General features: G+C 63.6%; 46 protein-coding genes (1 of these 46 cut by a window edge). 22 read left to right on the top strand and 24 right to left on the bottom strand.

Going from position 1 to position 43,193, the window contains the following annotated elements; all coding sequences use genetic code 11:
• Nucleotides 1-69: 69 nt before the first annotated feature.
• From H1S03_RS13530 to nadA, 5 genes are all read right to left on the bottom strand, one after another.
• Complete coding sequence (locus H1S03_RS13530; RefSeq protein ID WP_185804932.1) at nucleotides 70-2,190, bottom strand: TRAP transporter permease; 2,121 nt, start codon at nucleotides 2,188-2,190, stop codon at nucleotides 70-72.
• Nucleotides 2,191-2,276: 86 nt separating this feature from the next.
• A complete protein-coding gene (locus tag H1S03_RS13525) occupies nucleotides 2,277-3,293 on the bottom strand; it encodes a TAXI family TRAP transporter solute-binding subunit (RefSeq protein ID WP_185804931.1) in 1,017 nt (338 codons plus the stop codon).
• Nucleotides 3,294-3,416: 123 nt separating this feature from the next.
• The gene (locus H1S03_RS13520) at nucleotides 3,417-4,994 is read right to left on the bottom strand and encodes an L-aspartate oxidase (RefSeq protein WP_185804930.1); all 1,578 of its coding nucleotides are present in this window, start codon (nucleotides 4,992-4,994) and stop codon (nucleotides 3,417-3,419) included.
• Nucleotides 4,995-5,016: 22 nt separating this feature from the next.
• Nucleotides 5,017-5,685 carry a CAP domain-containing protein gene (locus H1S03_RS13515; protein ID WP_185804929.1) on the bottom strand — a complete coding sequence of 223 codons (669 nt, stop codon included), beginning with the start codon at nucleotides 5,683-5,685 and terminating at the stop codon, nucleotides 5,017-5,019.
• An 8-nt stretch (nucleotides 5,686-5,693) separates the two neighbouring features.
• Complete coding sequence (gene nadA / locus H1S03_RS13510) at nucleotides 5,694-6,770, bottom strand: quinolinate synthase NadA (RefSeq protein ID WP_249777926.1); 1,077 nt, start codon at nucleotides 6,768-6,770, stop codon at nucleotides 5,694-5,696.
• Nucleotides 6,771-7,007: 237 nt separating this feature from the next.
• Between nadA and H1S03_RS13505 the strand changes: the two genes are divergently transcribed.
• Nucleotides 7,008-7,820, top strand: a complete 813-nt coding sequence (locus tag H1S03_RS13505; protein WP_185804927.1) for a dihydroneopterin aldolase — start codon at nucleotides 7,008-7,010, stop codon at nucleotides 7,818-7,820.
• A gap of 24 nt (nucleotides 7,821-7,844) precedes the next feature.
• On the opposite strand, the gene H1S03_RS13500 is transcribed toward H1S03_RS13505, so the two are convergent.
• The 6 genes from H1S03_RS13500 to H1S03_RS13475 form a co-directional block, all read right to left on the bottom strand.
• Nucleotides 7,845-8,939 carry an ABC transporter ATP-binding protein gene (locus tag H1S03_RS13500; RefSeq protein ID WP_185804937.1) on the bottom strand — a complete coding sequence of 365 codons (1,095 nt, stop codon included), beginning with the start codon at nucleotides 8,937-8,939 and terminating at the stop codon, nucleotides 7,845-7,847.
• A gap of 181 nt (nucleotides 8,940-9,120) precedes the next feature.
• A complete protein-coding gene (locus H1S03_RS13495) occupies nucleotides 9,121-9,900 on the bottom strand; it encodes an SDR family oxidoreductase (RefSeq protein WP_185804926.1) in 780 nt (259 codons plus the stop codon).
• Nucleotides 9,901-9,921: 21 nt separating this feature from the next.
• On the bottom strand, nucleotides 9,922-11,250 hold the full coding sequence (glmM, locus tag H1S03_RS13490) for a phosphoglucosamine mutase (RefSeq protein ID WP_185804925.1): 1,329 nt from the start codon (nucleotides 11,248-11,250) through the stop codon (nucleotides 9,922-9,924).
• Nucleotides 11,247-12,302, bottom strand: a complete 1,056-nt coding sequence (folP, locus tag H1S03_RS13485; protein ID WP_185804924.1) for a dihydropteroate synthase — start codon at nucleotides 12,300-12,302, stop codon at nucleotides 11,247-11,249. The genes glmM and folP overlap by 4 nt, the downstream gene beginning before the upstream one ends.
• Nucleotides 12,299-12,997 carry an HAD-IA family hydrolase gene (locus H1S03_RS13480; protein ID WP_221892701.1) on the bottom strand — a complete coding sequence of 233 codons (699 nt, stop codon included), beginning with the start codon at nucleotides 12,995-12,997 and terminating at the stop codon, nucleotides 12,299-12,301. Before H1S03_RS13480 ends, folP begins: the two co-directional genes overlap by 4 nt.
• Complete coding sequence (locus tag H1S03_RS13475; RefSeq protein WP_185804922.1) at nucleotides 12,970-13,527, bottom strand: thioredoxin family protein; 558 nt, start codon at nucleotides 13,525-13,527, stop codon at nucleotides 12,970-12,972. Before H1S03_RS13475 ends, H1S03_RS13480 begins: the two co-directional genes overlap by 28 nt.
• Nucleotides 13,528-13,741: 214 nt before the next feature.
• Between H1S03_RS13475 and tatA the strand changes: the two genes are divergently transcribed.
• Genes tatA through H1S03_RS13455 form a run of 4 tightly spaced genes read left to right on the top strand, consistent with a single transcriptional unit; the run spans nucleotide 13,742 to nucleotide 16,238 of the window.
• Nucleotides 13,742-13,999: a twin-arginine translocase TatA/TatE family subunit gene (tatA, locus tag H1S03_RS13470; RefSeq protein WP_166191027.1), complete on the top strand. Its 258-nt coding sequence runs from the start codon at nucleotides 13,742-13,744 to the stop codon at nucleotides 13,997-13,999.
• A 26-nt stretch (nucleotides 14,000-14,025) separates the two neighbouring features.
• Nucleotides 14,026-14,565 (top strand): Sec-independent protein translocase protein TatB, encoded by a 540-nt coding sequence (gene tatB, locus H1S03_RS13465; RefSeq protein ID WP_185804921.1) that lies wholly within the window; start codon nucleotides 14,026-14,028, stop codon nucleotides 14,563-14,565.
• A gap of 3 nt (nucleotides 14,566-14,568) precedes the next feature.
• Nucleotides 14,569-15,411, top strand: coding sequence for a twin-arginine translocase subunit TatC (tatC, locus tag H1S03_RS13460; RefSeq protein WP_185804920.1), 843 nt, complete (start codon nucleotides 14,569-14,571; stop codon nucleotides 15,409-15,411).
• Nucleotides 15,408-16,238 (top strand): ATP-binding protein, encoded by an 831-nt coding sequence (locus H1S03_RS13455; protein WP_185804919.1) that lies wholly within the window; start codon nucleotides 15,408-15,410, stop codon nucleotides 16,236-16,238. Before tatC ends, H1S03_RS13455 begins: the two co-directional genes overlap by 4 nt.
• A gap of 80 nt (nucleotides 16,239-16,318) precedes the next feature.
• Here the strand turns inward: H1S03_RS13455 and H1S03_RS13450 are convergent, their stop codons facing one another.
• From H1S03_RS13450 to H1S03_RS13420, 7 genes are all read right to left on the bottom strand, one after another.
• Nucleotides 16,319-17,512 carry a M23 family metallopeptidase gene (locus H1S03_RS13450; RefSeq protein WP_185804918.1) on the bottom strand — a complete coding sequence of 398 codons (1,194 nt, stop codon included), beginning with the start codon at nucleotides 17,510-17,512 and terminating at the stop codon, nucleotides 16,319-16,321.
• 72 nt (nucleotides 17,513-17,584) lie between these two features.
• Nucleotides 17,585-18,256 (bottom strand): protein-L-isoaspartate(D-aspartate) O-methyltransferase, encoded by a 672-nt coding sequence (locus H1S03_RS13445; protein WP_185804917.1) that lies wholly within the window; start codon nucleotides 18,254-18,256, stop codon nucleotides 17,585-17,587.
• Nucleotides 18,253-19,041: a 5'/3'-nucleotidase SurE gene (surE, locus tag H1S03_RS13440; protein ID WP_185804916.1), complete on the bottom strand. Its 789-nt coding sequence runs from the start codon at nucleotides 19,039-19,041 to the stop codon at nucleotides 18,253-18,255. Before surE ends, H1S03_RS13445 begins: the two co-directional genes overlap by 4 nt.
• A gap of 57 nt (nucleotides 19,042-19,098) precedes the next feature.
• Nucleotides 19,099-19,797, bottom strand: coding sequence for a tryptophan-rich sensory protein (locus tag H1S03_RS13435; RefSeq protein ID WP_185804915.1), 699 nt, complete (start codon nucleotides 19,795-19,797; stop codon nucleotides 19,099-19,101).
• Between the two features lie 57 nt (nucleotides 19,798-19,854).
• The gene (locus H1S03_RS13430; RefSeq protein WP_185804914.1) at nucleotides 19,855-20,325 is read right to left on the bottom strand and encodes a DUF1203 domain-containing protein; all 471 of its coding nucleotides are present in this window, start codon (nucleotides 20,323-20,325) and stop codon (nucleotides 19,855-19,857) included.
• Nucleotides 20,326-20,389: 64 nt separating this feature from the next.
• Entirely contained in the window at nucleotides 20,390-21,679 is a 1,290-nt protein-coding gene (gene serS, locus H1S03_RS13425) for a serine--tRNA ligase (protein ID WP_185804913.1), read from the bottom strand.
• Nucleotides 21,680-21,728: 49 nt separating this feature from the next.
• Nucleotides 21,729-22,868 (bottom strand): pentapeptide repeat-containing protein, encoded by a 1,140-nt coding sequence (locus H1S03_RS13420; protein WP_185804912.1) that lies wholly within the window; start codon nucleotides 22,866-22,868, stop codon nucleotides 21,729-21,731.
• Between the two features lie 81 nt (nucleotides 22,869-22,949).
• Between H1S03_RS13420 and yajC the strand changes: the two genes are divergently transcribed.
• The 8 genes from yajC to rarD all read left to right on the top strand — a co-directional run bounded on the left by yajC (nucleotide 22,950) and on the right by rarD (nucleotide 28,684).
• Nucleotides 22,950-23,273: a preprotein translocase subunit YajC gene (yajC, locus tag H1S03_RS13415; RefSeq protein WP_166191047.1), complete on the top strand. Its 324-nt coding sequence runs from the start codon at nucleotides 22,950-22,952 to the stop codon at nucleotides 23,271-23,273.
• Between the two features lie 5 nt (nucleotides 23,274-23,278).
• Nucleotides 23,279-24,910 carry a protein translocase subunit SecD gene (secD, locus tag H1S03_RS13410; protein WP_185804911.1) on the top strand — a complete coding sequence of 544 codons (1,632 nt, stop codon included), beginning with the start codon at nucleotides 23,279-23,281 and terminating at the stop codon, nucleotides 24,908-24,910.
• An 8-nt stretch (nucleotides 24,911-24,918) separates the two neighbouring features.
• Nucleotides 24,919-25,917, top strand: coding sequence for a protein translocase subunit SecF (gene secF, locus H1S03_RS13405; RefSeq protein ID WP_185804910.1), 999 nt, complete (start codon nucleotides 24,919-24,921; stop codon nucleotides 25,915-25,917).
• A complete protein-coding gene (locus H1S03_RS17660) occupies nucleotides 25,910-26,044 on the top strand; it encodes a hypothetical protein (RefSeq protein ID WP_283810367.1) in 135 nt (44 codons plus the stop codon). Before secF ends, H1S03_RS17660 begins: the two co-directional genes overlap by 8 nt.
• Before the next feature lie 20 nt (nucleotides 26,045-26,064).
• On the top strand, nucleotides 26,065-26,421 hold the full coding sequence (locus H1S03_RS13400) for an Mth938-like domain-containing protein (RefSeq protein ID WP_166191053.1): 357 nt from the start codon (nucleotides 26,065-26,067) through the stop codon (nucleotides 26,419-26,421).
• A 185-nt stretch (nucleotides 26,422-26,606) separates the two neighbouring features.
• The gene (locus tag H1S03_RS13395; RefSeq protein WP_185804909.1) at nucleotides 26,607-27,206 is read left to right on the top strand and encodes a superoxide dismutase; all 600 of its coding nucleotides are present in this window, start codon (nucleotides 26,607-26,609) and stop codon (nucleotides 27,204-27,206) included.
• 360 nt (nucleotides 27,207-27,566) lie between these two features.
• A complete protein-coding gene (locus H1S03_RS13390; protein WP_185804908.1) occupies nucleotides 27,567-27,713 on the top strand; it encodes a hypothetical protein in 147 nt (48 codons plus the stop codon).
• Nucleotides 27,714-27,802: 89 nt separating this feature from the next.
• Nucleotides 27,803-28,684: an EamA family transporter RarD gene (rarD, locus tag H1S03_RS13385; RefSeq protein WP_185804907.1), complete on the top strand. Its 882-nt coding sequence runs from the start codon at nucleotides 27,803-27,805 to the stop codon at nucleotides 28,682-28,684.
• On the opposite strand, the gene H1S03_RS13380 is transcribed toward rarD, so the two are convergent.
• A complete protein-coding gene (locus H1S03_RS13380) occupies nucleotides 28,648-29,208 on the bottom strand; it encodes an LOG family protein (RefSeq protein ID WP_185804906.1) in 561 nt (186 codons plus the stop codon). The two genes, rarD and H1S03_RS13380, sit on opposite strands and share 37 nt — an antisense overlap.
• Before the next feature lie 137 nt (nucleotides 29,209-29,345).
• Between H1S03_RS13380 and H1S03_RS13375 the strand changes: the two genes are divergently transcribed.
• The 4 genes from H1S03_RS13375 (at nucleotide 29,346) to H1S03_RS13360 (ending at nucleotide 34,456) form a co-directional block, all read left to right on the top strand.
• Nucleotides 29,346-30,869, top strand: coding sequence for a LysM peptidoglycan-binding domain-containing protein (locus H1S03_RS13375; RefSeq protein WP_185804905.1), 1,524 nt, complete (start codon nucleotides 29,346-29,348; stop codon nucleotides 30,867-30,869).
• A gap of 54 nt (nucleotides 30,870-30,923) precedes the next feature.
• A complete protein-coding gene (locus H1S03_RS13370) occupies nucleotides 30,924-31,481 on the top strand; it encodes a sigma-70 family RNA polymerase sigma factor (RefSeq protein WP_185804904.1) in 558 nt (185 codons plus the stop codon).
• Nucleotides 31,478-32,188 carry an anti-sigma factor gene (locus H1S03_RS13365; protein WP_185804903.1) on the top strand — a complete coding sequence of 237 codons (711 nt, stop codon included), beginning with the start codon at nucleotides 31,478-31,480 and terminating at the stop codon, nucleotides 32,186-32,188. Before H1S03_RS13370 ends, H1S03_RS13365 begins: the two co-directional genes overlap by 4 nt.
• 423 nt (nucleotides 32,189-32,611) lie before the next feature.
• The gene (locus tag H1S03_RS13360; RefSeq protein WP_185804902.1) at nucleotides 32,612-34,456 is read left to right on the top strand and encodes an ABCB family ABC transporter ATP-binding protein/permease; all 1,845 of its coding nucleotides are present in this window, start codon (nucleotides 32,612-32,614) and stop codon (nucleotides 34,454-34,456) included.
• A gap of 60 nt (nucleotides 34,457-34,516) precedes the next feature.
• Here the strand turns inward: H1S03_RS13360 and tyrS are convergent, their stop codons facing one another.
• Entirely contained in the window at nucleotides 34,517-35,746 is a 1,230-nt protein-coding gene (gene tyrS / locus H1S03_RS13355; protein ID WP_185804901.1) for a tyrosine--tRNA ligase, read from the bottom strand.
• A gap of 74 nt (nucleotides 35,747-35,820) precedes the next feature.
• Between tyrS and H1S03_RS13350 the strand changes: the two genes are divergently transcribed.
• Nucleotides 35,821-36,906 carry an anhydro-N-acetylmuramic acid kinase gene (locus H1S03_RS13350; RefSeq protein ID WP_185804900.1) on the top strand — a complete coding sequence of 362 codons (1,086 nt, stop codon included), beginning with the start codon at nucleotides 35,821-35,823 and terminating at the stop codon, nucleotides 36,904-36,906.
• Here H1S03_RS13350 and H1S03_RS13345 read toward each other — a convergent pair.
• Both H1S03_RS13345 and H1S03_RS13340 read right to left on the bottom strand, forming a co-directional pair.
• The gene (locus H1S03_RS13345) at nucleotides 36,898-38,088 is read right to left on the bottom strand and encodes an FAD-dependent monooxygenase (RefSeq protein WP_185804899.1); all 1,191 of its coding nucleotides are present in this window, start codon (nucleotides 38,086-38,088) and stop codon (nucleotides 36,898-36,900) included. The two genes, H1S03_RS13350 and H1S03_RS13345, sit on opposite strands and share 9 nt — an antisense overlap.
• 7 nt (nucleotides 38,089-38,095) lie before the next feature.
• Nucleotides 38,096-38,743: a pyrimidine 5'-nucleotidase gene (locus H1S03_RS13340; protein ID WP_185804898.1), complete on the bottom strand. Its 648-nt coding sequence runs from the start codon at nucleotides 38,741-38,743 to the stop codon at nucleotides 38,096-38,098.
• 52 nt (nucleotides 38,744-38,795) lie between these two features.
• Between H1S03_RS13340 and H1S03_RS13335 the strand changes: the two genes are divergently transcribed.
• From H1S03_RS13335 to lipA, 4 genes are all read left to right on the top strand, one after another.
• On the top strand, nucleotides 38,796-39,623 hold the full coding sequence (locus H1S03_RS13335; RefSeq protein ID WP_185804897.1) for a class I SAM-dependent methyltransferase: 828 nt from the start codon (nucleotides 38,796-38,798) through the stop codon (nucleotides 39,621-39,623).
• 78 nt (nucleotides 39,624-39,701) lie between these two features.
• Nucleotides 39,702-40,340 (top strand): GntR family transcriptional regulator, encoded by a 639-nt coding sequence (locus H1S03_RS13330; protein WP_185804896.1) that lies wholly within the window; start codon nucleotides 39,702-39,704, stop codon nucleotides 40,338-40,340.
• Nucleotides 40,337-41,062 (top strand): 2-keto-4-pentenoate hydratase, encoded by a 726-nt coding sequence (locus H1S03_RS13325; protein WP_185804895.1) that lies wholly within the window; start codon nucleotides 40,337-40,339, stop codon nucleotides 41,060-41,062. The genes H1S03_RS13330 and H1S03_RS13325 overlap by 4 nt, the downstream gene beginning before the upstream one ends.
• A gap of 95 nt (nucleotides 41,063-41,157) precedes the next feature.
• The gene (gene lipA / locus H1S03_RS13320; protein WP_166191083.1) at nucleotides 41,158-42,114 is read left to right on the top strand and encodes a lipoyl synthase; all 957 of its coding nucleotides are present in this window, start codon (nucleotides 41,158-41,160) and stop codon (nucleotides 42,112-42,114) included.
• Here lipA and H1S03_RS13315 read toward each other — a convergent pair.
• Together H1S03_RS13315 and hpt are read right to left on the bottom strand one after the other, a co-directional pair.
• Nucleotides 42,111-42,638, bottom strand: a complete 528-nt coding sequence (locus tag H1S03_RS13315; RefSeq protein ID WP_185804894.1) for a CBS domain-containing protein — start codon at nucleotides 42,636-42,638, stop codon at nucleotides 42,111-42,113. The genes lipA and H1S03_RS13315 overlap by 4 nt on opposite strands.
• A gap of 58 nt (nucleotides 42,639-42,696) precedes the next feature.
• A protein-coding gene (hpt, locus tag H1S03_RS13310) for a hypoxanthine phosphoribosyltransferase (RefSeq protein ID WP_185804893.1) crosses the window boundary here: on the bottom strand, nucleotides 42,697-43,193 show its 3' portion. The gene runs 40 nt beyond the window's last position; 497 of the gene's 537 nt are visible here — the last part of the coding sequence; the start codon falls outside the window, past its right edge; the stop codon is at nucleotides 42,697-42,699.

Genomic DNA, 43,193 nt, shown 5'->3' with positions numbered 1-43,193 from the left:
AACCTCCTCTGTCGGAGATACTGAATCACGCGACGAACGAATGGGGAAGCCTGATTATGGGGACAGACCCTAGGCCACCTTCGCCTTGGCGAAGAAGGGCAGGCCCCGCGCGTTCAACACGATCAACGCGATAACGGCGGCGGCGCCTGCGACGTTCAGGACCACGCCGGTGGGCCACAGGCAGACCAGCCCGGCCATGCCCGCCAGCACCCGCATTCCCAACCCCATGCGCCGTTCCATACAGCCCTGAAGCGCACCGGCCAGCGCGTAGGTGCCTGCCACGCCGAAGCAGAATACGTAGATAGCATCCACCCAGTTGCCCGAAAGGAACGGCGTATAGGCGAACAGAACCGGCACGATGTAGAGGCCCTTGGCCAGCTTCCAACTCGCCACGCCGGTCGCCATCGGCGGCGATTTGGCGATTGTCGCGGCGGTGAACGCTGCGAGGGCCACCGGCGGCGTGACATTGCTGTCCTGGCTGAGCCAGAAGATAATCATGTGGGCCGACAGCAGGGCTGCCAATGCGGCCTCGGCCGGGACGACCAGATCGCGCAGGGGGGCGGCAACCTCCAATGGCAGGGCGCCGACAATCTCACGCGCTTCGGCCACGGGCATCGGGGCGCCGAGCAGGGGCATGATTTCGGGAGCGGAGAGCATGAACAATGCCTGCGCGCCCATCGGCAACTCGCCGTTTGCGATCAGATCGACCACCACCCGGTCCGAGATCATGCCCGCCAGCGCCGGGGCGGACAGGGTCGCCAGCACGATATAGGCCGCCGTCACCGGCAATCCCATGCCCAGCACCAGACTGGCCAGCGCGACCAGCACGATGGCCAGCAACAGGTTGCCCTGCGACCAGTCCGCGATCATCAGGCTGAACGTATTGCCCACGCCCGCCGTGGTGATGACGTTGACCACCAGGCCCACAGCGCACAGCAGAACGGCCGTCATGACCATGGAGCGTGCGCCCATGACCAGTGCCTCGAACACCGCCCTTGGTCCCATCGGATTCCGGGTCAGCCAGCTGGACGCGATCACAGCGCCGATGCCGATCACGGCGGCGTAAGTGGGGGTGAAGCCGGAGACAAGCAGGAAGATCAGCACGCCGATGGGGATAATGAACGAGGCACCGCCGCTTTTCACCGCGCTCCACAATGTCGTGCCCTCGGAGGGCATGGGGGCCAGATCGTGGCGCTTCGCCTCGATCCGTACGAAGAACGCCACGGTCAGGAAATACAACAGCGCGGGCAGGGCCGCGACGGCGACGATCGTCTCGTACGGAATCTGGGTGAAGCTGGCCATCACGAAGGCCCCCGCGCCCATGATCGGCGGCATCAACTGGCCTCCGGTCGAGGAAGCGGCCTCCACCCCGCCGGCGAATTTGGCTGGAAAGCCTGCACGCTTCATCAGCGGAATGGTGATAACGCCGGTGGAGGCGGTGTTGGCAATGGCGGAGCCTGAGATGGTGCCGGTCAGGCCCGACGCGATGACGGCGACGAGGCCCGGCCCGCCGACCAGCTTGCCCGCGATGGCGCGGGCCAGGTCGATGACGAACTCGCCCGCGCCCGAGCGGATCAGGAAGCTGCCGAAAATGATGAACAGGAACACATAGGTCGAGGAAATCCGCGCGATGGTCCCGAAGATCGCATCATCCCCATATATCGAGCGGAACAGCACCGTTTCCCAGCTGAGTCCGCGAAAAGAGAAGACGCCGCCCACGATGCTGCCCCACCAGCCGACATAGGTCAGGCTGAGCACGATCAGGATCGGAATGACCAGACCTGAGACGCGGCGCGTCAGTTCCGTGGCGGCGACGATGGTTGCAATAGCCGCGATCCAGTCCATCGGCGCGAAATTGACGCCACGGGCATAGATCGCATCCTCGGCCAGTGCCATCCACGTGGCCCCGGCAACGGCGATCAGTCCCAGCGCGATGTCACTGGCGATGGCCGCGCGGCTTTTCTTGAGGCTGTCGCGGGGGATCACAGGATAGAGCAGTGCCGCCAAAAACGCGAAACCCGCGAAGTGGAAGACGTTGCGCTCGAACTCCGAGATCACTGGGAACAGCGCCAGATAAAGGTGCCCCACGGACAGGATCAGGCAAACGGCAACGGCGAGCATGTTGAGCGGTCCGGTCAGTTCCCGTGTCGGGCTGACGGTCACGACTTCGCCGGGGATGCTGTCTGTCATGGATGGGTCCTGTCTGAGGAGGTCTGTGATGGCAGCCACCCCGAATGGTTCCGGGGTGGCCAGCCGTTCAGGTCATGTGCGCGGCATCAGCCCTGCGGACGCAGGCGGTCGGGAATGGTGACGCCGACCTCCTCGTAATACCGGATTGCACCGGGGTGCAGCGGCAGGGGCAGTCCCGCAATGGCCTTCTCGATGGACATCACCGAGGTTGCGGGATGGATCGCCTGCAGGAAGGCGAGGTTCTCGTAGATCGTCTTGGTAATCAGGTAGACGTTCTCCTCAGGCAAGGAGGCCTGCGTGGCGAGGAAGTTCGGCTGCGCGATGGTGGTGACAGTCTCCGCCTGACCGGGATATGTGCCGGCCTCGATTACATATTCGGTCCACAACTCACGCTCATCGTCGGCTTGGGCCAACTGCTCGGGCGTGAAGTTCAGCAAGGTCACGCCATCACCGGCGGAGGCGAAGAGCTGGCTGATCGCGCCAACCGGCACGCCCGCGGGGGTGGAGATGCCCACGACCTGACCGTTCTGCAATGCCTCGGCCGAGGGGCCGTAGCCACCCTCGACCAGATCGTAATCCTCATAGATATCGACGCCCAGACCGCCCAGGATAGCGGCGTTCGAGCCGATGGTGCCGGAGTTGCGCGCGCCGAGTGCGACGGCCGAGCCGGTCGCATTTACGAAATCGGCAATCGTTCCCGTCTCCGCAATATCGCTGTCCACGACGAAATGTTCGACGTTCTGCCACAGCATGGACACGGCGCGCATGTTCGATTGCGGGCCGACTTCCTCCAGCGGGCCGGTGCCGGTCGCCGCGTAGTAGCCGTAGAGGCCCTGCATGATCGCGAACTGCGCCTCGTCCTCGCGCAGCAGGCGGACGTTCTCACCCGACCCGGCGGAGGAAATGGCCGACATGCCGATGCCCTGACCCGGCTGAAGCTTGACCTTGACCAGCGTCGAAAGGGCCACACCGACCGGATAATAGGTGCCGCCGGTGGAGGCGGTGGCAAGGATATAGTCCGCTTCCTCCGCCTGAGCGGTGCCGAAGGCGAAGGTTGCAGCGGTCGTCGCCGCGAGGAACAGTTTCATGCTGTGACGCATCATGTGTCGTCTCCCTGAGATTTGCTTGGAGCCTTTTGCGGGCCCGTACACCTACACTGCAAGGAACTGGCGTCATTGCAAGGTAGAGTTCGCCCCCACGCGCCGAACAGGCAGGGTAAAACAACCTCAGGCGGTGGCGCGGATCGCCAAGGCCTGCGCGAGAGTAATCAAGGTTCGGTGCGCCTGTGCCGGGTCGGTTTCGGGGAAATCGTCGCGGAAATGACCGCCCCGGCTTTCGGTGCGGCGCAGGGCGGCGGCGGCAATCAGGGTGGCGGCGGTGGTCATGTTCAGAAACGCGCGGGAGCCGGGGGCATGCGTTTCCTCCAACTCGGCAATGGTCCGCAGGGCGGTGCGCATCCCCTCGGCCGTGCGCACGACGCCCAGATGGCGATCCATGACCTTGCGCAGGGTGGCCACGGCCTCATGCGGGTCCTGACGCGGGCCGGGGCCGTGCAGCGGAGGCTCCAGCGGTATGGCCTGCGTCGCCTCATGATCGGCGGTCAGGGGCAGAGCGGCGATATCCTCCGCGATGCGGGCGGCGAAGACGACGGCCTCCAGCAGGGAATTCGAGGCAAGACGGTTCGCGCCGTGCAGCCCGGTCGCCGTAACCTCGCCACAGGCCCACAGGCCGGGCAGGGAGGATCGCCCGCGTGCATCGGTCAGGATGCCGCCCATGTGATAGTGCTGCGCGGGCCGCACCGGGATCGGTTGCGTGGCCGGGTCGATGCCCGCTTCAACGCAATACTGCGCGACGGTTGGAAACTCCTCGTAGATCGCCGCGCCCACGGCCTGACGCGTATCGAGGAACACAGGCCGGTCGGTGCTGGTGCGGGCATGAATGGCACGGGCGACGATGTCACGCGGCGCAAGCTCCCCCGCCGGGTCTATGTCGAACATGAAACGGTGGCCATTCTCGTCGATCAGGGTTGCGCCGTGGCCGCGCAAAGCCTCCGTCGCGAGGGGGCAGGGATCACGGTCCACGGCGATGCCGGTGGGGTGGAACTGCACGAACTCGGTGTCGGCGATGGTCGCCCCGGCCCGCGCCGCCATGCCCAGCCCCTGACCGCGCACCCGGCCGGGATTGGTCGATACGGCGTAGAGCCCGCCGATACCGCCCGTGGCCAGCACGACCTCCTGCGCGGAGATGTAGATCGGTGCGGCCATCGGATCTGCGATCTGACGAGCGAATGCGCCAACTACCTGACCGTCGCGTGTGGCGAGGTCATCGACCACCACCCCCTCCAGCAACGTGATGGACGGCGTATCGCGCGCGGTGCGGATCAGCGCGTCCATGATCGCACGACCCGCCTGATCGCCCGAGACGCGCACCACGCGGTTGGTGGAATGTGCCGCCTCCTTGGATTGCAGCAGACGCCCCTCGCTGTCACGGTCGAAGGGCGCGCCGTAGTCGAGAAGGTCGAAAATGCGCGCCGCCCCTTCGGAGGTGACGCCGAGGGCGATATCCTCATCCACCAGACCGGCACCCGCCAGTACGGTGTCACGGGCATGTGCCTCCGCCGTATCGCCCAAGCCGACCGCCGCCGCGATGCCGCCCTGCGCCCAGGCGGAGGACGCGCCGACACCGACGGGTTCGGGCGACAGCACCGTGCAAGGACGCGGACTGAGCTTGAGCGCGGTGAACAGCCCCGCAAGGCCCGCGCCGATGATCAGCGTTCCCGCCGCTTCGAGGACGTTCTGGGTCATGGGCGAGGCTCCACCGTCGGGGCTATTTGATCAGGACCTGCGTGGCGAGGATGCGCCCGCAAAGTGTGTCCGCATCGGTTATCGCGAACCCGGCGCCGTGCCGGGTAAAGGCCGGGTCGAGCATGTTGCGCCGGTGCGGCGGGCTGGCCATCCATCCCGCGACGATTGCCTGCGCCGCACTGTCATAGGTGCGATAGTCCAGAAGTTCCGCACGCCGCCCCACGACGGAGCCAAGCTTGTCCGTGACGCCCGAGCCGAAATTATAGGTAAACTCACAGTTTTCAGCGTCCACAACGCGGTATTCACGCCCAGGCTCGTAATCCACCACGAAGGTCTGGCCGAGATTCTCCGCGATCCGGCTGAGCGATACGCCGGTGACCGCCAAGCGATCCGTCAGCGTTTCCCGCCCCTCAACGGGTGAGACATGATCGAAGAAGTCGTATTGCGCCATGTCCCGCGAATGCGCCGCTGCCGCCGCGTTCAGCCCCGGAATCGGCGCGATGGGCGACAGGCCCTCGGCGCAGCGTTCCACATTGACGTGATGCGCCAGCGCCAGACTGAAAAGCGCGGTATCGTGGTTGCCATCGCGCGGCAGATCGGCCTGCGCCCAATCTGGCAAGGGTTGCGCAGGACAGGCCAGCACCGCGCCGGGCAGGGCCAGAGCGGCCAGAAGGGTCAGTGTTTTCAACATCGCGCGGCTCAGGAATTCGTGACTTCGATCATGCGCTCGACCGCGCGGCGGGCGGGTTCCAGCAGGGCCTCGTCCACGGTGACTTCCTCTGTGCCTGAATGCAGTGACCAAAGGATGTTCTCAAGGCTGATCCGCTTCATGTGCGGGCAGATGTTGCAGGGACGTACGAAATCGACCTCGGGCGTTTCGGCGGCCACGTTGTCGGACATGGAGCATTCGGTGACCATCACCACCTTGGGCGGCTTGTTGGTCTTGACCCACTGGATCATGCCGGCGGTGGAGCCTGTGAAGTCCGCCTCCGCCACCACGTCGGGGGGGCATTCGGGGTGCGCGATGATCGCCACGCCGGGATAGGAGTCGCGGTAGGCGCGCAGTTCCTCCGCCGTGAATTGTTCGTGGACGATGCACGCGCCCTCCCAATACACCACACGTTTGGTGGAAAGGGCTGCGATATTCTGCGCCAGATAGCCATCGGGGGTCATGATGACGGTATCGCCGGGCTGCGCCTCGACAATGGCCAGCGCGTTGGACGAGGTGCAGCAGATGTCGGACGCGGCCTTCACGGCGGCGGTGGTGTTGACGTAGCTGACGACTTGCGCTCCGGGATAATCGGCGCGCATCTTCTCGATATCCGCCGCCGTAATGGATGAGGCCAGCGAACAGCCCGCGCGGCTGTCGGGGATCAGCACGGTTTTCTGCGGGTTCAGGATCTTGGAGGTTTCGGCCATGAAGTGCACACCGCACTGGATGATCGTCTGCTGGCGCACTTTTGTGGCCTCGATCGCCAGTTGCAGGCTGTCGCCGGCCACGTCCGCGACCCCGTGGAAGATCTCGGGAGTCATGTAGTTGTGGGCCAGAACGACGGCGTCCTTCTCCTTCTTCAGCGCGTTGATCGCCCGCACATAGGGGGCGAAGCGCATCCAGTCGGGGGCGGGGATCACCTCCTTGACCACCTGATATTGCGCATCGGTGTCGCGCATCGCCGCCTCGGACGGTTCCAGATCGTAATGCGCGGCAAGCTCGGCGCGGGCCGCATCGGCCTTGGTCTGTGCGTTGAGGAACATGGCTGTCTCCCGCTTCTCCATTATACTCATATTGAGTATATGGGGTGTATCAAAAAACGCGCAACAGATGCGCGGTCGGTTCAGAACCTGTCGTCGTGTCACCATATTGTCAAGAAGAACCAGATTGCGCAGCCCCGGTGTCGTTTCCGAACGACAAACCACCCCGAACCGACCTGCATCGCGTCGCGGCAGCGTTAGAGGTTGTGGCAACCCGCCCGACACGGTAGCGGGGGCGCACACATGATGGAGAGCCGTCAGATGACCGATGAGACCGCAATCGCCTTCGAATTGCCGCATGTCCGGGCCGCCGCGACGGCGGGCGATCAACCGCATGACCGCATTTCCGTGCGGGACTACGTGCGCGACGTCGAGATCGGCGCCTTCCTGTCCGAGCGTGGCGTCACCCAGCGCATCCGGTTCAACGTGGTGCTGGAGGTCGCAGCCCATGTCGCGGCGCAGGATGACGATGTGGACAAGGTCATCAGCTATGACACCATCGTTCAGGCCATCGAGCATCAGCTGGGGGCCGAACGTATCAACCTGCTGGAAACCCTGGCGGAGCGGGTGGCAGAGCGCTGCCTAACCGACCGGCGGGCCATCCGCGTCTTTGTCCGGATCGAGAAGCTCGACCGCATTCCCGGTGCCTTGGGCGTGGAAATCGTTCGGATGCGCAAGGGGGCGGCGGCTGTGCCGATCCGGGCCCGTGCACCATTGCCCGACGATCCACCGATCCCCGCCGTATCGTGCGCCGACGACCGCTCCGCGCTGGAGGCGGTGTCCGGTCCCACGGTCCTGTGCGTACCGCCAATGGGTGCGGTGGCGACCGATCCCGCAGGCGAAGCCGCGCGCCGGATCGCCCTTCTGGCCTATGATCAGGGCGCGTGGGCCTTTGCCGCCGACGATTCGCGGTGCACTGTCGTTGCCACGCGAACGGAGTTGGACTGGGCCTTGCGCAAGGGGCTGATCTGTATCTGGGCCCCCTCCAAGATCGTGCTGGACACGATGCCCGCGCCCGCAGACCTGCGGCGTGAGACGCTGTCCGCTTGGTTCGAGGCGCTGCTGAACCGCTAGACCCGCAATTTCATTGCCCGAAGGTCAGGCGGACGTGTTCCACGGATCGTCCACCCGGCTTTGCGTCAGGCAGGGAAATACATGTGCATGGTCCCGGCGCAGCGACATGACCAGCGGTGTGCCTACGGGGGGCATGAAGACACCGGGCACCACGGCCTTCAGCAGCGATCCGTCATGGTCCATTGCCAGCTCCACCAGGCTCTGATTGCCCATGAACCGGGCGCGGACAACCATGCCGCGCGCCGGAACGCCATGCTCCACCGTCGGACGGACCGGGCTGTTGGGCCGGTCGAAGTCGAGCCGGCAATGCTGCGGGCGGAACACGATTTCGACATCGGCGCCGTCAACCAGCGCGGGGGTCAGGAACGGACCGAAGGGCGTGTCGGTCTGACCTTTGCCAACCACACCGTGCACCACGTTCACATCCGAGAAGAAGGCCGCCGCCTGCCGGTCCACCGGTTTGGTATAGATGGTGTAGGGCGCGCCGAGTTGTACGATCCGCCCCTTGCGCATCAGGGCGATCTTGTCCGCCATGCGCATCGCCTCATCCGGTTCGTGCGTGACCAGAAGCACGGCGGCACCTTCCTCGCGCAAGATCTCAAGCGTGCGGTCGCGGATGCCGTCGCGCAGGCGATTGTCGAGGCCCGAGAACGGCTCATCCATCAGCATGATCGCCGGGCGCGGGGCCAGCGCGCGGGCCAGGGCGACGCGCTGCTGTTCCCCCCCGGACAATTGATGCGGATACTTGTCGCCATATCCCGCCAGCCCGACACGATCGAGCAGTTCGTGCACCCGATCCAGCTTGCTCTGCCGCGATCCGCTCAACCCGAAGGCCACGTTGTGCGTCACGTCCAGATGCGGAAACAGCGCGAAGTCCTGAAACATCAATCCGACGGAGCGTTTTTCAGGCGGAATGCAGAAGGACCCGTCTGCGACCAGTTCGCCGTCGATATGAACGGTGCCTTGGGTCGGCCCCTCCACTCCGGCAGCCATGCGCAGGGTCGTGGATTTTCCGCATCCCGACGGGCCCAACAGGCACGTGACCTCCCCCGGTATCAGGCTTAGCGTAAGGTTGCTGACCACCCGCGTGCCATCGTAATCGCGGCTGAGGTCGGTCATTTCCAGTCTCGGCTGCGCGGTGGGCACGGGGTATCCTAGCAATTTCGTCAGGTTCCCACCGCAGATAGCAATGCGTTCAGGTCACGGCAACCCTGCGATAGGATACAGGCCCTGCCGTCCGCCCGCGTAGCGCAGGGAATATCCCTGCCGGTGGTTGCCGGCAGGGCGTATTGCGCCCGCGTCAGATCGTGGCGTTCGTGCCGCCGCCATCGTGCAGGATGTTTTGTCCGACGATGAAGCCCGCATGGACCGAACACAGAAACGCGCAGGCTGCACCGAATTCCTGCGTCGTGCCATAGCGACGGGCCGGGATGGTGGCCTGACGTTGCTTCTGCGCCTCCTCCATCGTGATGCCCTGCGCCTTGACCACACCGCCGTCCAGCGCCTGCGCGCGGTCGGTGGCGTGCATGCCGGGCAGCAGATTGTTGATGGTCACGCCATATTCCGCCACTTGGCGAGAGGTCCCCGCGACGTAGCCGGTCAGACCGGCCCGGGCGGAGTTCGACAGGCCGAGCGCGGGGATCGGTGCCTTGACGCTTTGCGAGGTGATGTTGACCACACGGCCCCAGCCCCGGTCGATCATGTGGGGCAGAGTGTGCTTCATCAGCATGATCGGGGTCAGCATGTTGGCGTGCAGGGCCTTCTCGAAATCGTCGATCTTCCAGTCGGACCACAGGCCGGGGGGCGGGCCACCGGCATTGTTGACCAGAATGTCGGGATCAGGCAGCACGGAGAGCACTTCAGCGCGGCCCTCCTCGGTCGTGATATCGCAGGCGACGGTCTGCACATTGACGCCGTGTGCCGTGCGGATCGCCTCGGCTGTTTCCTCCAGCGTGCTGGCGGTCCGGGCGTTCAAGACCAGATCGACACCGGCAGCGGCGAGGGCCTCTGCGCAGCCACGGCCCAAGCCCTTGGAGCTGGCGCAGACGATGGCCTTCTTACCCTTGAGTCCCAAGTCCATGATGTATCCTCCTGTTTTTGTTCACTTCGTGTTCTTGACGGCGGCGGCGATATCCATCACCACCTCGCGCAGCAATTCGGGGTTCTCATGCTCACCCATGACGCGGATCAGCGGTTCGGTGCCCGAGGCGCGGATCACCAGACGGCCCTTGTCGCCAAAGCGGCTCTCACCCTCCGCTATGGCGGAGGTGACGGCCTCGGCCTGCAACGGTTCGGTTCCGGGGGTGAACTTCACGTTCTCCAACAGTTGCGGCACCTTGTCGAAGACGTGCAGCAGGTCGCTGGCAGCCTGGCCGCTTTCCACCAGAGCGGCGAGGATTTGCAGCCCCGCCAGCAGACCATCGCCCGTGGTCACGTGGTCGAGCAGGACAATATGCCCCGATTGCTCCCCGCCCAGCCGGTGGCCCGAGGCGCGCATTTCCTGCACCACATAGCGATCACCCACCTTGGTGCGGGTCAGGCCGATGCCGCTTTTCGCCAGATAGCGCTCCAGCCCAAGGTTGGACATGACGGTGCTGACCAGCGAATCGCCGCGTGACAGGCGGCGTTTTGCGATCAGGGCCATGATTTGATCGCCGTCGGCCACCTCACCCGTTTCGTCCAGCACGATGATGCGGTCCGCGTCGCCGTCCAGACACAGCCCGATATCCGCGCGGTATTCCACGACCGCCTTTGACGCGCGGCGCGTGTCGGTCGAGCCGCAATCGAGGTTGATGTTATAGCCGTCGGGCTGCACGCCCAGCGGAATGACCTCCGCCCCCAGTTCCCACAGCACCTGCGGCGCCACGCGGTAGGCCGCGCCATGGGCGCAATCCAGCACGATGCGCAGGCCGTTCAGGCGCAGATCGCGCGGGATCGTGGTCTTGATGAATTCGGCGTAGCGCCCGACGCCGTCATCCACCCGCTTGGACCGACCGATATCGCGCGGCGGAACCAGCGGCGGCAAATCGCGGACCAGCGCCTCGATCTCCAACTCCGCCTCATCGGACAGTTTGAACCCGTCGGGGCCGAAGAACTTGATGCCGTTATCCTCGAACGCATTGTGACTGGCGGAGATCATCACCCCCAGATCGGCACGCATCGAGCGGGTCAGCATCCCCACAGCAGGCGTCGGCAGCGGTCCCAGCATCAGCGTGGACATGCCCACGGCCGCGAACCCGGCGGTCATCGCGGTTTCCAGCATGTAGCCGGAGCGGCGCGTATCCTTGCCGATCACCACGTTGTGCGCATGATCGCCGTTGCGGAAATAGGTGCCGGCGGCCATGCCCAGCCGCATCGCCATCTCGGCCGTCATGTTGCCCTGATTGGCGCGACCGCGCACACCGTCGGTGCCGAAGAGTTTTCTGGTCATCGCGGATGCCTTTCCGAAGTTGTCGTATCGTCCTGAAATGTGGGCAGGTTGAGTGCTGACCAGACGCGCAGCGCCTGAACTGCGCCCTTCGTATCGTGAACGCGCAGGATCTGCGCGCCCTGACGTGCCGCCTCGATCATGACGGCATGGCTGCCGGGATCGCGCCGGGCCGCGATCTGCTCGCCTGTCAGGGTGCCGATGAACCGTTTGCGCGAGGCACCGAACAGGATGGCGCAACCCAGCCCGTGAAACAGGCTCAAGCCGCGGATCAGAGCCAGGTTGTGGTCGTGCGTCTTGCCAAAGCCGATGCCGGGATCGACCAGCATCAGATTGCGATCGAGGCCGTGCGCCTCCAACTCGTGGATGCGCGTGTCCAGCCAGTCGTAGACGTCCAGCAGCACGTCGTCGTAATGCGGGGCCTGCTGCATGGTCTGCGGGTCGCCCTGTGCGTGCATCAGGCAGACCGGCACGCCCAGTTCGCGGGCCGCTTCGGGGGAGGCAGGATCGTGGGTCAGGGCGGAGACGTCGTTGAACAGGTTCGCGCCACGTGTCCTGGGGTGGCGGGCCATGGTTTCGCGGGCAATGGCCGCCTTGCGCGTGTCGATGGAGATCGGCAAGTCGATCCCGTCGGCGCGGATCGCATCCAGCGCGGGCAGGACGCGGGCGCGTTCCTCCTCCAGCGTGACAGGCGTGGCACCGGGGCGTGTGCTCTCACCGCCGATGTCCAGAATGTCGGCACCGTGATCGCGCATCTGCCGCGCGTGGGTCAGGGCGTCATCCCCCTGATTTCGCCCCCCGTCCGAAAAGCTGTCGGGGGTGACGTTGAGTATTCCCATGATGCGCGGCTGGTTCAGGGCCATCGCGCCGATGGGCGCACGCGGGCGCGTCAGGCGGTCGATCAGGTCGTCGGGCAGGGTGGAGGCCGCCGCGAAGCGGGACGGGCCGCCGCGTGTCAGCACCTCGACTTCGCGGAACCACAGTCCCCCTCCGGCGAGTGGCAGCGCGTCAGCCGGCATCGGCCCGGACTGAACCAGAGGACGCGCCCGGATCATGCCTGCACCCGCAGATCGGACTTTGCGCGCAGATCAGACAGCACGGCGGGCAGGTCGGCCCACTCGGAAAAGGTTGCATCCGTAGCGAAGGCGGGCTGTTGTCCGTCGGGCGCGAACAGGACGAACTGCGCCCCGGCATTGGCGGCCGTTTGCGCATCCACGTCCCGATCCCCGATCATCACCACCGGTCCGTCGCCCGAAAGCTGCGCTGCCGCATGATGCAACATCGCGGGATCGGGTTTGAGCACGTCCAGCGTTCCGCCCCCGGTCAGACCCTGAATGGGCGGCATCAGGTGCAAACCTTGCAGGATTTGACGGGCCTGTGCCTCGGGCTTTTGCGTGCAGACGGCCATCTGGCAGCCCTGTTCGGCCAGTTTGTGCAGGGTTTCGAGGACACCGGGATAGGACCCGGTGCCGCGCAGGGGATCGGCCCCGTAGATCGCGATCATGCGGGCCAGATGCGGGCGCAGGTCTCCGCCGGGTACGCCGCCTGTCGCCTCCAGCACACGCTTGACCTGTTGGCGCATTCCGTGGCCGACGAACGACTTGTATCGTGCGGGCTCAACCGGGGCGCGCCCAAGCTCGCCCAACATCACATTCGCCGCAGCCGTCAGGGACGGCACGCTGTCGATCAGGGTTTCGTCCAGGTCGAAGATCAGGCGAAAGCTCACGCGGCCCGCCATTTGATCGAACATCCGACGGAGGGGTGCTGAACCTCGGGGCCGTGGCCGGTCAGGGCGACGTGTTGCATCGCCTCGATCAACTCGGGGCGGGTCTCCGCATCAGCCGGATCGCGCCCGGCGCTGTCCAGCCTGCCGCGATAGCGCAGTTTCAGCATCGCATCGAAGCCGAAGATGTCCGGCGTGCACACCGCGCCATAGTCGCGTGCGGCGCTCTGCTCGGCATCATGCAGATAGGGAAAGGGGAAATTGTACCGGGCAGCGAACGCGCCCATATTCTCGAAACTGTCCTGCGGATAGGCCTGCGCATCGTTCGAGCAGATCGCCGCCACACCGTAGCCCAGTTCGTGCAGTTGCGCGCCGGTGGTGGCCAGACGTTCCGCCATCGCCACGACATACGGGCAGTGATTGCTGATGAAGAACAGGGCCAGCCCGCGCACACCGCGCAGATCGCCCAGCGACCACAGCGTTCCGTTCGTGTCGGGCAGGGCGAATTCCGCCGCAGTCCAGCCCGGTTCGTGTTCATTGCCGCGTGCGGTGGTCATCTGGTGCGCTCCCGTTTCGTTTCAGGCCATATAGAAGTCCCACAGGCGCAGGGCAATTGTCACGGTGTTTCCCGGCCCGCCTGTTTGTGCGGGAAATGGATGCGTCAGGCGAAATGGGGGTTTGAACGCTACCCTGAAACCACATACATATCGTTGCAGGATAGTGGCCGGGACTGACCCCGCGCCGGGACAATATTTTGCAGGAGGGGCAATCATGCTCAACAATATCGGCCCCATGGGCCTCATCCTTATCGCTGTTGTCGTGTTGGTCCTGTTCGGACGCGGCAAGATCTCGCAACTGATGGGCGATGTCGGCAAGGGCATCACCTCGTTCAAGAGGGGCATGGCCGATGGTCAGGCCGAGCAGGACGAGGAGGGCAAGATCGAGAGCGCCCGCGATGTGACCCCCCCCGCCGCGAAAGCCCCCGTGCATGATCCGGCCCGCGACTCCGTAAAAGAGGACCGCGCCTGATCCGGCCGGATATGTGAGCCTCCAGCATGTTTGATATCGGTTTTTACGAAATGATGCTGGTGGGTGTCGTCGCACTCATCGTCGTCGGCCCCAAGGATTTGCCCCGCATGTTCCGTACGGTGGGCGAATATGTCGGCAAGGCGCGTGGCATGGCGCGGCAGTTCCAGTCCGCGATGAACGATGCGGCGCGCCAGACGGAATTGCAGGAGGTGAAAAAGGCAATGGACGGGGTCCGCTCCGCCACCGACCCGTTGAACGCGGCCAGCAAATCCGCACGCAATTATGCCAAGTCGATGATGACGGATATCGACCCTTCGGCGAAACCGCGCGATCCCGATCAGGCTCGCCGCGATGCCGCCGCCGCAGCCAATGCCGCATCCGAGGCGGGCTTCCCGCACTTCGAGGATGTGGACGATCATGCCATGATGCCCCCGCGCCCCTCCGCCCCCGAGGCGGAAGCGCCTGAGATGGATACGCCCGAAACGGAGGCGCCCGAAACGGCAACCTCCGATACGCAAGCCGGGCCAATGACTCCGTCAGCGACCCCAGCGCGAAAAGAGACCTGACAGATGGCCCAGACTGAACCCGAAGATCAGGCGGCCATGCCGCTGATCGAGCATCTGGCCGAATTGCGCACCCGTATCATCCGCTCCGTGCTGGCGCTGCTGGTGGGGGTGGTGCTGTGCTTCTTCATCGCGGAACCGACGCTGAACTTCATCGCCGAACCGATTTCGGATGTGCTGCGGGCACGGGGCGAGGATCCGCGGCTGATCTTCACCGCGCCGCAGGAAAAGTTGTTCGTGCTGTTTCGCATCTCGATCCTGCTGGGGCTGGCCGTCAGCTTTCCGGTGATCGCCTATCAGATGTGGCGGTTCGTGGCGCCCGGGCTCTACACCAATGAGAAGGGCGCGTTCCTTCCCTTCGTCATCGCCTCACCCCTGATGTTCCTGTTGGGCGCGTCCTTTGCCCATTACGTGGTGACACCGCTGGCGATGGACTTTTTTATCGGGTTTTCGGACGTGGTGCCGGCGCTGGCCAATCTGGTTGCCGGTCACGACGCGGATCCGGTGGTCGCGCAGAACGAGGAGTTGAAGACGGTCTTCCTCGGCTCCGTTCGCGAAACCCTTGATATCTCGCTGAAATTCATCTTCGCCTTTGGCATCTGTTTCCAGCTGCCGATCCTGTTGACCTTGATGGGCAAGGCCGGGCTGGTCAGTGCGGACGGATTGAAGGCGATGCGCAAATATGCCGTGGTCGGCATTCTGGTGGTGGCGGCATTGGTCACGCCGCCCGACGTCATCACGCAGGTGATCCTGTTCACCGTGGTCTACGCGCTTTACGAAATCTCGATCTGGCTGGTCTGGTGGGTGGAGCGCAAGCGGGCCGAGGAAGAAGAGGAAGAGTCGTTTTGACCTCTGACCCGATGGAGCGGATCGCCCAGGCGTTGGAGCGGATCAGCCCGCCTCCCGCCGCCGCGCCTGACTGGGCGGGCAACGCCTATATCTGGCAAACGGCGCCGGATCGCTTGCAGGTGGTGGAGCAGGTATCGCGCGTGCCGCTGGACTTGCTGGTCGGCATCGGACGCGCCCGCGATACTCTGGTCACGAACACGCGACAATTTGCCGACGGTCTGCCCGCGAACAACGTCCTGCTATGGGGCGCGCGGGGCATGGGCAAATCCAGTTTGGTAAAGGCAGCCCATGCCGAGGCCGGGCAGGGTACCATTCTGATCGAAATCCTGCGTGAAGATCTGCCCAGTATCGGCCGCTTGCTGCGCCTGCTGCGCGGCACCGACCGCCGTTTCCTGCTGTTTTGCGACGACCTGTCGTTCAACCACGACGATGCACATTACAAATCGCTCAAGGCTGTGCTGGACGGCGGGATCGAGGGCCGGCCCGAAAACGTGATCTTCTACGCCACGTCGAACCGCCGCCACCTGATGCCCCGCGACATGATCGAGAACGAGCGCGGCTCCGCCATCAATCCGGCCGAGGCAGTGGAGGAGAAGGTCAGCCTGTCGGACCGTTTCGGCCTGTGGCTGGGGTTCCATTCCTGCTCTCAGGACGAATATCTGCGGATGATTCGGGGGTATTGTGATCGCTACGGTATCGCCATCGACGATGAGACGTTGCACGCCGAGGCGATCGAATGGCAGCAAACGCGCGGTGCGCGCTCCGGCCGGGTGGCGTGGCAATACGTGACCGATCTGGCCGGACGGCAGGGCGTGGCGCTGGATTGAAACCTTGCCTCCGGCGGGGATATTTCGAGAAAGTGAAACCAGTCCCGTTGGTCGAGTATCCACGCCGGAACCAGCTTTCCTTAGAGATATTCCGCCGGGTTCGTATGCTGCATACCGCGACGCACCTGGAATTGGACGGATGGATCTGCCCGCTCCGCCACTGTGCCGAGTTGCTGTCCCTGGGAAATACTGTCGCCACGTGCGACGTTCACGCCGGTGATGCGGCCGTAAACTGTCACCAGATTGTTGGGATGGCGCACCATCACGATGGTGTCCAGATCGCCCACGGAGCGGGAGACGAGGACGACCTCACCATCTGCGGCGGCGCGGACCGGCGCTCCAACAGGGGCGGAGAAGTCTATCCCCTCGTTCCGGTCGGCGCCATTTGGCGAATAGGGGCGCAGAATCGGGCCATCGACAGGCGGGACGAAGATGCCGCTGCCAGAACGGAACTGGCCCAGATTGGGGCTTTCGGGTGTTTCGACGGCGAGGGAGGTGTCCTCGGGCAAGGGCTGTGCGGCGGATGGCGGCGGGGTCAGCACGGCGGCGACGCCGGGCAGCACGGCCTGCGCATCGGGCTGCACGACGGTGACGGGGGCCTGCGGCAGGCTGGGCGCGGCTGGTTGGGTCGTGGTGACGGAGCCGAACGGAATTTCGATCCGCTGTCCGGTGCTGAGCGCGAAATCCGCGCCGAGGCCATTCCAGTCGGCCAATGACGTGACGGGAACGTCGTAAAGCCGCGCGATGGAAAACAGCGTCTCCCCCGGTGCGACGGTATGGGCGAGAGGTGCGGCGGTGTCGGTCTGGGTGGTGGTCGCGGGCGTGCCGATGGCACCGGTCTGGACCGAGGGCAGGGTCGAGCGGTCAATTGCTGCGGCGGCGATGTCCGGGCTCCACCCGCCTGTGGCCACAGCGGCCCCCGGTGCGTAGCGATCCGCGCGTGGCGGCAGCACCAGTTCCTCCCCCGCGTTGGGGGTGTAAGCGACGGGCAGGCCATTGTAATTGGCCAATTCGGCGGGTGAGAGGCCGACCCGCGTGGCCATGTCGATCAGGCTGTCATCCTGCCCGGCCACGATCACCTGATAGCTGCCGCGATCCGACACGCCCCGGGCGTCCGCAACAGGCGCGGCCACGATGGGGGCGGTCGGGATCGGAGCGGCGGCAACGATGGCGGGTTGATCCGGGGTGGAGCCGCGGAACACGACGGGTGCGGGGGCTTCGTTCTGGGCGGTGCAGGCGCTCAACAGGATCGACCCGCCGAATGCGAGGGACATGGAAATGGACCGGGATGACATGGCGGTACTCTCTTTTGCTCGAAACGGGCCTCGGACGTCTGGTTTTAGGGTCTATCCGTCCGCAATATCATCGGCCACGCCTTCCAGCAGCGGCACGAAACGAACGTCGCCCAGTTCACTATACTCCAGACCGTCAGCGGTTTTAACGACTTTTATCAGGTGCTGCACGGTATCGCTTTGCCCAACGGGCAGGATCATGATGCCGCCCTCGCGCAGTTGATCGACGAGGATCGCGGGCGGATCCTCGGCCGCGGCGGTGACGATGATGCGGTCGAAAGGGGCCTGTTCGGGCAGGCCCGAGGTGCCGTCCCCGGTAATGACGGTCACGTTGTCCGCCCCCATTTCGGCCAGCGCCGCGCGGGCCTGTCGCGCCAGCGGGCGATGTCGTTCCACGGTATAGACCCGCCGCGCGAGGTGGCTGAGCACGCCTGCCTGATATCCCGATCCCGCTCCGATTTCGAGCACCTTGCAGCGGCGATCCACTTGCAATGCCTGCGTCATCAAGGCCACGACCGAAGGCTGGCTGATCGTTTGTCCGCATGAGATCGGCAGGGGAATATTCTCGTAGGCGCGCGCGCGGAAGATCCCGTCGAGAAACAGACCCCGGGGCGTTGCCTCCATCGCATCGAGCACGGCGCGATCGCGCACCCCCTCCTGTTGCAGGGCGAAGATCAGCGCCCATCGGGCCTCGTCCTGAGGGGAAGGGGCGACGGGTGGTCTCACGACAGGATGTCCTCCAGCCCCGAAACCAGATCGCGCGCGGTCAGATCGGCCCGCAGTGGGGTCACGGTAATGTGACCTTCGGATGATTCACGCGCGTCGGTGCCCGGCGCGCAGGTGTGGTTGCCCAGCCCGTGCTGTATCCACAGATACCGCCGCCCGTTCGGTGCGTCCTGTGGTGAGATCCCGAAGGGTGAGCCGCCCCGTTCCCCCTGTATGGTCGCCTTGACGCCCTTGACCTGATCGGCGGTCACAGGCGGGAAATTGATGTTGTAAAACACGCCGTATCGGCCGCCCTGTTCCCATGTCGCCTTGTCGAGCAATTGTCGCACGACGCGCGCGCCATGTGCGGTTGCAGCCTCGAACCCGTCCGCCATTTCCCGGCTGCCGGGGCCGTAATATTGCGACATGGCGATGGCGCGGACCTTGTGCAAAGCCGCCTCCATCGCGCCGCCGATCGTGCCGGAATATAGCGTATCCTCCGCGACATTGTGACCCCGGTTCACACCGGACAGCACCAGATCGGGGGGGCAGTCCTTCATCACGTCGAAAAGCCCTGCCATAATGCAATCGGCAGGAGAGCCCGCAACGGCGAAGCGGCGGGGGCCGTGTTGCTCGATCCGCATCGGGGTGACGTAGCTGATGCAATGACCGACGCCGGATTGTTCCATCGCGGGGGCGATGACCCAGACTTCCCCGTCGGGGCCGGCGATTTCGGCGGCGATAGCCTCGGCTGCTTTCAGACCCGGGGCCATGATGCCGTCGTCATTGGTGATCAGGATGCGCATTCGGTCCTCCGCTTTGCGCAACTGTGTAGGGATCGGTTGCTGTCCGGTCCAGTCGGGTCAGGCCATTTTCCGCCGGTAAGTGGCGAGAAGGACACCCCCCAGCACCACGATGCCCAATCCGGCAAGGATCGCCACGTCAGGATGCGGCGATGCCGCCTGCGCCACCACGCCGATCAGCGCCCAGATCACCGCCGCGCCGTAGCCGGGAACAAAGCCCAGGTTCCACTGTATCGCCGCGGCGAACAGCACGGCTGCGGGCAGCAGCACCCGCGCCCAACCTACATCGCCCAAGATAAGACCATAGCCAGCGGTGAGCAGGCCGAGACTGACGAAGCTGGCGGCGGTCAGCCACCCTGCGTAGAGGCCCAGCGGCAGGTCCATGCGCCATGGCTCACGCGCCGTCAGCCCGAAAAACAGCGCCAGCAGCGCACCGAACAGCATGATGAGGATCAGCAGCGTCGCCCAGACCGGACTGTAGCCCGCCACCGGCAGCCAGATCACCCCGATGGCGAGGCTGATGGTGAGAGGGAATTTCTTGTTGCTCCACGCCGGATCGTCGGCCCGCAGGACACCGAAAACGGCGTGAACGATCAGCGCCACGTAGATCACCCCCCAGATCGAGAAAGCCCAACCGGCAGGCTGGATCGCAGGATCCTCCTGCGGGATGGGGTAAAGGCTTGGCTCGAAGCCATTAAACCTTGTGAAGAAGGGCATTGCGGCAAAGGCGACGGCCAGAAACAGGATGAGAAAACGCATCGGTGCACTCCTTTGCGCAAATCACATGGCACAGGGCACGGAGGCGTCAACGGGCTGTCAGGTGCGGTGACGAATTCGTGTGTGGAAGCAGTTGTTGAGGGCAGAGCGGACATCGACGAAAGCGACCTCGGGGTCCGTAAGGATCGCCTCAGCCGCGCGGGGGATATCTGCTGTCGCGACGATCGCTCCGGTGCCGTAGCGGATGCGATAATCGGCGGTATAGCCCTTGAGCAGATAGGCGGGGCTGCTGAGGAACTGAGGAATTTCCGCCGATGGGCCCGGGGCCTCGCAGGGCTTGGCGCACAGGAAGATCGGGCCAACCTCGGCATAAGGTTGCGCGGTGGGGAACGGACGGTACGCGGCGATCAGATAGTCCTCACCGGCGGGCACGTGGGCCATGCAGTGACGGCAGGGAATGCCTGAACCGTCGCTGGTGGCACGTTCCGCGCGATTGCCCCAGAAATCGGGACCGCCAGATTGCAGGGCGCGAACCTCATCTGTGGGCAGGGGGTGGAACTGAATGGTCATGGCGGGCCTCCTCTGGCCCACCATTTTTATCGAATCGCCGGGTCAGGCCACCCGGATCATGCGTTTAGCTAAAGCTGCCATCCGCAGTGATCGTCGTCTTGCCCCCCAGATACGGCGCCAGCGCGTCGGGCAGCCTGACGGAGCCATCGGCCTGCTGACCGTTTTCCAGCACCGCGATCAGGCAGCGACCGACGGCAAGGCCGGAGCCGTTGAGCGTGTGCACGAATTCCGGCTTGCCGCCCTGCGCAGGGCGAAAGCGGGCATTCATCCGGCGGGCCTGAAAATCGCCGGTGGTCGAGCAGGACGAGATTTCGCGGTAGGTGTTCTGACCGGGCAACCAGACCTCGATGTCATGGGTCCGGCGCGCGCCGAACCCCATGTCGCCTGTGCACAGCACCAACGTGCGATAGGCCAATCCCAGTCGATCCAGGATGGCCTCGGCGCAATCGGTCATCCGGTCCAGCTCGGCCCGACTGTCGTCGGGATGGACGATCGAGACCATCTCGACCTTCTCGAACTGGTGTTGACGCAACATGCCGGAGGTGTCGCGCCCCGCGCTGCCCGCCTCGGACCGGAAGCAGAGGGTATGGGCGGTCATGCGGCGGGGCAGGGTCGCCTCCTCCAACATTTCGCCGGACACGGAATAGGTCAGCGTGACTTCCGATGTGGGGATCAGCCACCAGCCGTTGGTGGTCTGATAGCTGTCATCACCGAATTTCGGCAGCTTGTCCGTGCCGGTCATTGCTTCCTCACGCACCAGCACGGGGGTGTTGGTTTCCTCCAATCCATGCTCGGTCGTGTGCATATCCAGCATGAACTGCGCCAACGCGCGATGCAGGCGGGCCATCGCGCCGCGCAACACCACAAAGCGAGAACCGGAGAGCTTGCCCCCCGTCTCGAAGTCCAGCCCCTTGGCGGCGGCCAGATCGAAATGCTCGACCGGGGTGAAGTCGAAGGTCGGCGGGGTGCCCTTGCGGCGCATCTCGATATTATCGGATTCGTCCGCACCGTCGGGGACGTCGGCATCGGGGATGTTGGGCAAGCGCATCAGGCGGTCGTCCAACTCCTCCTGCGCGGCCTTCGCATCGGCTTCGAGGCGGGCGATCTCGTCCTTCTTTTCAGCGACGAGGGCACGCAGGCGGGCGAATTCTTCCTCATCCCCTTTGGCCTTGGCCGCGCCAACCTGCTTCGAGGCGGCATTCCGCTCCTGCAGCGCATCCTGCGCCGCCTGGATCGCCTCACGCCGCTTGGCATCGAGCGCAATCAGTTCGGAGGAAACCGGCGCATCCCCACGCCGCGTGAGGGCGGCGTCAAAAGCGGCGGGGTCGTCGCGGATGATGCGGATGTCATGCATGGGTTTGGCCTCCTGAAACGTGCGCGGATGTTATGCGCGATGAGGCGGGTCAGGGCAATCCGGCTTCTTCGCAGGCGGCTTGCCATGCACCGTAGAATTCGAAGCTGTTCTCATAGTGGTGCCAGTGGATAGGGCGTGACACTCCATCAGGCAGGATCGTGGTGCTGTCGCCGAAAAAGTCTGTAAGCTGATGGTCGAATATATCTGTGTTGGATAGATCTGCAAATCTGGCGGCTGCAAACCGGGTTTTGGACTCCCACAGAGTGGCAGAAGTGAGATCTACTTTGACAAGCCAAGCCCGCGTTAAATCTGCACCGATTAGCCGCGCCTTCGTTAGATTAGCATTTTCCAGCCAAGCCACAGTTAGGTTGGTTCCGCTTATTTGCGCATCCGTCAGATTAACCCCGCTCATCTGCGCTTCCGTAAGATTGGTTCCGCGCAGTTGCGCCTTCGCTAGAATGGCTCCGTTCAGTGCCGCACCTGTCAGATTGGCATAGTCCAATTCTACTGGACCCAGTATTGCTCCGTCCAAATCTGCCTTTGCCAACCAGCAGCCGCGCAGGTCGAGGTGGAATGGTGGCTTGCCATCGGGAGGGTTCGCCTCATGCGCCAGTCGGTCCTTGCCCCGGCGACCAATGACAGTAAGCGCCGCTTGGATATCGACGCGGGGAGGGCGCAAAATGTTCTGACCTTTCTTGTTCTTCTCGAACTCTGTCGGCTCCACCGCATTCTCCCTAATGTAGGCGCACAGCACCTCCATGATCGTGATGTGGTCGCGCAGGCTGTCCTGCGCGATGCGTTCCAGCGCGTAGATGCCGCCGAGTCGGACCTCCAGATTGGGGATGGTCGTTTCCTCGCCATCCTTCTTCACCGTCTTTTCCGCGCCAAGCTGCTCGACTGCCTTGGTAAACCGCTCAGTGATCAAGCCCTGCGCCGCGGTGGTAGCCTGTGCCTGCGCGACGATGGAACGCCATATCACGAAGGGCAGGCCGATGAGGGCCACCAGGAAGTAGAGGTAGCTGCGCAACTCCCCGGTGCCGCTTGCCAACGCTTCGAAGCTGCGGAACAGCACCAGTGCCAGCAAGCCCGTGCCGATTAACACGACGACGCCGAACAGCAATGGCCCCAGCCAGCGGGCGTCCTCGTAGCGGGGTGTCTTGCTCAGTCCGATCCATTCGCGAAACGTCATTCCAGCCTCATCGTCTTGCGCCAGGTCCGGCCACGCTATAGGTGTCACCCGACTTCGCACAATCGACCTTCGGAGAAATCTATGTTCGTGACCCCCGCATACGCTCAGGCCGCCGGTGGCGCCGGTGCTGGCATCGCCCAGTTCCTGCCCATCATCCTCATCTTCGGTATCGTCTACCTGTTGATGATCCGCCCTCAGCAAAAGCGGGTGAAGGAGCATAAGGCCATGGTCGAGGCATTGCGCCGTGGCGATATGGTCGTCACCCAGGGCGGCCTGATCGGCAAGGTTTCCAAGGTCAAGGAAGATGACGAAATCGAGGTCGAGCTGGCCGAAAACGTCAAGGTGCGGGTCGTCAAGGCGACCGTGGCGCAGGTGCTCAGCAAGACCGAACCGGCCAAGGACTGATCCAAATGCTCGGCTATCCCCTCTGGAAGAAGATCGGCGTGGTGATCGTTTGCCTCGCCGCGCTTCTGTTTTCCGCGCCCAACCTGTTCTACGCGCAGGTCGAGGCATCAAACGATGCTGTCGCTGCGGGGCAGGAGGGGGACTGGCCGGACTATCTGCCCTCCGATCTGGTGAATCTCGGTCTGGATTTGCGCGGTGGTGCGCATCTGCTGGTCGAGGTGCAGGTCGAGGACGTCTATCAGGACCGTATGGATGGCATCTGGCCCGAGGCGCTGCGCGTTCTGCGTGAGCAGCGTGATGCGGTCGGCACCGTCCGACAGGTCGATACGGAACGTGGCGAGTTGTTGCTGCGCATAGGGGAGCCATCGGGTCAACAGACGGCGATCGAGGCCTTGCGCGAACTGGCGCAACCGATCACCACGCTGACCGGCATAGGCTCTACCGACATCGAGGTTTCCGCCGAGGGGACCGATCTGATCCGCATCCGCCTGAGCGATGCGGAGAAATCGGCGACGGACGACCGTACTGTCGCCCAATCGGTCGAGATCGTGCGCCGCCGGATCGACGAAAGCGGCACCCGAGAGCCGACCATTCAGCGTCAGGGCGACGACCGCATCCTGATCCAGGTGCCGGGCGTCGGTTCTTCGCAGGAGGTGCTGGACCTGATCGGCACCACCGCGAAACTGGGCTTTCACCATGTGGTCAGCGCCACGACGGACGAGAATGCGCGCGCCGGTGCGGGCAACCTGTTGCTGCCTTCGGTGGATGAGCCGGGCAGCTATTACATCGTGGAGCGTCGCGCCATCGTCAGCGGCGATCAACTGGTCGATGCGCAGTCGACCTTCGATCAGAACAACAATGCCGCCGTATCCTTCCGGTTCAACGCGCAGGGCGCGCGCATCTTCGGCGATCATACGGCGGAAAATGTCGGAAACCTGTTCGCCATCGTGCTGGATGATGAGGTTGTGTCGGCCCCGCGTATCCAAAGCTATATTCCCGGCGGCTCCGGCATCATAACGGGTCGCTTCACCACGCAGGAGACGGCGAACCTGTCGATCCTGCTGCGGGCGGGTGCCTTGCCTGCGGAACTGGTGGTGCTGGAACAACGGACCATTGGGCCGGAACTGGGGGCCGATTCAATCGAGGCGGGACGTCTGGCCACCATGGTCGCCTTCGTGGCCGTACTGGTCTTCATGGGGCTGAGCTACGGCCTGTTCGGTCTGTTCGCCAATGTCGCGCTGATCCTGAACGTGGCGATGATCTTCGCCATTCTGTCGGTTGTGGGGGCCACGTTGACCCTGCCCGGAATTGCGGGGATCGTGCTGACCGTCGGCATGGCCGTGGATGCGAATGTGCTGATCTTCGAGCGTATCCGCGAGGAACTGAAATCCGGTAAAGGCCCCGCGCGGGCGATCCAGCTGGGTTATGACAAGGCGTTCACGGCCATTCTGGACGCGAACATCACCACCTTTATTGCCGCAGTGATCCTGTTCGTCATCGGATCCGGTCCGGTACGCGGGTTTTCGGTCACATTGGGTGTGGGGATCGTCACGTCGGTCTTTGCCGCCCTGTTGATCACCCGCCTGCTGATCGTGACGTGGTTCGACCTGCGTCGCCCGAAAACCATCGAAGTGTGAGCGGAACCATGCGTCTGAAACTGGTACCCGAAACGACGAAACTGAATTTCTTCAGGTTTCAAAAGGTTACATTCGGCCTGTCCGCGATCGCGGTTGTCGCCTCGATCGTGCTGTTCGCCGTTGTCGGTCTGAACTACGGCATCGACTTTCGCGGCGGCTCCGTCATCATGACGGAAACGCCCGGTCCCGTGGCAACGCAGGAATACCGCGATCTGCTGGGTGAGCTTGAGGTCGGCGATGCCACGGTCAGTGAGCTGCGTGACCCGGCGGCGGAACTGACCGGCGCCGCGCAGTATTCCGCCCTGATCCGCATCGAACAGCAGGATGATGAGGACGCGATCCAGAACGACACCGTGCAGATGGTGGTCAACGCCTTGCAGGAACGGTTCGAGGGGCTGACGATCCTGTCCACGGAGAGTGTGGGCGCCAAGGTTTCGGGTGAACTGGTGCAGGACGGCATCCTGGGTGTTTCTCTGGCGGTTGTGGCCGTGCTGTTCTACATCTGGCTGCGGTTCGAATGGCAGTTCGCGCTGGGGGCGGTGGCCGCGCTGGTGCATGACGTGATCCTGACCATCGGCGTGTTCAGCCTGATCGGTCTGGAATTCAACCTCTCGATCATCGCGGCGATTCTGACCATCGTGGGCTATTCCCTGAACGACACCGTTGTCGTGTTCGACCGGGTGCGTGAGAATCTGCGCCGTTACAAGAAGATGACCCTGAAGGATCTGCTGAACCTGTCGCTGAACGAAACTTTGAGCCGCACGGTGATGACATCCTTGACCACGCTGATCGCGCTGTCGGCGCTCTATGTGCTGGGGGGGGAGGTCATTCGCGGATTTACCTTCGCGATGATCTGGGGCGTGGTCGTGGGCACCTACTCGTCGGTGTTCGTGGCGTCTCCTATTCTGCTGCGCCTCGATGTGAAGCGCGACTGGTCCAAGGAGGGTGACGGCCCGACAGAAGGCCCGCGCAAGGGGAATTCCAAATACGCGCATATCGATGCGTAAGCTGCGCGAATTCGGACGTGAGATCTTGTTTTGCCTCGTTGGCGGGTTGATCGCTTGGGCTGCAATCGACTACTTCGGCGGCCCTGACATTGCCTCGGAAACCATGGAAGATTACATCGAAGAGTAACCGGGACGGGGGATTTCGCTATGCAACTCAACGAGATCAGCTATCAGAATGCCCGCCCCGTCGATGGTTACGGGCCGGGATTTTTCCGGGTGGATGGCAAGGTGATTGAGGGTCCGGTCGCACTGTTGCCGGACGGGGCCGGTCCGTGGGGCGGCGATGCCGCGACGTTTCTGGCCATTGCGGACAGTATCGACGTGCTGTTTCTGGGCACAGGCGACGAAATCGCCAATGGACCGGAGGATCTGGTTGCGGAGCTGGAATCAGCCGGGATCGGTGTGGAGGTGATGTCCTCCCCCTCTGCCTGTCGCACATACAACGTATTGTTGAGTGAAGGGCGCCGCATCGCCGCGGCCTTGCTGCCCGTCACGGTGACGTGACCCCCGACCGATTCCACCTGTAGCGGTGCCGGCATCAGGTTGGATGGTGAACCTCTGCACAGTTTCTCCCATGTTTTCCGGCCGTGATTGCCCGTTTTGCGCCATGGCCCTTTCCACGACGGGATCGAGTGATATGTAAAAGGGCAACCGACCGCGATGTTGCGGTCCAGCACAGGAGAAACCCGATGGCTTTCACGCTTCCCGATCTGCCCTATGCACACGACGCCCTTGCCCCCCACGGGATGAGCGCGGAAACACTCGAATATCACCACGATCTGCACCACAACGCCTATGTGACCAACGGAAACAAGGCGATCGAAGGCACTGAGTGGGAGAACAAATCCCTCGAAGAGATCATCCGTGGCACCTACGATGCCAATGCGGTCGCGCAGAATGGTATCTTCAACAACATTTCGCAGCTGTGGAATCACAACCAGTTCTGGGAAATGATGAGCCCCGGTACCACCGCGATGCCCTCCGAGCTGGAGAGCGCGATCAAGGAAAACTTCGATTCCGTTGAGGAGTTCAAGTCGCAGTTCGCCGCCGCTGGCGCTGGTCAGTTCGGTTCCGGCTGGGCCTGGCTGGTCAAGGATCAGGACGGCTCGCTCAAGGTCACGAAGACCGAGAACGGCGTGAACCCCATCTGCTTCAACCAGACCGCGCTGCTGGGATGTGACGTTTGGGAGCATTCCTATTACATCGACTTCCGCAACAAGCGTCCGGCTTACCTCACCAACTTCCTCGACAATCTGGTGAACTGGGAAAACGTGGCATCGCGTCTTTGACACCTTTCAAGCGCAAGGATACTGCGTCTTTATGCGAAGGGCACCCGTAAGGGTGCCCTTCGTCGTTTCAGGCAATGGGCGCTTGCTCGAAGCTGCTGGTATTCCCGTTCTGGAAAAGAAGGCGATCAAGATTCCTCGGAACGAGGGAGATTTCTGGCTGACGGGTCTGGCTGATCAGCGAGCGTTCAAGAAGAACGGAGATATGATCTGCCCGGTACGATGGCGCAGATCGGTGACGACGGATGCCCCGCGATCATGATGGCCCATGAACCGGACGGGTTCGTCGATATGGATGAAAAGATCGCGCTGACGATCTCGGGTCATACGCATGGCGGCTGACCTTCTTCGGCACGGTGGGGCGTGCCCTCCAAGTACGGCACACGCTACGCCTATGGCCACGTGCGTGAGGATCAGGGCTATCTGATCGTCACCAGCGGGCTTGGCTGCGCCGTGTTTCCGCTACGGCTGGGCGTGGTTCCAGAGATCGGCGTCGTCGAACCGAACTGATTGTCGGCGTACAATCCGGGCCTTCTGCTTTGACAGTGTGGACGATATGCCGGATGGGGAGTGCCCCCGATCGGCAAAGGTAGGCTGCAATGACGAATGGTATGAAGGGCGTGCTGGCTATGCTGGCCGTGTGCACGACATGGGGCCTATCGGGTATATATTATGCGCAGGTCACCCATTTGCCGCCGCTCGAAGTGCTGGCGCATCGCACGATCTGGTCTTTTCTGTTCTTCGCCATCGTGATCGCACTCACAGGTCGCGGGGATAAGGTGCGTGAGGCCGCTTCCAGCCGCCGCACCCTCGGCCTGTTGACGGTCAGTGCTCTGCTAATCTCGACCAACTGGTTCGGCTTCATCTTCGCGATCCATTCAGGTCGCGCGATGGAGGCGTCGCTGGGCTACTACATCTTTCCGCTGGTCACGGTGGTGCTGGGATATCTGGTGTTCGGTGAACGGTTCGGACCGTGGCAGGGCATCGGCATTGCGCTGGCCACCGGGGCCGTGCTGACCCTGACGCTGGGTCTGGGCGTCGCGCCGTGGATATCGCTGCTGCTGGCCGGAACGTTCGGCGGCTACGGGCTGGTCAAGAAAGTGCTGACCGTAGGCCCCGTGACCAGCACATTTCTGGAGGTCGCGCTGCTCATGCCCCTCGCGCTGGGATATGTCGCCCTCGGGCCGGGTGTGGCGCATCTGGACGCGCATGACTGGGCGCTGCTGGCGATGTCGGGCATCATCACCGGCGGCCCCTTGGTGGGGTTCGCCTATGCCGCGACGCGGCTACACTACGCGACGCTGGGTCTGACGCAGTACCTGAACCCGACATTGCAATTCGCGGTCGCGGCGTTCCTGTTCAACGAGCCGTTTACCCAGTGGCACGCCATCGCCTTTCCGATGATCTGGACGGCGCTGGCGCTGTATTCACTGGGTGTTCTGCGTCAAGACAGACGCGCGCGCAAGCTGGCCATGGCCTGATCCGGAGTGGTGACGACGGTCAGGAATTCCTTGAACGAGGGTTCGGCGAACCCGCGCGCGATAATGCCGTCGATCAGATCGATCAGCCCGTCCCAATAGCCGTTGGTGTTAAGCAGGACGATGGGTTTGTCGTGCACGCCCAGTTGGCGCCAAGTCATGACCTCGAACAACTCGTCCAGTGTGCCCGGCCCACCCGGCAGCACGAGGATCGCATCGGAGTTCGCGAACATCACCGTCTTTCGCGTGTGCATGTTATCTGTCACCACGAAGGCGTCGGAGGAAACGCGCCCCACCTCCACATCGACCAGATGTTGCGGGATCACGCCAAACAACTTGCCCCCCGCGTTCTGCGCGGCCTCCGCGACGGCGCCCATGATGCCGATATCGCCCGCGCCATAGATGACGCGCCAGCCTTCGGCGGCAATGGACTGCCCGATTGTGGTGGCATCTGCTATAAAGGCAGGGTCATCGCCTGGGCGAGATCCGCAGAATACGCAGATACCATGGGTAAGTGTGCTGGTCATGTGGCCTCCTTGCCGCAACTGGCGGCACGTAACGTTCCTCTGGTCGGCAAATATTTGCCTATCTTCGACACACGTATAACAGTGTCAGGCAGACGGAACCGATACATCACACCGGATGGCGACTGGCGAGGGATATTATGGAACAAACGAAGCGTATTGGACTCTTCCTGGTTCCGGTCGTCGCCGGTCTGCTTGGATTGTGGTGGTATCAAGCGCAGCGGACCGGGGGACAGATTGGCGAGGCCCCCGTGGTTCAGAGCGGTGAGGTCGCGCCTGAAACAAGGTCAGGCGCACAAACCGCTGATATGTCACCCACGACGCCGGACACAGTCATCGCACCGGAGCCGGAGGTGCAGGCTCCGCAAATGGAACAGACCGGGCTGGCCGCGCCTGCGGGGGAATTAGACAACGCTGCAACAGAGGCATCGGAACCCGTGGTTGCCGCCGTGCCGTCGCAAACAGCCGAGACCACCATGACTGAGTCGGCACCGACGACGATACCGGATCCGTCCACCGCCCCGGATTTTGGCGGAGCGGAACAGCAAGCGGATGTTGATGAGACGCCTGTGATTGCTACCCTTTCCCAATCCGGGGAAACTTCCACCGCAGAGGATGACGCCCCCGCACCTGAAGGGGATAGCGCGCAGACTTTTGCGGCTGGGACTGCAACCTCCGATATGCCGGACACCACCGATCTCGACCCATCGCAGAGCGCGAGGGTGCCGAACTCCGACACACGATTGGCGGGAACGGATGAGCCGACAACCTCTGCCGTCACTGCGCGGGATCGCGAGCCGGAAGCGTCCCAGGGCGCAGAAGTCACGGATGATGCGACGCCAGCGACCGCCGCCCAGTTCGATCTGGTGCGGGTTGAGAGCGATGGCTCCACCGTGATCGCAGGCCGGGCGGAACCGGGGACCGAGGTCACTGTGACTGCCGACGGTCAGCCGATTGGCACGGCCACCGCTTCGGATCGGGGGGAGTTCGTGGCGATGGTCGATACGCCGCGCACCGGATTCTCGCAGGAATTGCGGTTGCGCACCGGCTCGGACGAGGACGGCGACGAGGTCACATCAGACGAGGCGGTCATCATTATCGTGGATGCCCCGGACGAGGTGGAAAGCACTCCGGAAGCCCCGGTCGTCGTCATCTCCTCCCCCACTCAGGTGGAGGTCGTGCAACCCGCATTGTCCCAGCCGGTGGGCCAGATCGTGCTCGATACCATCAGCTATTCGGCGGAGGGCGCCGTGATCCTGAGCGGTCGCGGAACGCCTGCCAGCACGGCGCGGATCTATGCCAACGACGCCCCTATAGCCGAGGCGGACATCCGTGCAGACGGGACGTGGACGGTGGTGGTGGAGGCGCTGCCCATTGGAAACTACATGCTGAGGGTGGATGAAGTGGCCGAAGATGGGCGCGTTACCAGCCGCGCGCAAAGCCCGTTTCGCCGCGTCGAACCCGCGCTTGCCATCGCCACGGTGGACCATGCGGACCCGTTGGAGCAGATCGTCGTGCAACCCGGAAACAACCTGTGGACTATTGCGCGGGAGCGGTACGGGAAAGGCCCGCTGTTCACGCAAATTTTTACAGCAAATTCCGATCAGATACGCGATCCTGATCTAATATATCCCGGACAGATCTTTTCTCTGCCCGGCGAATGAGGTCGCGGCAAGGTCGTCTGCCTCCCATGCAAAATCGAATAAGTTGAGGCATCAATGTCCGCAGAACACATCGAACACCTGATTGGGCGCGTGGTGCTGAAGGACCGTGCCGCGTTCATCGAACTCTACGATCAGACTTCCGCGAAACTTTTCGGCGTTTGCCTTCGTATACTCAAGAACAGGGCAGAGGCCGAGGAGGCGGTGCAGGAGGTATTCGTCAAGGTCTGGAATAATGCCGACCGCTACAAGTCAGGCGGCTTTTCACCGATCAGCTGGATGGTCGCCATCGCGCGCAACCACTCCATCGACCGCCTGCGCAAACGTCGCGGCAATCACGTGGAGATCGACGAGGCCGTTCAGATCCCCGATTCGGGGCCGGGACCGGAGGAGCAGCTGATCGCCAGTGACACGGGGCGCAGAATATCGTCGTGCCTGCAAGAATTGCCTGAGGATCGGGCGAACGCCGTGCGCGGCGCCTACCTCGAAGGTTACAGTTACGCCGAGCTGGCGGAGCGGCATTCGGTGCCGCTGAACACAATGAAGACCTGGCTGCGCCGCAGCCTGCTTGCCCTGCGCGATTGCCTGGGCGGGGGGAAGATGGAAGAAGTATGAGCGATAAAGCACATCAAGACGGAGACGGCAGGAACTGGCTGTCGGCCGAGTTCGCGCTCGGCCTGCTCGACGGTGCCGCGCTTGTTGAGGCGGCGGCGCTGATGCGCACCGACCGTACTTTCGCCGCTCAGGTCACTGACTGGCAACGAAAACTCTCGGATCTCGATAGCGAGTTCGAGGAGGTCACGGTTCCGGCATCAGTCCGCAAGCAGTTGACTGCCCGCCTGTTCGGGGCGCAGCCATCCATGTTGTCGCGGCTGTGGAACAGCACCCCCTTGTGGCGCGGTGTTGCCGCGCTGGGTGTTGCGGCGGCTGTTTTCGTCTCGTTCGACGATGCGGTCGCACCGCCCCCGCCCGGCCTGCCGGATGCGGAACTGGTAACGGCCCTGTTCGCACCGGACAGCGATATCTCGTTCATCACGCGATACGATGCCGAACGTGCGGTCCTGCGGGTCAACAGGCTGTCGGGCGAACCCGATCCGGGCCGCGATCTGGAGCTGTGGTTCGCACCCACTCCGACCGCCGCGCCGATGTCGATGGGCGTTGTGCCCGAACAGCAGGTCTACGAAATCGAGTTGTCGCCTGAGGTCGCCGCCCAAATGACCACGAACGCGCATTTCGGCGTCAGTATGGAGCCGGAGGGGGGATCCACCACGGGCGCGCCGAGTGGGCCGGTTCTGGTCGTCGCGGACATTCACGCGATCTAGCCGGACTTTGCTCTCGCACTTTCATGATCGGAGTCGGGACGCTGGCGCATAGCTTTGATGGATGGGGCGGAAACGGCGCGTCGGGGCGGCAATTTCCGCCTCTACCGACCCGGTGTCGCCAGCAGGTGCGGGGTTTGCGGACAGATGGTGAAATCACGGGAAATCAACGCGATGTCATGGAACCTTGTGGCCCCCGTATTTGTTCTCCTCACACGAACAGTTTAGTCGGCGCCCCGCGTGGGCGTCGCTTAGTTGAGGTGGCGAAGTTGCGTATTACGCCACCTCGGCGGCGGGCCAGTTGACAGTTTCATCCCCGACCGGTCCGTCGCCCACATATCGCGCGTCTGCCAGCGGCGGACGCGCGCGGGCTTTGCAATCACCTTCGTGCACTATATGTGTCGGTCTCACCCCGCTGGAGCCGACATGACCGACGCAACGAACGATGCCGATATTCCGGCGCGCAATTTTCGTGATGACAACACACGCGAACGCTCGGTGCTGACCAAGGTCATTCCGTATCTGTGGCCGGAAAATCAGCCGCAATTGCGGTTCAGGGTCGTTCTGGCGATGGTCCTGCTGGTGGTGGCGAAGGTCATCACGTTGGCCACGCCGCTGTTTTTCTCGGGTGCGGTCGATGCCCTCGCGCCGGAGGAAGCGGGCCAGAACACCGGGTTCTTGCTCGCCTTGGGTCCGGTCGCGCTGGTCGTGGGGTTCGGGCTGGCGCGGGCGGGTCAGGTCGGGTTCAACCAGATGCGCGACGCGGTTTTTGCCCGCGTCGGTCAACGCGCGCTGCGACGTCTGGCGCTGGAGACGTTCGAACATATTCACGCGCTGTCCATGCGCTATCACATCGCACGAAAAACCGGCGGTTTGAGCCGTATCATCGAACGCGGGGTGAAGGGCGTCGATTTCCTGCTGCGCTTCGTGCTGTTCTCCATCGGCCCGCTGATCGTCGAGCTGGCGCTGATGGCTGCGATCTTCTGGTACATGTTCGGGGTCGGCTACATGATCGTCGTTCTGACCACGATCACGCTGTATACCCTGTTCACCTTCAAGGTCACCGAATGGCGTGTGGCGATCCGCAAGCGCATGAACGAGCGTGACACCGACGCCAATCAAAAGGCGATCGACAGTCTGCTGAACTTCGAAACCGTCAAGTATTTCGGGGCGGAGCAGCGCGAGGCGACACGTTACGACGCCTCCATGCGGGGGTATGAGGCGGAGGCGATCAAGACACAGATCTCGCTCGCCGGTCTGAACTTCGGCCAATCGCTGATCATCACCACTGGGCTGGTGATCGTGCTGGTCATGGCGGCGCTGGACGTACAGGCGGGCAATCTGACGGTGGGGCAGTTCACGGCCGTGAACCTCTACATGATCCAGATCACGATGCCGCTGAACTTTCTGGGAACGGTTTACCGCGAGATTCGGCAAGCTCTCGTCGATATGGGTGAGATGTTCGGTCTGCTGGAACAACCGGCGGAGGTCACGGACAAACCGGATGCCAAGGAGTTGCGGGTTGAGGGCGGGCGCATCAATTTGCGAGACGTGCAGTTCGGCTACGACGCGGATCGTGGCATCCTCAAGGGCGTCGATATCGACGTGGCGCCGGGCCAGACGGTGGCGCTGGTCGGGCATTCGGGGTCTGGCAAGTCCACCATCGGACGTCTGCTGTTCCGGTTCTATGATGTCACCGGCGGCGCGATCGAGATCGACGGGCAAGACCTTCGCGATGTGACGCAGGAAAGCCTGCGGGCAGCCATCGGCGTGGTGCCGCAGGACACAGTGCTGTTCAACGATACCGTCGGCTACAATATCGGCTACGGCAAACCGGATGCATCGCAAGCGCAGATCGAGGAGGCGGCCCGCGCCGCGCGCATCCACGATTTCATCGCCAGCCTGCCCGAAGGGTACGAGACTAAGGTTGGCGAGCGCGGGTTGAAGCTGTCGGGTGGTGAAAAGCAGCGCGTCGGCATCGCCCGCACCATCCTGAAGAATCCACCGATCCTGCTGCTGGATGAGGCGACCTCCGCCCTCGATTCCGAGACGGAGCAGGGCATCCAGGAAAGTCTGGAGGAGATGGGGCAGGGCCGCACGGTCATCACCATCGCGCACCGCCTGTCCACGGTGGTCCACGCCGATCAGATCGTCGTGCTGGAGGCTGGCGTCGTTGTCGAGCGTGGCACCCATGAGGGGCTGCTGGCGACGCATGGCCGCTATGCCAGCATGTGGGCGCGGCAGGCGGCGGAGGAGCAGGAGGAGGCTTGATCCGCTTGCCGGAGGCCCGGATCCGGGCCTCCGATATGGACAGTCGTCCGGTCGCGAAAATCAGCCCGCGCGCACCAGAACATGCCGTTTCTTGCCCGCGCTCAGCTTGAGCGTGTCGGCAAGGTCGATCATCTGACCTGGATCGCTCACGACCACGTCGTCGATCTTTGCGCCGCCCTCGGCAATCAGACGCTTGGCCTCCTTGCCCGACGCCGACAAGCCTGCCTTGACGAACAGCTGCACGATACTGGTCTGCCCTGCGGGCAGGGTGATTGTCGGCAGGTCGTCGCCGATGCCGCCCTTCTCGAACACCTCGCGCGAGGTCTGCTCCGCTGCTGCGGCCGCGTTCGCCCCATGGGCGAGGGTGGTGACCGCGTTGGCAAGCTGGATCTTCGCCTCGTTGATGTCTGCGCCCTGCAGGGCGGCAAGCCGCTCGCACTCGTCCAGCGGCAATTCGGTGAACAGCTTGAGGAACTTGCCGACATCCGCGTCCAGCGTGTTGCGCCAGAACTGCCAGAACGCGTAAGGCGACAGGCGGTCGGCGTTCAGCCAGATCGCCCCGCTGGCCGACTTGCCCATTTTCGTGCCGTCCGCCTTGGTCAACAGCGGGGTCGTCAGGCCGAACACCTGATTGCGGTTGATCCGCCGGGTCAGGTCGATGCCGTTGACGATATTGCCCCATTGATCCGACCCGCCCAACTGCAAGGCGCAACCATAGCGCTTGTTCAGTTCCATGAAGTCATATGCCTGCAACAGCATGTAGTTGAATTCCAGGAAGGTCAGCGGCTGTTCACGGTCCAGCCGCAGCTTGACACTGTCGAAGCTGAGCATCCGGTTGATCGTGAAGTGGCGCCCGTAATCGCGCAGGAAGGCGACGTAGTTCAACTGGTCCAGCCATTCGGCATTGTCAGGCTGCACCGCATCCTGTGCGCCGTCACCGAAGGTCAGGAATTTCTCGAACACGTCGCGAATGCCGGCCATGTTGGCGTTGATCTGCTCGGTCGTCAGCAACTGACGGGCCTCGTCCTTGCCGGACGGATCGCCGATCTTGGTGGTGCCGCCGCCCATCAAGGTGATGGGTTTGTGTCCGGTCTTTTGCAGCCAGCGCAGCATCATGATCTGGGTGAGGTGCCCGACATGCAGGCTGTCCGCCGTGCAGTCGAAGCCGATATAGCCGGGGACGATCCCCTCCAGCAGCGCCTCGTCGAGGGCTTCCAGATCGGTACAATCCTGCATGAATCCGCGCGCGATCATGGTGCGGAGGAATTCGCTCTTCGGCTGGTAGGTCATCATCTCATCCTTTGCGCCTTAACGAGGCACGCGATATATGCCCCGCTGAGGAACGAAAGAAAAGAGGACGTGCGATGCGGGCGATCGGATTGATGAGCGGCACGTCCATGGATGGCGTGGATGCCGCGTGGATCCAGACGGACGGCCACCGGATCGAGGGGTTCGGTCAGGGACATTTCACCCCCTACAGGGCTGAGGAACGCTCCGTTTTGGTTGCGGCGCAGGGTCTGTGGCCGGGGACAGGCAATGCGTTGGGTGCAACGGCGGAAATCGTGGAGCGGCGGCACCTCGCAGCGGTGCGCGCATTGCCCACGGCGGATGTGGTAGGGTTTCACGGTCAGACCCTGGCCCATGACCCGGTCGGACGTCGTACGCATCAGCTTGGCGACGGTGCGGCGCTGGCGGCAAAGCTCGCCATGCCGGTCGTCTGGGATTTTCGCTCGGCAGATATGCAGGCAGGGGGAGAGGGCGCGCCGCTGGCCCCGTTCTTTCATCACGCGCTGGCCCGGTGGGCCGGTATGCAGGAACCGGTGGCGTTCCTGAACCTGGGTGGCGTCGGGAATGTCACCTGGGTCGATCCGCGCATTCCGCAACCCGAGTCGCCCGGCGCCCTGCTGGCCTTCGACACCGGTCCCGCGAATGCGCTGCTGGACGATTTCATGCAGGAGCGTACAGGCGTGCCGCAGGATCTGTCAGGCGCGCAGGCAAGCCGGGGTGCGCTCTGGCATCGGGCGCATCCCGTATTCGATGATCCGTATTTTGATGTACTGCCGCCGAAATCCTTGGATCGCAATGGTTTCCGTGAAGTTTCGAAAGCAGCGCGTGAGATGGAGACTCGCGATGGCGCGGCGTTTCTGACCGCCTTTACCATCCACGCGGTGCGGCGCGCGCGCGCGCATCTGCCCTCACCCCCGGCGCGCTGGCTGGTCTGTGGTGGCGGTCGGCACAATGCGACGATGATGGCCTGGTTGGACACCTCGCTGGATGGCGTTGTCGATCCGGTGGAGGCTGTGGGCCTGGACGGTGACATGCTGGAGGCGCAGGCCTTCGCCTATCTGGCGGTGCGTGTGCTCAAGGGGCTGGCGACATCGGCCCCCGGCACGACGGGTTGCGCCGCGCCGGTATGCGGGGGCCGTATTTCAGGCCAAATTTCAGGTTAGTCCCATACCGCGCCGCAGGGCGGCAGCACGCACCGATCCCAGCGTACCGATCAGGTGTAGCCCGGCCCGTCGCAGGTCGCGCAGGGGCTGAACCTCGGTCAGGGCGGCACGGTTCAGCAGCTCCACCCCCCGCTCACGCAGTGTGATGTCGTGGCGGCGCGCGCGGTCGTAATCATCCAGCATTGCCTCACTGCCCAAACCATGCCGGCCCGCTGCATCCAGCAGAGCGCGGATATCGGCCAGCGATATGTTCAGACCCTGCGCCCCGATCGGCGGCATGACATGCGCGGCCTCCGCGATCAGGGCGGTCCGTGGGCCGGTCAGCGCGGAGGCCTGTTGTGAGATGATCGGCCAGCAGCCCCGCGCCCCCTCGATCTGCAAGGGGCCCAGGATGCCGCAGGACCGCTCCGTCGCGGCGGCGCTGAACGGTGCGTCGTCCAGCTTCATCAGATCCGCGATGTTCGGGCCGGTATCCATCCAGACCACGGCGGAGCGATGAACGCCGTCCTGATCGGGCAGGGGAACCAGCGTGAAGGGCCCGCCGGTGCGGTGCAGTTCGGTACTGACCCCGTTATGCGGCAGCGCGTGACGCACGGCGAAGACGATGCCCTTCTGGCCGTACCGCGTTGTGCGCACCGGAATATCGAGCAATTCGCGGATCAGGCTGTCGCGACCATCGGCGGCGATAACCAGCTTCGCCTCGATCCGGGTGCCATCGTCGAGGGTGACACGCGCAGCGCCGGTGCGCGGCAGCAGGTCCCGCACCGCGCGGCCCATCCGCAGGTCGAGCGTGGGGAATGTCTCTGCATGTGCGATCATGGTCTGGCGCAGGGCGCGGTTGGGGATATTCCAGCCAAATCTCTCATGACCGATTTCGGTGGCGGTGAAATCGACCTGTTCGCGGATCTCGTTCTCAACCCCGCCCGCATCGCACAACCGCATGACCCGCAGTTCCGCGGCATGGGGCGCGAGGCGATCCCACAGCCCGATCTGGCGCATCATCTCCACCGCCGGCATCAAAAACGCGGTGGAGCGTAGATCCGCGCGTGTGTCGTCCTGCTCCACGATGGGGGGGGAGGGATCGACGCAGATCACATCGTAGCCGATACTGGCGAAGCTCATCGCCGCCATCAGCCCGGCAACGCCGCCCCCCGCGACCAGAATATCCTTATTATGCAGCATTATACCCTCACCCGTTGATGCGCGACAGGAACTGCGCGAGGTCGTCCGTCACATGATGGACATGATCGGGTTGTGCCACATCCTCCTGCGAGACGAGCACGGTTCGCATTCCCAGCTTATACGGAATCGTCAGGTTGATCGCCATATCCTCGAACATCGCGGACCGCTCCGGCGTCAGCCCCTCGGCCGTGAAAACTCTGTCGAAGGCCTCGGGGCGGGGTTTCGAGACATATTTCGCGTCCTCGATGCCGTAATGCGCGTCGAAGGCACCGGTCAGGCCCAAAGCCTCAGTCACGCGGTCGGCATGGCGTCGCGATCCGTTGGTGAAGACGATCTTGCGCCCCGGCAGCCTGTCGATCTCCGCCCGCAAATGCAGGGCCGGGGCGATGTTCTTCAGGTCCAGTTCATGCGTGTCGCGCAGGAAATCGTCAGCGTCGATGCCGTGATGTTCGATCAATCCGCCCAGCGTCGTGCCGTATTGCGTCAGATACCCTTCTCTCAGGGCCTGCGCCTCCTGCGGGGTTACGCCGATTTCGCGCGTGATCCAGGCATTCATCCGCGCATCCATCTGATCGAACAGACGGGCGGTCGGGGGGTACAGCGTGTTGTCCAGGTCGAAAACCCAGCTGCGTACATGGTCAAATTGGTCTTTCATTTCTATGCATCTAAGCTGCACACAAGGACGGGTCGAGAGGGAGGTGAGAATAATGAGCGGATTAGAGGATTGGACGGGGCGTGTGGGCCGCGAATGGGCTGATAAGGCGGACGCGATGGACGGTTTGCTGGGCCCGGTGGGGGCTGCGGGGATCGACGCGCTTGGCGATGTGCGCGGGCAGCGCGTGCTCGATCTGGGATGCGGGGCGGGTGACACCGCATTCGCGCTGGCCGATGCGGGCGCGCAGGTCACAGGGCTGGACGTATCCGGCGATTTGCTGGCGGTGGCACGGGGGCAGGATACGGCGCAGCGGATCGATTGGGTGCATGACGATGCCGCCCGGCACGAATTCGACGTGCCGTTCGATGCGTTGCATTCGCGCTGTGGGGCGATGTTCTTCGATGCGCCGGAACAGGCGTGGGGCCATCTGCACGCGCAGATGAAACCTGGCGGTAAGCTCTCCGTCACCTGTTGGCGTGAGGCCGCGCTGAACGGTTGGGTGACGGTGCCGCTGGTGGCAGCGCGTCCCGTTCTGGGCAAGGACGTGACCCGCCCCCCGTCGTTGAGTGGTCCGGGCCCGTTCGGATGGGCCGATCCGGAGTATTTCGCGCCCTTGCTGCGCGATGCGGGATGGCAAGACGTGCAGTGGCAGGCCGTGGACCGACCCGCGCGCATCGCGACTGGAAACGATCCCGATCCCGTCGTGCGGGCCGTTGCCTTCGTAATGCGAATCGGGACCCTAGCCAGCAGGTTGCGTCAGGTCGACCCCGATACGAGGGCCCGTGTGGCCGCCGCCCTGACCGAAGCGTTCTCGCCCCTGGTGCGCGACGGATATGTCGAGGTGCCGACGGCCGGCTGGTGCATCACCGCAAAGGCGTGAGCGGGCCTTGACCTGTCGGCATACCGACGTGCACAAAAGCCGCTGACGGTATTCATGCTCGCAAATCGAAGGACCGATATGTCCGAGACACATCCGAACGATGCCTATGGCCGTATTCTGAACGCCATCGACCACGGGGATTACCGGCCGGGCGACAGGTTGGTGGAAAGCGAACTGGCCGACCGTCTGGGCATGTCGCGCACCCCCATCCGCGAGGCGCTGCAACGGCTGGAAACGCAAGGCGTGCTGAGCCGCGACGGGCGCAGCCTGATGGTCGCCTCACTGGATCACGATCAACTGGGGGAGCTCTACACCGTCCGGGCCGAGCTGGAGGGGTTGGCCGCCCGTCTGGCCGCGCAACATGCCGCACCCGAGGAGATCGGCGTTCTCTACGACATGATCACGCAGGATCGGAAGCTGCTGGGCGATCCGCAGGCGTTGAGTCGGGCGAACAAGCGTTTTCACCGCCAGATCCACCTCGCCTCGCACAACCGGTTCCTGATCCGGCAGTTGGAAAGCGTCCGACGCTCCATGGCGTTGCTGACCACGACCTCGTTTGCCGCCAGCGGGCGCAGCGGTGCCGCGCTGGACGAACATCACGTCATCGTCACCGCAATCGAGGCGCGCGACGGGGCCGCAGCGGACGACGCCGCGCGGGCCCACATTTCCGCCGCCTATCAAACCCGCCTTATGGTCGATGCCGGAGAAATCAGATGACCCCGATGAGCCTGGCGGTCCAGATCGCGAAGGACCGCGCCGACCGGACCGATTTCGCGGATTATGACATCCCCGATATTCAGACGGCTTATGCCGTGCAGGACGCGCTCACCGCGTTGGAGGGGCCTGTCGGCGGTTACAAGATCGCCTGGAACCGTCCCGAGTTGCTTTCCGGTTTCGGCGTCGAGGCCCCCGCCGGCGCGCGGGTGCTGAAGCGGTCAATCCTGCCGGACGGGGCGGTGTTGTCGGCGCAGGACCACTCCACCCTGATGCTGGAACCCGAAATCGCGGCTGTTTTGGCCGAGGACATTCCCATGGTGGCGCAGGACGCGGACAGTGTTGCGCGCCATGTCGGATATCTGGTCCCGGCGTTCGAGGTTCTCGACCGTCGGCGCGCCGCGTCCAGGGACGGTCTGAACATCATCGCGCAGGGCGTCTTCAACGCGGGTCTGGTCCTCGGAACGCCGAGCGGCGATCAGATCGGCGCCACGCATGTTCGCATCGGTGATACGGTTCACTGCGACAGCGCGAATGCCGCCCCCGAACCGCCGCTGGATGCGCTCGCCTATCTGGCCAATCTGTATGCGGCGCGCGGTGTGCAACTGCGGCAGGGTGACGTTATCCTGTGTGGCGCGCACACACCGCTGCTGCCGGTCGCCGCAGGTGACGATGCGCGCATGGCGGTCACCGGACTGGGTGAGGTCACGCTGCGCGTCGAATAGGGCACAGTGCCGCCGCACCACGCCCCGAAACGCTTGACGCGGACCATGACAAGGTCGATGTGAAACAGTATGACAGTCCCGCGAAGGAGATCACCATGGCACCACGCGATCTGAAAATCCCGGCTGAGCGTCACCCCGAGAAGGCGCGGCGCCCCGATAACGCCCAGCCGCGCAAGCCCGACTGGATCCGCGTCAAGGCGCCGAACTCCGCCGGATACCGCGAAACCGCGAAGATCATGCGTGAAAACAACCTCGTCACCGTATGTGAGGAGGCAGGCTGCCCCAATGTCGGCGAATGCTGGTCGCAGGGCCACGCCACCATGATGATCATGGGCGAGGTCTGTACCCGCGCCTGCACGTTCTGCAACATCGCCACCGGCAAACCGCCCGAGGCGCTGGACGTGTTTGAACCGGGCCGCGTCGCCGCCGCGGTTGAGAAGCTGGGCCTGAACCACGTCGTCATCACCTCCGTCGACCGTGACGATATCGACGATGGCGGGGCGGAGCATTTCGCCCAGACCATCCGCGCCATCCGCCGCAAGGCCCCCGACACCACGATCGAGATCCTGACCCCGGACTTCATACGCTCGAAACCCGGTTCGCTGGAAATCGTGGTCGAGGCACGCCCGGACGTGTTCAACCACAACCTGGAAACCGTGCCCGGCCTCTATCCGGAGGTTCGGCCCGGTGCTCGCTATTTCCATTCGCTGCGATTGCTGCAACGGGTCAAGGAGATGGACCCGACGATGTTCACGAAATCCGGCATCATGGTCGGTCTGGGTGAGGACAAGCAGGCCGTGCATCAGGTGATGGAGGATATGCGCGCCGCCGACATCGATTTCCTGACCATAGGACAATACCTGCAACCGACGCCGAAGCATCACCGCGTCGACCGCTTCGTGACGCCCGAGGAATTCGCGGGCTATGAAAAGGCCGCCTATGGCAAGGGCTTCCTGATGGTGTCCGCCACGCCGCTGACCCGGTCAAGCTATCACGCCGGCGACGATTTCGCGCGTCTGCGTAGCGCGCGGCTCAAGAAACTGGGTGCCTAGCGCGCGGTAAAGATCAGCGCCATCACCATGGTGTATAGCGCCACGACCGCACCGGTGATCGCGATCGGGCGCCACTCCATCGCATGGCGCGCGGTTCCGCCGCCCATGCGCCCATCTGTCAGTTCCGGCCAAGTATAGCTGACAAAATCGCCTTGGGTGAAAACCGCTTCCAACTGTCCTGTCTCATCCACGACGGGCAGGCGGCGGAACCGCTCGTTCGACATGATGCGCAGCCAATCCACCACCTGATCGTCGCGTTGAACGACACGAGGATTCGCTGTCATGATCTGGCCGACTTGAGTCGTTTCGACGTCGAGATCACTGTCGATCAGGCGCTTGAGAATATCGCGTTCCGTCATCACGCCTTCGACACGCCCAGCATCGTCCACCACGACAACGCAGCCGTAATTGTGCCGGGCCATGCCGCGCACTGCATCGCGTACCATATCGGCCGAACCGGCCGTAAGCGGGCGCGGCTTCTGTGCAAATTCAGGACGTTGCGCGATGGTCCGGCGATCTGTCATCTGTGATCCTCAATGGCTGGACCACAATTAGAACGCCACCACCCCGCGACAAGTCGCCTCAGTTCGGCAGAAAGCGAACCTTGCCGATATGCGGCAGGTTGCGGTTGCGTTGGGCATAATCGATGCCATAGCCCACGACGAATTCGTCCGGGATTTCGAAACCGGTCCATGTGGCGCGGATATCGACCTCGCGTCGGGAGGGTTTGTCGAGCAGGGCGCAAACCTCCAACCGGGCCGGATTGCGAGCCTCCAGCATGCCGCGTACGTGATTCAGCGTCCAGCCAGTGTCCACGATATCCTCGACCACCAACACGTCGCGCCCCTCGATGCCGGATCGCAAGTCCTTGAGAATGCGCACTTCCCGGCTGGATTCCACACCATCGCCATAGCTTGACGCCTCGATGAAATCGACCTCGACCGGCAGGTCCAGTTCGCGAACCAGGTCAGCGATAAAGATGAACGATCCGCGCAAAAGCCCCACGACGACGAGCTTGTCGGTATCCGCGAAATGGTCGGAGATCGTGCGGGCCAGCGCCTCGACCCGGGCGGCAATGG

Source organism: Pontivivens nitratireducens, assembly GCF_014235845.1.
Lineage (GTDB): Bacteria > Pseudomonadota > Alphaproteobacteria > Rhodobacterales > Rhodobacteraceae > Pontivivens > Pontivivens nitratireducens.
Note: the sequence above shows the minus strand (reverse complement) of the source record. Positions and strands in the feature narration are given on the sequence as shown.

Coding starts and splice junctions, on each gene's coding strand:
- H1S03_RS13500 (WP_185804937.1), bottom strand. CDS start 8,939: ATGACCGACCTCAGCCGCGATTACGATGGCACGCGGGTGGTCAGCAAC.
- yajC (WP_166191047.1), top strand. CDS start 22,950: ATGTTCGTGACCCCCGCATACGCTCAGGCCGCCGGTGGCGCCGGTGCT.
- H1S03_RS13530 (WP_185804932.1), bottom strand. CDS start 2,190: ATGACAGACAGCATCCCCGGCGAAGTCGTGACCGTCAGCCCGACACGG.
- tatA (WP_166191027.1), top strand. CDS start 13,742: ATGCTCAACAATATCGGCCCCATGGGCCTCATCCTTATCGCTGTTGTC.
- H1S03_RS13380 (WP_185804906.1), bottom strand. CDS start 29,208: ATGACCAGCACACTTACCCATGGTATCTGCGTATTCTGCGGATCTCGC.
- H1S03_RS13505 (WP_185804927.1), top strand. CDS start 7,008: ATGACCGATGAGACCGCAATCGCCTTCGAATTGCCGCATGTCCGGGCC.
- secD (WP_185804911.1), top strand. CDS start 23,279: ATGCTCGGCTATCCCCTCTGGAAGAAGATCGGCGTGGTGATCGTTTGC.
- H1S03_RS13400 (WP_166191053.1), top strand. CDS start 26,065: ATGCAACTCAACGAGATCAGCTATCAGAATGCCCGCCCCGTCGATGGT.
- H1S03_RS13515 (WP_185804929.1), bottom strand. CDS start 5,685: ATGTTGAAAACACTGACCCTTCTGGCCGCTCTGGCCCTGCCCGGCGCG.
- H1S03_RS13330 (WP_185804896.1), top strand. CDS start 39,702: ATGTCCGAGACACATCCGAACGATGCCTATGGCCGTATTCTGAACGCC.
- H1S03_RS13365 (WP_185804903.1), top strand. CDS start 31,478: ATGAGCGATAAAGCACATCAAGACGGAGACGGCAGGAACTGGCTGTCG.
- H1S03_RS13315 (WP_185804894.1), bottom strand. CDS start 42,638: ATGACAGATCGCCGGACCATCGCGCAACGTCCTGAATTTGCACAGAAG.
- H1S03_RS13325 (WP_185804895.1), top strand. CDS start 40,337: ATGACCCCGATGAGCCTGGCGGTCCAGATCGCGAAGGACCGCGCCGAC.
- serS (WP_185804913.1), bottom strand. CDS start 21,679: ATGCATGACATCCGCATCATCCGCGACGACCCCGCCGCTTTTGACGCC.
- H1S03_RS13450 (WP_185804918.1), bottom strand. CDS start 17,512: ATGTCCCTCGCATTCGGCGGGTCGATCCTGTTGAGCGCCTGCACCGCC.
- tatC (WP_185804920.1), top strand. CDS start 14,569: ATGGCCCAGACTGAACCCGAAGATCAGGCGGCCATGCCGCTGATCGAG.
- tatB (WP_185804921.1), top strand. CDS start 14,026: ATGTTTGATATCGGTTTTTACGAAATGATGCTGGTGGGTGTCGTCGCA.
- H1S03_RS13375 (WP_185804905.1), top strand. CDS start 29,346: ATGGAACAAACGAAGCGTATTGGACTCTTCCTGGTTCCGGTCGTCGCC.
- H1S03_RS13370 (WP_185804904.1), top strand. CDS start 30,924: ATGTCCGCAGAACACATCGAACACCTGATTGGGCGCGTGGTGCTGAAG.
- H1S03_RS13345 (WP_185804899.1), bottom strand. CDS start 38,088: ATGCTGCATAATAAGGATATTCTGGTCGCGGGGGGCGGCGTTGCCGGG.
- tyrS (WP_185804901.1), bottom strand. CDS start 35,746: ATGACCTACCAGCCGAAGAGCGAATTCCTCCGCACCATGATCGCGCGC.
- lipA (WP_166191083.1), top strand. CDS start 41,158: ATGGCACCACGCGATCTGAAAATCCCGGCTGAGCGTCACCCCGAGAAG.
- H1S03_RS13475 (WP_185804922.1), bottom strand. CDS start 13,527: ATGACCACCGCACGCGGCAATGAACACGAACCGGGCTGGACTGCGGCG.
- H1S03_RS13430 (WP_185804914.1), bottom strand. CDS start 20,325: ATGACCATTCAGTTCCACCCCCTGCCCACAGATGAGGTTCGCGCCCTG.
- H1S03_RS13360 (WP_185804902.1), top strand. CDS start 32,612: ATGACCGACGCAACGAACGATGCCGATATTCCGGCGCGCAATTTTCGT.
- H1S03_RS13340 (WP_185804898.1), bottom strand. CDS start 38,743: ATGAAAGACCAATTTGACCATGTACGCAGCTGGGTTTTCGACCTGGAC.
- surE (WP_185804916.1), bottom strand. CDS start 19,041: ATGCGCATCCTGATCACCAATGACGACGGCATCATGGCCCCGGGTCTG.
- secF (WP_185804910.1), top strand. CDS start 24,919: ATGCGTCTGAAACTGGTACCCGAAACGACGAAACTGAATTTCTTCAGG.
- rarD (WP_185804907.1), top strand. CDS start 27,803: ATGACGAATGGTATGAAGGGCGTGCTGGCTATGCTGGCCGTGTGCACG.
- H1S03_RS13495 (WP_185804926.1), bottom strand. CDS start 9,900: ATGGACTTGGGACTCAAGGGTAAGAAGGCCATCGTCTGCGCCAGCTCC.
- H1S03_RS13350 (WP_185804900.1), top strand. CDS start 35,821: ATGCGGGCGATCGGATTGATGAGCGGCACGTCCATGGATGGCGTGGAT.
- H1S03_RS13480 (WP_221892701.1), bottom strand. CDS start 12,997: ATGTTCGATCAAATGGCGGGCCGCGTGAGCTTTCGCCTGATCTTCGAC.
- H1S03_RS13335 (WP_185804897.1), top strand. CDS start 38,796: ATGAGCGGATTAGAGGATTGGACGGGGCGTGTGGGCCGCGAATGGGCT.
- nadA (WP_249777926.1), bottom strand. CDS start 6,770: ATGGAGAAGCGGGAGACAGCCATGTTCCTCAACGCACAGACCAAGGCC.
- H1S03_RS13420 (WP_185804912.1), bottom strand. CDS start 22,868: ATGACGTTTCGCGAATGGATCGGACTGAGCAAGACACCCCGCTACGAG.
- H1S03_RS13520 (WP_185804930.1), bottom strand. CDS start 4,994: ATGACCCAGAACGTCCTCGAAGCGGCGGGAACGCTGATCATCGGCGCG.
- glmM (WP_185804925.1), bottom strand. CDS start 11,250: ATGACCAGAAAACTCTTCGGCACCGACGGTGTGCGCGGTCGCGCCAAT.
- H1S03_RS17660 (WP_283810367.1), top strand. CDS start 25,910: ATGCGTAAGCTGCGCGAATTCGGACGTGAGATCTTGTTTTGCCTCGTT.
- folP (WP_185804924.1), bottom strand. CDS start 12,302: ATGATCCGGGCGCGTCCTCTGGTTCAGTCCGGGCCGATGCCGGCTGAC.
- H1S03_RS13395 (WP_185804909.1), top strand. CDS start 26,607: ATGGCTTTCACGCTTCCCGATCTGCCCTATGCACACGACGCCCTTGCC.
- H1S03_RS13435 (WP_185804915.1), bottom strand. CDS start 19,797: ATGCGTTTTCTCATCCTGTTTCTGGCCGTCGCCTTTGCCGCAATGCCC.
- H1S03_RS13525 (WP_185804931.1), bottom strand. CDS start 3,293: ATGATGCGTCACAGCATGAAACTGTTCCTCGCGGCGACGACCGCTGCA.